Here is a 57,671-nt window from a genome sequence, read left to right as displayed (position 1 = left end):
TGGCGGACGCCGTCGAGATCTGCAGGTTCCCCGCTGAGGTCCTGGACGACGACATTCCCACGACCGGCGCCACACTCTCCTATTCCATGCGGGACGCGGTGAGGGAACGCCTGATGCCCGACGATCCGGCCGACCTTTGGATCACCGGCCTCGCTGTGGACGCGGCAGCCGATTGGTGGCGCACCCACGGCGAATGACTGTCTCCTTCGAGAAGAACCGTTCAGCGGCACAGAAGGTCAGCGGCACGAGATGCAACGCCTCGTGCCGCTGACCTAGCCCCGGCGAATCCCGGCAGGCCGTTCTAGACGGAGTTGGCCTGCTCGCTAAGAGCCGGTGGCTTTTGGGCTATTACGAAGCGGTGGTCGTTGCGGAAGCGGTAGATGCCGTTCTCGTCGCGGCAGGGCTCGATGGCGGCGAGGACGTCCCGCCTGACTGCGGCAGGGTCCCCGTGGCGCAGGGCGGGTACGGCGGGGCCGGTGCTCGCCAGGGCCCGCCAGGCGATGTCGGGGTCGGGCCACTCGATGGTCGAGACGCGCCGTCCTTGCTCCAAGACATCGAACCCGGCGTGGCCGAGCATCTCCTCGGCCACGCCGGGGAAAGCGATGTCGTTGAGGCGCTTCATCGATGTGAGGTGCTCGTTGGGAGCGTGACCGGCGAGGACCTTGAAGCATGGCCGCAGGTCGAGGGGAGGGCCGACGCCCCAGAAGCTGATGCCGAGCAGCCCGCCCGGCCGCAACACCCGCAGGGCCTCGGCCAGAGCCGGCTCGCAGCCGCCCCAGATCCCGTTGACGGAGATCGCGGCGTCGAAGCTCCCGTTCTCCCAGGGAAGCTCGAACATGGAGCCCACCCGCAGGTCGGCGCCGGGATTACGGGCCCGCGCCACCTCGATCAGCGCCGCGGCGGCGTCAATTCCCGACACGGTCGCGCCGGCGGCCCGTGCGTGCTGGACGGCCATGCCCGCTCCGCAGGCGATGTCGAGCAACTCCACTCCGGACCCGGCGCCGACCTTCGGAAACATCGCGGTGAGCACCTCGAACGAATAGTGCTCGAACAAGCACGCCCAGTCGGCGGCCCGGTGCCCCCACGCATCCCCGGCGGCACGCCAGGCGTCGGGATCGGGCCGGTGGGCGACGGTGGCTGTGTCGATCGTGTCTGTCATGGGCAGCAGAGTCCGTCGGCCCGGCGCCGATGTCCTGAAGACGACGTGGAGATCTCCTGGAGCGAATCTCCACGCCCTCGTCACACGGTCTCCAAGTTCGCGGCGTCGGCGTGCCCGATGGTCGTGACGTGGTCCCCGTACCGAGCCAACGGACGGATCACGCGATGCGAAGGAGAGAGATCGATGAACACAATCGGAACGCAGGATGTCGGCAACGGCGTCAACGTCCAGGCATTGCTGGACGCTCGTCAGGCGCTCACCGCCGCTCCTGAGGCCGCCCGTTTCCAATGGCGGGCCCAGTGCCAGTGGGTGAACGGCACCCACAGCCGCACCACGGTGCACGGATTCGCCGGCCTCGGTGAGGAGCACACGCACCGCGCCCCGTTCGTCTTCGACGGCGACCATCCGGAGGTCTTCGCCTCACAGGACAACGGGGCCACCCCGGTGGAGATCCTCCTGGTCGCCCTCGCCGGTTGCCTCACCGCCGGCGTCGCAACGGTCGCCGCCCGCCGAGGCGTACGGTTGCACTCGGTCAAGGCGTCCGTGAGCGGCGACATGGACCTGCAGGGCATCCTCGGGATCGACGCCGACGTGCGCAACGGATTCACCGGCATCCACGTGGCCTACGAGATCGACGCCGACGCGCCCCCGTCCGACATCGAGGCCATCGTCGCCCAATCCCAGAAGCGCTCAGCCGTGTTCGACATCGTCACCAACCCCACCGCGGTGACAGTCGAGGTCGCCTGATCCAGTGGAGATCCCTGTCGTCATCATCGGCGCGGGTCAGGCCGGTCTGGCGATGAGCCGGTGCCTGACCGATCGTTCGGTGGAACATGTCGTCCTTGAGCGCGGGACCGTCGCGCACGCCTGGCGCACCGAACGCTGGGATTCGCTCCGGCTCCTCACACCCAACTGGATGAGTCGCCTGCCGGGTCACCGGTATGACGGGGACGACCCGGACGGCTACATGTCCGCAGCCGAGACCGCGGGCTTTCTGGAGTCCTACGGACGATCGTTCGCGGCGCCCGTCCGCGCTCACACCACAGTGACCGCGGTGCTGCCCACTCCGGACGGGTCCCTGGTCGAGACCGACCAGGGACCCTGGCGGTGCCGGTCGGTCGTGCTGGCCACTGGCGCGGCCGGTGCCCCGCACGTCCCCGCCGTCAGCGCCGCGCTACCGGCGGCGATCCGGCAGATCACGACGCTGGAATACCGCAATCCGGATCAGCTGGGCGCGGGCGGGGTCCTGGTGGTCGGCGCGTCCGCCTCGGGCGTTCAGATCGCCGACGAGCTGCGGCGCGCCGGCCGCGCGGTCACGATCGCGGCCGGTGAGCACATCCGCCTCCCCCGCACCTACCGAGGCCGTGACATCCACTGGTGGATGGACGCCATCGGCCAGCTCGACGAGCGCTACGACCAGGTCGACGACCTCTCCCGTGCGCGGCGGCTGCCGTCGCTCCAGCTGGTGGGAACGATCGAGCGCCGTACCCTCGACCTGAACGCGCTGGCCGCCGCCGGTGTCCAGGTAACGGGTCGCCTGGTGGGCGTGTCGCGAGGGCGGGCGCAGTTCTCGGGCTCGCTGGCCAACCTGGTGGCGAGCGCCGACCTCAAGCTGCACCGGCTCCTCGACCGCATCGACGAGCACGTCGCGGCGTACGGTTTCAAAGAGGAGGTCGGCGCCCCCGACCGGCCGGAGCCGACGAGGATCGCGCCGGCACCGACCGAGATCGAGCTGTCGCGTTTCTCGACCGTTGTGTGGGCGACCGGATATCGCCCTCGCTACCCGCGGCTGGACGCCTCGGTGTTCGACCGCCGCGGACGTATCCGCCATGACGGTGGTGTGGTCGAGGCGCCCGGTATGTACGTGCTCGGTTTGCCGTTCCTGCGCCGCCGCAAATCCAGCTTCATCGACGGCGTCGGCCCCGACGCCCACGACCTGTGCGCCCACCTCGTCCGCCGCCTATCCAGAAGGCAGGCCGCATGAACCGCCCGCCGCCCCGCACCGCCCGCCGCTTTAGGTCGCCCGCGCAGCTCTGCATCGTCTGCGGTTGGGCCGTCTGCGGCTCTGCGCCATCTGCGGCTCTGCGCCATCTGCGGCTCTGCGCCATCTGCGGCTCTGCGCCATCTGCGGCTTTAGGCCGCCCGCAGCGTTGCGCCATCCGCAGTGTTGCGCCGTCCGCAGCGTTGCACCCGCAGCGTTGCGCCATCCGCGGCTTTAGGCCGTCCGCGTGGATTTGCGCCGTCCGTGGGTTTGCACCGTCCGCGGCTCTGCGCCATCTGCGGCTCTGGTTCGTCCGCGGCGTTGCGCCGTCCGCGTGGATTTGCGCCATCTGCGGCTCTGTGCCATCTGCGGCTTTGGGCCGTCCGCGTGGATTTGCGCCGTCCGTGGATTTGCACCGTCCGTGGCGTTGCGCCGTCCGCGGTTGTGCGGCGCCCGCGCGGTTCTGGTCCGTCCGTGGATTTGCACCGTCCGTGGCGTTGCGCCGTCCGCGGTTGTGCGGCGCCCGCGCGGTTCTGGTCCGTCCGTGGCGTTGCGCCTTCCGCGGCTCTGCGCCATCTGCGGCTCTGCGCCGTCCGTGGCTTAGGCCGTCCGCACGGCGTTGCGCCATCCGCGGCTTTAGGCCGTCCGTGGCATTGCGCCATCCGCGCGGCTTTGCTCCGTCTGCGGCTCCGCTCCGTCCGCGGTTTGGGCCGTCCGTCTGCGGTCTTGGGCCGTCTGCGGCTTGGCGGTACCGCCGAGGGGGAGGTCCCGAGCCGGTTCGGGAATCAGTCGGTCGCTGGAATCAGTCGGTTGCGGCCGAGCGCATCCACGCGCGGGCCTCGGCACCGATCTCCTCCAGCGTCCTGGTCGCCAGCGGGGGTTCCGCGCTGACGCCGACGACCTCGCGGATGCGGCGGTAGGCACAGGTGACCTGGAAACTTTGTGTCGAACGCGGGGAGTCCCGTACGGCCCTGACCCACCGTGCCGCCCGCTCGTCGTCGCCGACCCGGTGGGCGAGAACGGCTGCCGGCACGAGAAGGTCGGGCAGGCTGTCTTGACCTGCCTGGGACAGCCGGGTGTGCACGGCGTCGGTGAGCGCCGCCGCGCCGGCGCGGTCTCCGCAGGAGGCCAGGACCGCGGCGCCGAGTACCTGGTTGGCCCACATCGGTTCGTCCCGGGACGGCAACGACAGCAGCAGGTCGAACCACGGCGCGCAGAGCGCCGGACGGTGGACCACCTGGCAGGCCACCAAGCCGGTGATGGCCACGAAGACCTCCTGCCGTGGCCCTCCCCGGTACGGCGTGTCGCCGATGACCGCCCCGGCCTGCTCGATCGCCTCGTCGAAGCGCCGCATCCAAGCAAGGTGGAAGGCGCGGTAGGAGGCGGCCAGGTTCTGGGCGGGGACGTCCTCCGCCTGCGCGGCAAGTGCGCCGGCTTCCTCGGTCATCTCCACGGCCCGACCGGGATCGGTGAACACCACCGACCACGAGTGATGGACGAGGGCCACGGCCAGCAGGCTCGGGTCTCCACACGATCTCGCGGCGCGCACCGCGGCCGCGCCGTGGGCCGCGATCAGTTCGGGGGCGCGGGTGGCCATGCCTGCGAACACGCCCGTGAGGTGGAGCCGGGCGGTAAGCGCCGGGTCGTCGATGCGCTCGAGTAGTTCGTCGATGACGGGCAGAACGTCGGCGGCGCGGGCGCCGGAGTCGCAGTGCATCACCAGCCCGGTGCCACACAGCAGCAGCGCCGCTTCCTCACGCCGGTCGTCGTCCAGCAGATGACGGACCCCGGCTCGCACGTCGTCGTAGTGCCGGGCGCACCACTCGGCGACTTCGAAGTCGAAGAGGTGAACGTGCAGAGAACGGCCGATCCGGTCGAGGCACCACTGGGCGTGCCGGGCCGAATGCCGATGGGAGTCGGTCTCGCGCCGGGCGAACAGCCTGACCGTCTCCAGGAGGCGGAGCCGTCCGCCGTCGGATGAGGCGGCCACGACCAGCGATCGATCGATCAGCTGCGTCAACGTCCGCGCGGCCACGCCCGCGGGGAGCTCGGGGCACAACTGTTCGACGTCGATGAGGTCGAACGGCCCGGGAAAAGCCGCCAGCTGTCCGAGCAGTTCCCGCTCTCCCCCGTCGAGCATGGCCCAGGTTCCTTCAAGGACCGAGGTGAGGCTGGCATGCCGGTCGTGTCCGGGAGGGCGGCGCGTCTGGAGCAGCTCGAAGCGCTGGTCGAGGCGTTCGGCGACCTCGGCGGGGTGCAGCACGCGCAGCTGGGCAGCGGCGAGCTCGATGGCCAGGGGCAATCCGTCGAGGTCGCGGCAGATCCGCTGAGCGACCGGTAGATCACGGTCGTGCAGCGCCGCCCCGAACCGTTCGGCGGCCGAGCGGAACAACTCGACCGCGGGCGCTGACACTGCGCCAGAGTCCAGTGGCTCGACGTGAACACGACGCTCGTCCAGCACATTGAGGGGTTCCCTGCTGGTCACCAAGAAGTGCGGGCGGGCGGTGTGCTCGAGCAGATGATCGACCGTGGCCGCCACCTCGTCGCGCACGTGCTCGCAGTTGTCGAGGACGAACAGCGCCGCGCGGTTCGCCACGAGCCGGGCCAGCTGTCGCCGGGGATCCCCGGCGCCCAGAGCCAAGCCCGCGGCACGGGCGATGGTCGTCTCGACCGTGTGCTCGTCGCTGGCGGGAACGAGATCGACGAACCACACGCCGTCGGGGAAGTGGTCGAGCGCCAAGCGCCCGGTGGCACAGGCCAGCCTCGTCTTGCCCGCGCCGCCGATCCCCAACAGTGAGACCAAGCGCCAGCGCGCCACGAGCGCAGACAGCGCGGCGATCCTCTCCGCACGGCCGAACAGCGGCGTGCGCTCGGCCGGCAGGTTGTGCGGCACCGACCTCGACGCGGGTACGTCCTCCACGTGCGGACGACCACCATCGCCCACCGGGTCCTCGGCGAGCGTGACCGCGGCCGCGGCCTCGGCGGCCTCGGCAGGCGTGACGGCAGCGGTGAAGCGGTAGCCTCGGCCGTGCACGGTCCGGACGAATCGCTGGCTTCGGCCATCGTCCCCGAGTGCCCGGCGGACGTGTTTGATCCGGGTGGTCAGCGCCGACTCACTCACGAAACGGTCGCCCCATACCTGATCAAGGAGCTCTTCCTTCGGCACCACCCGATCACGGTGCCGGACCAGATAGACCAAAACATCGAAGACCTGGGGCTCCAATGGCACGGGCCGCCCGTTGCGCAGGAGTTCGAATGTGGTCTCATCGAGGAGGAATCCCTCGAAAGAAAACCTCACACCGCTCACTATCGCACACCCCCGAACACGGCTCGGGTCGCAAATATGGCAGGCAAGGGTGACGCAGCCAAGGGTTCAGCACAGGCCGCGCGGGGCGGGTTCGAGCAACCTGCCCACACGAAACGACTGACCACTGACCGCCGCCTGGTCACACGCCTTGCTCCCTACACCGATCAACACGTGCCCGATCTGGGCCTGCATTGCAGCCGCACACGTTCGAGCTGCGCCTACGCGTGATGAACGCACCAAACCCGCAGGTGTTCTGGGGCCGCGCCGGACGGCGAGCGGCGCGGGCCGCGGACGGTGAGCGGCGGACTGCGAGCGGCGCGGACGGCGAGTCGGGTTCTTCCTTGGTTGGCTCACTCTGGCCACTGCGTTCCGCGATGACACTCATCGACCGCCCAAACGATGAGGCCCGCGATGCCTGCGTTCGGCTGGCGATACTCCTCAACCAGACCTCACCTAGCCAGCGCTGACGCTTTGCCGCTGGATCGGTTGCGACGGCGCGGGGGCGACGACATTCCCCTGACGGGGCGATCCTGGCCCAAAGAAAGATCGCCGCGAGGGACGCTTATTACTGGCTAGTTCTCAGCTAATGGTGAACGTTAAACCTCATAAGAGACAGCCCTAATAGGCCCAACCACTCGATGGTTGTCGATTCAACTTATAACTTGTGGCAACCCTTGGGGCCGACACGCTGGAGGTTTAGAAGGATGCTGTGCGGTTTGGGATCAAGTGGGACACATGGCCCTTGATCCACGGCAACAATGGAGGCATGCACGTGCATATGCATGTTCCAAACACCTTGCAGATGCACACCCTTGCGGGCATGATGGCTGGACAACAAGTTGACTACTCATAGTTCTACGTCTCGGGCCGTGGAGTCGCTGATCAATGGAACCAGGACTACTGCTTGCCCGTCGTTATCGACTGGTCAAGCACCTTGGACATGGAGGCGCAGCAGAGATCTGGGAAGCCGTCGACCTGCGACTCAAGCGGCCTGTTGCGGTGAAATTCCTGCACGAACATCACCACGCCAATCCGGTGGCGATGACACGATTCCGCCGTGAAGCGGAGATCACGGCTGGGCTCCAGCATCCCGGGGTCACCGCGGTTTTCGATATCGATGAATTCGAGCGGCGCGTATTCCTGGTCATGGAGCTCCTGAAAGGCTCCGACCTGCGTCAAGTGCTTGACGAGCACCCTCATGGGCTCCCCATCGAACAAGTGCTGGCGCTGGCCGTGCAGATCAGCGATGCCCTGACCGCGGCTCACGCGGCCGGAATCGTGCACCGCGATATCAAACCCGGGAACCTGTTTCTCCTCCAAGACGGCCGAGTGAAGATCTGCGACTTCGGTATGGCTCACCTCGCGGACGCCACCAAGATCACGCAGACCGATGGTTTCGCCGGAGGCACTCCGCTTTACATGGCCCCAGAACAGTTCAAGGGCCATCCAACAGATCGCCGCACAGACCTTTATGCCTTCGGCTGCGTGCTCTACGCACTGGTCACCGGCGTACCGCCGTTCCGCGCGGACACGTGTGCGGCCGCGATCATGTATCAGCACCTTCAACAGAGCCCTCCCGCCCCGCAGACCCTGCGCGCCGATTGCCCCACCTGGTTGGACCGTCTGATCACCGAACTCATGGCCAAGGCGCCCGACGACCGCCCTGCCACCGCGTCCGTCGTCACCTCGAGGCTTCACTCCACCAGCGGCCATGACCGTTACCAGCCTCGCCACCGCAGGCAATCGCCTTCACCCTTCGCAAACCTCACCAGCGGCATCACCTGCGTGGCGTTCAGCCGGGACGGACGCACGCTGGCAAGCGGCGGCTTCGACGCACAAGTCCGCCTATGGGAGGTCCACACTGGCCGCACCCTCATGACGCTCAACGGGCACACCAGCGCGATCATCTTCCTGGCGTTCAGCCCTGACGGACGAACGCTGGTCAGTGCCGGAGCCGGTGACGACCGCACCCTCCGTCTCTGGGATACGCAGACAGGCGAGAACACCACGACGTTCGGCGGCTACACCGACGACATCACCTGTGCAGCGATCAGCCGAGATGGCCGGACCGTCGCCACCGGGGGTTACGACGCCAAGGTTCACCTGTCGGACGTCCGCTCCGGCCGCGCCACCATGACGTTCAGCGGCCACACCGGCCCGGTCACGTGCCTGGCGTTCAGCCGGGACGGACATACCGTGGTCAGCGCCGCAGCCGGTGACGACCACACCCTCAGTCTCTGGGACACCCGGACGCGACAGAACATCACAACGCTCCACGGCCACACCGGCCCGGTCACCTGCGTGGCCATCAGCCCGGACGGGAACACCGTGGCCGCGAGCGGGAGCGACGATCGCGCCATCCGGCTCTGGCAGCTCGACCAACGCCGGCCCACTGCCGCCCTGAAGGGTCACACAAGCGAAATCCTCTCCCTGGAATTCAGCCCCAATGGGCATCTGCTGGCCAGCAGCAGCCGCGACACCACCGTGCGACTCTGGCCTCTTCACTCCCAGCACCCCGGAGAGATCTTCACCGGCCACACGCACACCGCCTACGCGGCAGCGTTCAGCCCGGATGGACGAACCCTCGCCAGCGGCGGACGCGACGGCGCCCTTTGGCTGTGGCAAGTCAACCCCGGCATAATTTCAGCCAATCTTCGGAATTGCTCGGTCGATAACAGAAAGAAATCGACGCCGGGTGGGAGCGTGCCGTGGGCGTAACCCCGAGGGCGTAGCCCCGTACACGCCGTACTGCCCACCGCCCACCGCCCACCGCCCACCGCGGCTGGCCATCGCGTACAGACGCAGCTAATACCTCCGCCATGCCGCGCCGAGCCCGCACTCCGGGCGAACGCCCGTCGGGTTGCGGTCGCGGCGGTGCGGGCCAGGGCCGAGCCTCATTCCGTGGCAGCCGGGGTCAAGCTGGGCAAGGTGCTGCACATCGAGGACGTGGATCCCGAACGGCTGAAGATCTACAGCCACGGTGCCGTACTCGACCACGGCGTGGACAAGGACTTCGCCCCGGAGCGGGTCGTGGTCACAGCGGCGGTGGCCGCGGGGTTCGCCATCGAGTGAAGTATCCCGGGCTGCGGGCCTGGTAGGAGAGTGCCAACGCCGTGCATCGCGGCGCCCGGACCCTGCACGACACCGTCGTCGGCATTGCAACCGCGCCCGCTGGCTGAATGACCGTGGCCATGCAACCCGTCGGCCAGTGTGATGCGACCATGGATTGCGGAACCGGGTCGAGTACTGCCACTGAGCCGGACCGAGAAACCGGGGCCCATCTCCTGAGAGAGATGGACCCCGGCTGATTTTCCGGCCGAGGGGGAGCGATCAGCCGTTGCCGTTGTTGTACCGGAACAGGACCTCGAAGTCCTTGAATCCCTGCCTGCCGCAGGTGACGTACTCTTTGCTTCTCGTGGAGTTGTTGAGGGTGCCGAAATTATCGCTGTAGAAAGCGCCGTTGTTGCAGGTCAGCTGGACCGCGATGTATTCCTTCGGGACGGTCGTTCCCGAGCACTTGACGTTGAAGGCCTGATTCCTTACCACCGTCGACTCGGTGATGGTGCAGGTGGCATTGCCCGATGGCGATGTGACTGTTCCGGCCGCGGCCGCACCGAACGCACTCCCTTGCGCCGCGCCGGTAATGGCGACGGCAAGGCCGGCGATGGCGAGGCACTTCCTGACGATGGTCACCGAATATCTCCCGTTCTTCCCTGGTGGATTTCCAGCGACCGTATCGCCAAGATCATCTAGTGGATCTTACGATCCACTTACGTGGTGGAGGACCGGATCAGAGCGCCATGTGATCTGTGACGCGGCATCCGTGTCGCCGGGATCCGGACGGAGAACGTCGGCGACATCGCCCGGGCCATCGACCTCATGCCCCAGTGGTGCTCACGCCCTTGACCTGCGACTCCGCCGCAGTGCGAGTGGCGATCTCCACCCGGCGCTTGTCAACTGAACAGGCAGATTCGGCTTGTCCCAAATTGGCAATCTGGCCACGATCCCACCTGCGAATCACCGCCGGGATGTATCAGCGGACGTGGCCAGCGGCTCTTACAGGTACACCGCCTGTCCAGGGGGCGGACAGATCGCTGGGGAGAACGCTCTTGCAGACGAACGACGTGCAGGTCACAAGCCCAGGCCCGTACAGGACGGCATGCCGAACGATCAGTGTGGACACGTTCGGCGGCACGGGATGCACCTTCCGGCCCGGCCGGAGACGCCTACCGATTCACGCGGTGATCGGCTGTGCGGGCCCCTTCCCTCGGGCTCCGGGTCCGCCGCGTCCGTAGGATGCCGCTCCGCCCTCCATAGGCGACCCAGAGTGATGACAATGCTCCCTGGATTCTTTCATGAGCGGGCATTGTCCAACAACACCTCGTGAGCCTCGTGGCCTGCCCCTTTCCGGCCATCGACTGGGCGGCTAAATGGTTATTCCAGAACGGACCATGTGGTTTATCATTGGCTTATCAAGCCCCCTTAGCCCAATCGGCAGAGGCGGTCCCCTTAAAAGGGACTAGGTGTCGGTTCAAATCCGACGGGGGGTACCAATGGCCTAGCCCGCCGCGATGGTCGCGGCGGGCTCTCGGTTGGCGGTTTGCGTCCAACTGAAGGGTTTGGACACTTGGACGTTCCGCCGAGCCGGCTTCAGCGTTTGAGGTTGTTGCGTTCGATCAGCGAGGCGAACTCCAGCCATTTACGCGCAGTGTCGCGGGCCAGGCGGGCGACTGATTCCACGGAGTGCGGGGGGACGCTTTCGGCCAGCTTGTTCCAGTCCTCTGCCCGGAGCGTGTGGGCGTTCAGGAGCCGCAGAAGGTCACGGCCGTTCTCGTTGAAGCGCAGGGCCGGGTCGGCCCTCAAACGTTCCAAAACAGCCGCGGACGGGGGCGCCGGACTTCTGGGGCGCTGAGTCAGCTGGGTGCCGAGCTGCTTCGAACGCCGGGGCAACGGGTCCTCGCCGCGCGACAGCCGTTTCTTTACGTCCCGGACCGTCTCCGGAGAGATGCCTGCCGCCTGGGCCACCTGGCGTAGCGAGAGGGCGGGGTCCTTGGTGATGAGCTCCTGGGCGAGCCGCCGCCCCTCGGTCACGTCGGTCGAACGAATGCGGCCGTCCAGCCCGATCCGGCCGGACGTGGATGCGGGGGCGGCGGTCTTGCGTATCTCGGCGACCGTGCGCGCCGAGATGCCGGTGACCGAGGCGATCATGCGGTCGGACCACTGGGGGTGCGAGACGATCACGCGTTCGGCGGCGTGCTTGCGGTCCGCCAGGGAGAGCGGGAGACCATGCGCGATGTTCGATTTCACCGCCAGGACGAAGGCGTCCTCCTCCGGGCCGTCGAAGAATCTGACTGCGATCTTCTGATGTCCCTGGAGCTTCGCGGCAAGGAGGCGGTGCATGCCGTCCACGACGCGCATGGTGGGGCGGTGCACGATGATCGGTGGAAGCTGCGCCTGGGAGGCGACCAGGGTCTGCACGTGCGCGAGATCCTCGCCGGCGAGCCGCGGCGAACCGCCGGTCGACAGCGAACTGATCTGTACTTCTTCCACTGCATGCGGATCGAGGTGACCTGGTACGTACAAGTCAACTCCACGGCATTTGAATCGCGCCTCTCGGCAGATGAGCAAAGACAGCGGGGGTTGTCAGGAGCGGGGCAATTCATCGTCCGTTAATGACCTGCGGGGGAGCTCATGGCCCAGGAGTCGGCAATCACCGATTGCCCGGCCTCTTTCGTGTTCGATGTTATTCGATACCTGTTGGCATCACAGATCATCGGCCGGATGCGGTCACTTTAGAAGGTTTGGGAACTTTGAATTTCACGATTCATCCGAGGTAATTGTTGCTCACGCGCTGAGCATGCCCGGTGATATTTCCCGTCGAGCTCGCCGAGGGTGGCGATCACACGTTTGACCACGGCGGGCCAGGGGAGGGAGAGGTGGGATGTCACGTTCGGAACGTAGGGCGGTCGACGACACCGCCGGCACGGTGCCTGTGCGGATCCCCCGCCGCGTACGCCGTGCCGTCCTGACCTGCTCTCCTACGCCTGGACGGGTGGGCCTGATCATCGCGGGAGAGATCAGCCTGGTCACGCGCGACACCCTGGAGTCGCACCTGACACCGTTGGTCTCCCGCGGCACCGACGTTCATCTGGATCTCTCGAAGGTGGTCTTCAGCGATTCCGGTGGCGTCGCCGTCCTCGTCAGTGCCGCGCAGCGCCTCCCCGCAGGCAAGAACATCCACCTGGAAAACCCACCAGTGTCGATGCGGCGCATCATGGACGTGCTGTACTCGCGCGTGCCCAAGATCAAGGTTCAGTCATGAGCGCAACCCTTGACACCGCCGAACCCTTCGTCCATCCCGCGTTGTTCTATCGCGGGACGGACGAGTACATCGCCGGGACGGTGCCGTTCATCGAAGAGGGCCTCATGGCCGGCCAGCCCGTCGCCGTGGCGGTGCCGGGGCATCGCCTGGAGTTGCTGCACGGGGAACTGGGCTCGGCTGCCGGACAGGTCAAGATGATCGACATGACGGTGGCGGGCCGCAATCCCGGCCGCATCATCCCCGGTGTCCTGCGAGCCTTCGCCGACTCGCACCGGGACGCCCGCCACGTACGGATCATCGGGGAACCGATCTGGGCCGGCCGGACGGCCACGGAGTACCCGGCGTGCGTCCAGCACGAGGCGCTGATCAACCTGGCCTTCACCGGCCGGCCGGTCACGATCCTGTGCCCGTACGACGCGATCGAGCTCGACCCGCGTGTGCTCGACGACGCCGCGCTGACGCACCCGACCGTCATCGACAACGCCAAGACCACCGTCAGCACTGCGTACGACCCGGGCGCGGTGATCCAGGCATACAACCGTCCGCTCCCCGGGCCCGGACCGGGCGCCCGGTATCACGTGATCCTAGACTTCGACGTCGACAATCTCGTCCAGGCGCGCGAGGCCGCCGCCGACATCGCCGTCCGCGCCGGCCTGACTCCCGCGGCCGTCGGTGATCTGGAGATCGCCGTCAACGAGCTGGCCGCCAACTCGGTCCGGCACGGCGGTGGCCGCGGCACGCTGGAGATCTGGGCCGACAGCGCCCTGGTCTGCCAGGTCAGCGACGCAGGACATCTCACCGACCCGCTGGCCGGCCGCAAGCCCGTGGGTCTCAGCGGCAATGGCGGACGCGGCCTGCTCATGGTCAACCACATCGCCGACCTGCTGCGCGTTCACACGGGCCCGAACGGCACCACCATCCAGGCGCGCTTTTCACTCTGACCACGGAACACCTAGCGGGGCTGGGTCACCCGACCGGGCCGCGGGTCACCCGACCGGCAGTGGGACATCCAATCGGCCGCTGATCATCCCTACTGGCAGTGGGTCGCCCGACTGACCGCAGAACACCCGACCGGCCACAGGACACTCGACCGGCCACGGGTCCCCTGACTGGCCGCGGGCACCCGACCAGCCAGCTGGCTACCCGAATGGCGGGACGCCCCGACCAGCCGCAGCACACCTGACCGGCCACAGGACACCTGACCGGCCACGGCCCTCTGACTGGCCGCGGGCACCCGACCAGCCAGCTGGCTACCCGAATGGCGGGACGCCCCGACCAGCCGCAGCACACCTGATCGGCTATGGGTCATCCGACCGGCCACGGTCACCCGACTGGCAGTGGGGTGCCCGACCGGCCGCGGGTCAACCAGACTGGCTGCTGATCACCCGACTAGCTGCTGATCACCCGACTGGCTATGGGCAGCCGACCGACCGCGGCGTCATCCGAGCCCTTTGAAGAACTCCCGGACGTCTCCGGCGAAGGCGTCGGGGACCTCCATCGCGGCGAAATGACCTCCGTCACCGAACTCGCTCCAGTGCGTGATGTCGTAGACCTGCTCGGCGAACGAACGGATCGACCGGGTGATGTCGTGCGCGAATACGGCGACTCCCATCGGAACGGGGCAAGTCAGCCGTCCGCCGAAGCCGCTCTCCCTGGTCAGACGAGCGGATGAGCCAGCGGTGCCCGTCAGCCAGTACAGCGCCACGTTCGTGAGGATGCGATCGAGCGCGATGTCGGAGCCGGGATCGGTCCACTCGTCGAACCTTTCGACAATCCAGGCCAGTTGCGCCACCGGTGAGTCGGTCAGGGCGTAGGAGATCGTCTGTGGCCTGGTCGCCTGGAGCACCTGGTAGCCGGGACGCTGGGCGACGAGCTGTTTGATCTTGTCGAGGCGTGCCTTGTCGTCGTCGGACAGTCCCTCCTCTGCGCCCGGAACCCGCGGCGGAGGGGTGGGCAGGTAGTTGACGTGCACGCCCACCACATGATCCGGAGCGATGGCGCCGAGCGCCTGGGCGATGCCCGAGCCCCAGTCGCCGCCCTGCGCGCCGTACCGGTCGTACCCGAGCCTGTCCATCAGCTCGGCGAAGGCACGGGCGACCCGGTTGACGTCCCAGCCACGGACGCGCGTGGGCCCGGAGAAGCCGAAACCCGGGATGGACGGGATCACCAGGTGGAAGTCCTGTGACAGCGGCTCAATCACGTCCAGGAACTCAAGGTAGGAGCCCGGCCAGCCGTGAACGAGGATCAGAGCTAGAGCGTCCGGCCGGGTCGAACGGACGTGCACGAAGTGGATCGTCTGCTCGTCGATCTCGGTGGTGAACTGCGTAAGCTCGTTCAGCTCGGCCTCGTGGGCACGCCAGTCGTAGCCGGTACGCCAGTACTCGGCGAGCTCTTTCACGCGCGCCAGGGGGATGCCGTAGTCGCGGCCCGCGTCGGACAGCTCGTCAGGCCAGCGAGTCCGGGCGAGCCGGTCAGCCAGGTCGTCGAGGTCGGCCTGCGGGACGTCGATACGGAACGGCTTGATCATGGTCTTGCTCCTTCGGGCGAGGGCGAATCGTGCCAGGCGATGGCGGGCGGTGCCGGGCGAACCTCAAGGGGCGTCCCCTTGAACGTTGCGCAGGACCTCCCGCAGGACGTCGCGCGGGACGTCGCGCGGGACGTCGCGCGGGACGTCGCGCAGGACGTCGCGCAGGACGTCGCGCAGGACGTCGCGCAGGACGTCATGCGGGACGTCGCGCAGGAGGTCACGCGGGGCGTCGCGTCAGGAGGTCACGCGGGACGTCGTCCGGTTGCGTGCTCTCACGAGGGGTGAGAACGGTTCAGGCGGCGAGTGCGGCGTTGACGCGGGCGGTGATGGTCGTCAGAACGCGGCCAGCGGTGGCCAGGTCTTCCGTTGAGACCTCGCCGTAGACGTCGGAGAGGGTTTCGGCAATGGCTGCGCTGACCTTGTCGTGCAGTTCCCGTCCCGCCGGGGTGAGGACGAGTTCGTCGTGGGACGTCAGCAGCCCGGCGTCGGTGAGAGTGGCGATCGTCGCGAGCGTGGCGGCGGTACCGACCTTCAGGGCGCTGGAGACTCTGGCGGCGATCTCATCGCGGGCGGCGGGAGCGCTGACCGCGGTGACCTTGACGGTGATCCACTCCGCATAGCCGATCGCGACTCCCGTACGGGTCAGGATGTGCTCCAGCAGGGCCCGATGCGCATTCTCCGCCTGGCCGAGAACCTGCGGGTTGAGCGTGACGGACATGTCCCCTCCTCCACGCCTCCATTGGCTCATCCAACGTTGGCATGACCCACATTATCAGTATGTTGGGGGCACCAACAAGCTTGTCCTTCGCCCACTACCTCAGACGCGCGAAAGCGCAGGCCGGAGACCTGCGCTTTCAATCCGGATACTTCAGCTCTGCCGGAGAACTGCTACGCCACCTCGCCGCCCACGCCGGAACGGCCCGGCGGCACCCCGACCAACATCACGTTCACACCCGCCCGCGCACCCTCACCGAAGACCTCGGCGACCGCGTTCGTGATGGAAGCGATCAGGCGTGCCGGGGCCTCGGGGATCCGTGATCCATCCAGCGCCCCCTCGCGCATGTTCAGCGTGACGAGGTGCGGATCCCCGGCGGGCGCCGCGCCGCCCACACCCCACCGCTGCCGGGGTATGCCGAACAGCTCCACGACCACGAGCTCGCGCGCCCATTCGCCGACGACCTCGACCACGGCATCGGTCAGTGCCCGGATGAGGCGCCCCTCCACCTTGCCGTCCAAAGTCTCCTCAACGAGTCGCACGGTGAAGTGCGGCATCATGACCCCTCTCACATTGGCTTTGCAAGTCAAATAGCTTTGATTGCAAAGCTATATGGTCGGCCCGAGGCGGTCAAACCCTCGCGCGGGGCGCCGATCAGGCGTCGGGCGTCAGGCACACGAGCGGCGCACGTCGGCATGATTCACGCGCACAGGTCTTCCAAGCTGGCAGCCATCCGCGCTGGCCGCCGGCCTAAGTCTCTCCAGCGCTTGGCGACACGGCATCGGGCCGAACGAGACGCGTGCGACACCGAGTCCGACCATGCGTCTCGCCCCGGCCGCCCAGATCACTCCTCGGTAGACGTCCTCCATCTCGAGGAACAAGCGGCCGGACTGATTCGCGACATACACCGGCATCTACATCATTCGGCACATGCGCCGGGAACATCGCCGTTCGTAGCGTTCTGGCTTGTCATCGGGCCCCACGGGGGGTGCCCGACGAGCCGAAAGGTTCAGCATGAGCAACATCGAAACCGGCGCCACGGGGGCAGCGCGCGCCGAGTTCGCCGGCGTCACGCTCCACCTCCTGCGGCGCTACGCCGCCAGCGTGCCGACCGCACAGCGCAACGACGTCGACAACGCGGTCTGGAAGGCGCTCGACCGGGTGCCCGACGCCAAGCGCGTGGCCGAACGGCTGGTCCAGGCGACCGACAAGCTGGCCGACGAGAAGAAGCGGGCCCGCTTCGGCGGCACCTACGCCTTCAAGCCGGCGTCGACGACCGTTCCGCGCCGTGAACTGGAGGCCATCGCCGGCAGGCTCGGCACCACGTCCGCCACCACGGCGCCCGCTGCGCCGAGTGCCGCGCCGCCGCACACCTACGAGCTGCAGTTCTCGCACATGATCTGCGACGACGAGAGCAACCCCGAGCCTCTGGGCAGGGACGAGCCGTACACCGTCTTCTCGATGATCACGCAGCGCCAGGCGGACGAGGGGGAGCCCGCCCGCTCTCTGCGTACCCCTGTCTACAAGGCCAACGACGGCGACCGTAACCCGGCGACCGGCTCGCAGAAGCTCCGCCTGTTCGGCCCATCCGGCGCCGCGGCGATCAGCTCCGACGTGCTGCTGACCGCCACCCACTTCGAGCACGACCTCGGTGACCTGGCCGAGATCGTGGCCGACATCGGCGAGATCCTCACCACGGTCGCCGCGCTGGCCGAGTCGATCGGCCTGCCGGTCGTCGCCGTCGTGGCGGGCGCGTTGTCCAGCATCGCCGCGTTCGTCGCCTCGATCGGCGCGGACGACCCGGTCGGCGAGCCGCAGGCACTCGTGCTCACCCAGGCCCTAGCCGACAGCAAGACGCAGAACTCGGCGCTCGTGACCCTGCCCGCGATGAAGTTCGACGGCGGCAACGAGAACGGGATCTACCGCGTCTTCCTCACCCTCCGCCGCGCCTCCTAAACGAGAAGCCGCAGCGTCCTTGGAGCCGCCGCACTCCTAAGAGCCGCAGCGTCCAAGGGACCACCGCGCCCTTGAAGCGCCGCACTCCATAGGGCCCGCCGTGCCTTTGAAGCGGCCGCGCCCCTCAGGGGCGCCGTGGTCTCTAGGGGCCGCTGCGGTCTGGACGGCGCCGCGGGTGCTGGGGGAAATCTTCTAGGGGCCGCAGGCGGTCAGGTCTCTTGCTGGTCGGAGTAGTGCGGCCGGTGTCACACTCTCGGTTGAGGGTCCATGACACAGCGGACGCAGCCCGGGCGACACAACCTTCCGGCGGAGACCAACAGGTTCGTCGGACGGGAGCGGGACATGGCTGAGCTGGCCGCGCTCCTGTCCGGCGAACGGTGCGTCACGCTGAGCGGGGTCGGGGGCATCGGCAAGACACGGCTGGCTCGGAGTCTCGCGGCCGAGGTCGCCGGCAGGTTCGCCGACGGGGCGTGGCTGGTCCCACTGGCCGACGTGACCGATCCAGCGATGATCCCGCAGACGGTCGCCGCCGCGGTCGGGGTGACCGAGGAACCCGGCCTCCCTCTGGAGGCGACCCTCCTGGCAGCGCTTCACTCGCGCGAGCTGCTGCTCGTCCTCGACAACTGCGAGCACCTGATCGACGCGTGCGCCTCGTTCACCGAGAGCCTGCTGCACGGGTGCGCGGGCCTGCGCGTGCTGGCCACCAGCAGGGAGCCGCTCCGCATCCCCGGCGAGGTGGTGTGGCGGGTGCCGCCGCTGGACCTCCCCGCCGAGTCGGCCACCGATCCCGACCAGATCGGACGGCACGCCGCCGTCCAGCTGTTCACCGATCGGGCGGCGGCTGCGCGGCCCGGCTTCGGCCTCCATCCCGGGAACGCACCCCAGCTCGTACGGCTGGCCCGCGGCCTGGACGGGCTGCCGCTGGCACTGGAACTGGCCGCCGCACGCGTCGCGTTCCTCACCGTCGAACAGATCGCCGACCGGCTGGACGAACGATTCCGCCTCCTCGTCCACGGAAGCCGTACGGTCGCCGCCCGGCAGCGCACGCTCCGCGCCACGGTCGACTGGAGCCACGATCTGCTCGGCCCGGACGAACGGGTGCTGCTGAGGCGGCTTTCCGTCTTCGCGGGCGGATGGACGCTGGAGGCCGCCGAAGCGGTCTGCGCCGACGGCACGATCGACGTGCTGCACGTGCTCGGTGATCTGGTGGCCAAGTCCCTGGTCGTCCCGGAAGAGAAGAGCGGCGTTCCGCGCTACCGGCTCCTGGAGACGATCCGGCACTACGCGGCCGAACGCTTGGCGGAGGCCCAGGAGGGGCCCCTGATCGTGACGCGGCATCGAGACCACATGGTGGAGGTGGCCGAACGCCACGAATGGACCGGCTGGCGCGCCACGGACGTGACCTGGGAGCAGCGGCTCGACGCGTTCCGTGCCGTGAACGCCGACCTGGACAATTTCCGCGCCGCGCTCCGGGCATCCGCGGCGGCGGGCGATGTCGAGGCCGGACTGCGGTTGTGCGCGGCGCTGCGGTGGATCTGGCTGATCCAGGGCCGGTTCGCCGAGGGCCGGTCATGGTTCGAGCGATTCTTCGCACTACCCGCGAACCCCCGTCCGGAGGTAAGGGCCGCCGCGTGCAGGGCGTACAGCGAGATCGTGTATGAGCAAGGCGAGATGGACCTGGCCACCGCTCACGCGAGCGAGGGGCTGGACCTCTTCAGGTCCCTGCGTGACCGGCCGGGTGTCAACGGGACGCTGGCCGTGCTCGCCCGCATCGACGTGCGTCGCGGGAACCAGGACCAGGCGGAACGGCGGCTCAAGGAGATCCGGCAGCGCGCCCACGGCGACGATCCGTTCAACGAGGCGCTCGCGCTGTCCGCGCTGGGCTCGCTCGCGGTGCGCCGTGGGCAACTCCGCGAAGCGGGACGGCTGCACGAGGCAAGCCTGGAGATCTTCCGGAGTCTTGAGCATTACGGCATCGCGGCCACGACGCTGGTGGGCCTCGGCGTCGTCGCGCACGGCCAGGGCGACTTCGAACGGGCGATGCGTTACTACCGCGAGGCGCACACGATCGCGACCTACCTGGGCGACTTCAGGACACAGCGGGCCCGCTGCCTCGCCGGGATCGGCGCGGCCGCCCTCGACCTCGGCGACCTGAACCTGGCCCGCCGGCACCTGGCCGAGAGCCTGGTGCTCACCGACCTCACCGGCCAGCGGATCGGCGTCGCGCGCGTGCTGGAGCTCTTCGCCACGCTGGCGGAGCGTTCCGGGGACACCTTCCGCGCCGTGCGGATCGCCGGGGCGTCGGGCGGGGTGTGGGCATCCACCGGCGTGCCACCGTCGCCATCATCCGGAGCGCGCCGCGAGACCTGGCTGAACGGCGTCCGAGCGCGCATCGGCGCTCCAGCGGTGACGCGCCTGTGGTCCGAGGGCCACGCGATGACGACCGAAACCGCGATCGCCTACGCCATCGGCGACCAGCCAGTGAACGTGGACACGGCAGCGGCAGCGAAGCCAGGCGTGGCCCTGGATACAGGGACAGGCGCGAACGTAGAGGTGGACGCGGGAGCCAACGCGAGCGTAGACGCGGGCGCGGGTGTGAATGCAGCCGCAGACGTGAATGTGGACGCGGGCGGCGTGGATGCGGGGGCGAGGGGTGCGGCTACAGGCGGCGCGAGCACAGATGCGGGTGCAGGAGCGGATGTGGGCGCAAGGGCGGGGGCGAGTGCCGGCGCGGATGCCAGCGCGGGCGCGGGCATAGGCGCAGAAGCGGGTGCAGGCATAAGCGGAGGCGCAGGAGCGGAGGCAAGCGGGAACACGGATGCGGTCGCAGGCGCGGCCGTGTGTGCAGAAGCGGGCGCGGATGCCAGCGCAAGCGCAGAAGCTGGCGCAGGCGCAGGCACGGGCGCAGACATAGGCGCGGGCGCAGACATAGGCGCGGGCGCAGACATAGGCGCGGGCGCAGAAGCAGGCGCAGGCACGGGCGTAGGCATAGGCGCAGGGGCTGGGGCGGGCGCGGATGCCGATGCAGGCGTAGGCGTTGAAGCGGGGGCGGGAGGCGTGGGCGTAGGGGGCGGCGTGGAGATGGGTGGGTTGCGGGGTGGGGCTGTTCCGCGTTCGGTCAAGGACGTGTTGCCGCCCAGCACGCTTACGCCGCGCGAGCGGGAGGTGGTGGGGCTGATCGGACGGGGGCTGACCAACCGGCAGATCGCCGCGGAGCTGGTGATCAGTCCGGGGACGGCGAGCCGGCATGTGGCGAACATCCTGGCGAAGCTTGGGTTCGGCTCCCGCGCCCAGGTCGCGGCCTGGGCTGCGGGAGCCGGATTCGAGAGCCGGGAGCCGGGCGGTCAGTGACGGACGAGCACCTTGTGGATCTTGACCGGGTGCTTGGGCTGCCCGTCCTGTGGGTTGGTCGGGCCGGGGATGATCCCGCCCGCGACGATCCTGTCGAGCACGTGCAGGCCCTTGGTGACCCGGCCGAACACGGTGTACGCGGGCGGGATGTTGGCGTGCGAGTGCACCATGAAGAACTGGCTGCTGTTGGTGTCGGGACCCCAGTTGCCCATCGCCACGGTGCCGCGCGGGTAGGTCTCCTTGCCGGTGAGCTCGTCGTCGAACTTGTAGCCCGGCCCGCCCTCCTCCGCACGGTAGATGTCACCGCACTGCAGCACGCCCAGCCGCGCGGAGTTGGTCAGCCGCCAGCACTGCGTCCGGTTGTAGAACCGCTGCCGGGCGAGGCTGACGAAGTTGTGCACCGTGCAGGGCGTCGCCCGGCGGTCCATCCTGATCTTGATGTCGCCGAAGTTCGTCTTGAGCGTCACCTCGACGGTGCCGCGCTTCTTCGCCCAGGGCCGGGGCGGCCGGACGGGCTTGGCGGCGGGGTTCTCCGGCGTCGGGATGAATTCGCATCGCACCTTGCCGGGATGCCAGGGCTTGGCCGGTGCGGCCTGGCTGCCGGGCTTGGCGGTCGGGGAGGCCGCGTTGGCGACGCCCGAGGGCAGCGTGGCGGCGAGGGCGATGGCTAGGGCGGGGACCATCCAGCGCGTTCTCATGTCGTCTCAACCTAGTGATCGTTTACCTCTGGCGATACTGGCAAATACCGACGAAACAAAGGAGAACGCATGCTGCCGTGGTCCACCGAGTTCGCCGGACGCCTCGACGAACACCTGTTCAGCAGTGACCTGTTGCGCGACAACCCGCTGGGCGACCCGCACGAGCGGCCGCTCTGGGTGTACGTGCCGCCGGGGTACGACGACGACCCGGAACGCCGCTATCCCACGGTGTACGTGATCCAGGGTTTCACCGGCCACGTGGAGATGTGGCGCAACCGCATGCCCTTCCGGCAGCCCTTCCCGGAGCTCGCGGACGCCGTGTTCGCACGCGGCGAGGCGCCTCCCGCGATCATGGTGTACGTCGACGCGTGGACCTCGTACGGCGGCAGCCAGTACCTGGATTCGCCCGGCACCGGCCGCTACCACTCGTACATCTGCGACGAGATCGTGCCGTGGGTGGACGCGCGCTACCGGACGCTCGCCGACCGCGACCACCGGGCGATCAGCGGCAAGTCCAGCGGTGGTTACGGCGCGATGATCACGCCGATGTTGCGGCCCGACCTGTTCGGCGCGCTGGCCACGCACGCCGGCGACGCCCTGTTCGAGTACTGCTACATGAGCGACTTCGGCGACGTCGTGCGCCACCTGCGCGCGTACGAGGGCGACATCATGAACTGGTGGAACGACTTCAAGTCGCGGGTGTCGTTCACCAAGGAGGAGGACGGGAAGCTGCTCGAAGTCCTCGGCTACACCGCCTCCTACACGGCCCGCGAGGACGGGTCCCTGGAGTTGCCGTTCGACACGGTCACGGGTGTGCTCCGGCCGGAGGTCTGGCAGCGGTGGCTCGACCTGGACCCGGTCCGGATGGTGCCGCGCCACGCCGACGCGATGCTCTCCCAGCGGGCGATCTGGATCGACGGCGGCACCCGCGACGAGTGGTACCTCGACGTGGCCGCGCAGGCGTTCCGGCAGGCGCTGCTCGACGCCGGGGTCAAGGAGGACGTGATCCACTTCGAGCTGTTCGACGCGGCGCACGGCGGTATCGACTACCGCTATCCCTTGGCCCTCGCCTGGCTCTGCCGTCGAATCGCACCCGGCGAGACGTCATGAGCCACTGACAGATCGTCCTGACGTCACGCCGGGAACGATCTCGCCGTTCACCAGCACCCTCAGCGACCGCGTCATCACGGCCCTCCGGCCCTGATGGCGCGGTCGTTCTCGCTGTTCAGGCCACAGATTCAGGCTATTCAGAGAATTTTTCACAAAAGTTGAAAATCCAGTAGGACATGGATGCGTTGACGCGAAGCGGCGCACGGGGTGCACTTCTCGACAGCTCATCCGGATGAACCGCTCGTTATCCCCTGTCCCTCCCCCTGTGTGGTGCGGGTTCCGATCCTCGCGCCGAGCACCCGCTCCCGCCACGGGTGCTCGCGGATGCGGCCGTCCCCCGCTTGGCCGCATCCGCGCTGCACACCCCTGCGGGAATCTCCTCCAGCCCTTGCCGGGCGGTCGCCGAAGTCTCGCGGAGCGTTCCCACAAGGACCTCCGAGGGCCGCCCCTGCCCGGCCCGTAGAAGGAGCAGTCTGTGAGACGTTTGACCGCGCTCTGGCCGGCGGCCGTCACCGCCGCCGGTCTCGCCGTGGCCATGTCCGCGCCCGTCCACGCTTCGCCCGGCACGGCCCCCACCGTCACCCTCTCGGCCAAGCCCGACCCCAAGCAGGTCGCCGCGGCCTCCGCCGACCGGATCGTCGTCGCCAAGCCGACCGCCTTCCGCAAGGCCTCCAAGGACAGGATCGTCCGCAAGTCCGTCGTCTCGGGCCTCAACGGCCTGCAGTACGTCGCGTACGAGCGCACCTACAACGGGCTGCCGGTGTACGGCGGCGACTTCGTGGTGACGACCAACTCCACCGGTGCGGTGCTGAGCACCTCGGTCGCCCAGCGCCAGAAGCTCAACGTCGGTACCAAGGCCACGGTGTCGGCCACGCAGGCCGCCAAGACCTCGCGCGCCCAGATCACGAAGGTGACCTCGGCGAGCACGCCGCGTCTGACCGTGATCGCCGAAGGCTCCGGCCGGCTGGCGTACGAGACGGTCGTCGAGGGCCTGCAGAAGAAGGCGCCGACCAAGCTGCACGTCTTCGTGGACGCGAAGACCGGCAAGGTCGTCCAGACCTGGGACGAGGTCGCGGACGTCGCCGACGACGTGAGCCACTACCACGGCACCATCGACGTCAGCACCGCGGCGACCGAGATGTCGGACCCGACCCGTTCCGGCATCCGCTGCGGCGGCCAGAACGGCGCCACGTTCACCGGTCCCGACAGCGCGTGGGGCAACGGAAGCGGCACCAACCTGGAGACCGCCTGCGTCGACGCCCTCTACGCCGTGCAGAAGGAATGGGACATGCTGGGCGCCTGGCTGGGGCGCAACGGCATCAACGGCACCGGCGGCGGCTTCCCGGCGCGCGTCGGGCTCAACCAGGCGAACGCGTTCTGGAACGGCAGTTACACCAGCTTCGGCCGCAACCAGGCCGGCACGAAGCAGGTCACCCCGACCGACGTCGTCGCTCACGAGTACGGCCACGCCATCTTCCAGACCACCCCTGGCGGCTCCAGCGGCGGTAGCGGGAACGAGAAGGGCGGCCTGAACGAGTCGGCCGGCGACATCTTCGGCGCGCTGACCGAGTTCTACATGAACGAGCCCGCCAGCCTCGACCCGCCGGACTACCTGGTCGGCGAGGAGGTCGACCTGGTCGGCAGCGGCGAGATCCGCAACATGTACAACCCGTCCGCCGAAGGCGACCCCAACTGCTACTCCTCTTCGATCCCGAGCACCGAGGTGCACGCGGCCGCCGGTCCGCAGAACCACTGGTTCTACCTGCTGGCCGAGGGCTCGAATCCGGGCGGCGGCAAGCCGAGCAGCCCGACCTGCAACAACTCGACCGTCACCGGCATCGGCGTGCAGAAGGCCGGCGCCATCTTCATGGGCGGCCTGAACCGCAAGGTCACGGCATGGAGCCACGCGCGGGCGCGGATCGAGACGATCAACGCGGCGCTGCAGCTCTACCCGGGCTCCGCGACCGAGTGCAACGCGGTCAAGGCGGCGTGGGCGGCGGTCAGCGTCCCCGCGCAGTCCGGTGAGGCGGCGTGCGGAACGCAGCAGAACGACTTCTCGATCTCGCTGAACCCGGGCTCCGGAAGCGCGCAGGCCGGTGGCTCGACGACCGCGACGGTCACCACGGCCACGACCGCGGGCAGCGCTCAGGCCGTGGCACTGTCGGCCACCAGCAGCCCGGGCGGCCCGACCGTCTCGTTCTCCCCTGCCTCGGTGACCTCGGGGCAGTCGTCCACGATGACGGTCAACGTGCCCGCCGGCACCGCGAACGGCACGTACACGATCACGGTCCTCGGTGACGGCGCCAGCGTCGACCGTACGGCCACGTACACGCTCACCGTCGGCACGGGCGGACCGGCCACGGTCTACTCAGACGACTTCGAGAGCAGCACCGGCTGGACGGCCAACCCGTCCAGCTCGGACACCGCCACCGCCGGTCAGTGGTCGCGCGGCACCGCGCAGGCCACGACCTACTCGGGCACCAACCTGCAACTCGCGCCCGCCGGTGGCAGCAACTCCCTGGCCACCGGTCTCCAGGCCGGAACGGCCGCGGGCGCCAACGACCTCGACGGCGGCGTCTCGAGCATCCAGTCAGGGGCGATCACGCTGCCGGCCGGGACGCTGAGCCTGTCGTTCTCCTGGTACCTGGGGCATCTCAACAACGCCTCCAGTGCCGACTACGTACGCGTCCGGGTCGTTGGCTCCAGCGGCTCGACCACCGTGCTCAACACCACGGGTGCAGCGTCCAACCGTTCCGCCACGTGGGCGACCGCAACGGCCGACATCTCCGCCTACGCGGGCCAGACCGTCCGCATCCTCGTCGACGCCGCCGACGCCAGTGGTGCCAGCCTCGTCGAGGCGGGCATAGACAACGTAAGGATCACCAAGTCCTGATCGCCCCATGGCCGCCGGCTCGTGGCGGGTCGCACGCCCATGGCCCCCCTTCCAGGCGCACCACCTCCCCAGGTGGCTCCGCCACGAGCCGGCATCCCCCTCGGACAACTCGGAGGAACGCATGAGATCGCGCGTACTAGCGACCGCGGGGGCGGTCACCCTGACCCTCGCCACCCTCTTCAGCGGCGCCGCCGCAGCGACCACGTCCGCCCCGTCCGCCCAGACGGCGGCCGCGCAAGCCGCACAGACCGCGCAAGCCGCACAAGTTGCACAAGCCGCGCGAGCCAGGTTGATCGCGCAGGCCGGATCCGCCAAGGCGGCGGCTGCGCCGGACATCCCGCTCGCCAACCTCAAGGCCCATCTGAACCAGTTCCAGACCATCGCGACGAACAACGGCGGCAACCGGGCCCACGGGCGTCCGGGCTACCGGGCCTCGCTCGACTACGTGAAGGGCAGGTTGGACGCGGCCGGCTACACGACCACCATCCAGTCGTTCACCTCCAACGGCGCCACCGGCTACAACCTCATCGCCGACTGGCCCGGGGGGGACCCCAACCAGGTGCTCATGTCCGGTTCCCACCTGGACAGCGTGAGCGCCGGACCCGGCATCAACGACAACGGCTCCGGCTCGGCCGCCGTTCTCGAAGTCGCCCTCGCGGTGGCCCGGGAGAACTTCCAGCCCGCCAAGCACCTGCGGTTCGGCTGGTGGGGCGCCGAGGAACTGGGCCTCATCGGGTCCAACTACTACACCAACAACCTGGGCGCCACGGAGCGCGCGAAGATCAAGGGCTATCTGAACTACGACATGGTCGGGTCGCCCAACCCGGGCTACTTCTCCTATGACGGCGACGGCTCCAGCGGCAGCGGCGGCCCGGCCGGCTCCGCCGAGATCGAGAACACGTTCCGCGCGTACTTCACCTCGATCAACGTGCCGGTGCGGGACACCGCGTTCGACGGTCGTTCGGACTACGGCGGCTTCATCCGCTACGGGATCGCGGCCGGCGGCATGTTCACCGGAGCCGAAGGGATCAAGAGCTCGGCCCAGGCCCAGCTGTGGGGCGGCACCGCCGGACAGGCGTTCGACCGCTGCTACCACCGGTCCTGCGACACCACCGCGAACATCAACGACACCACCCTCGACCGTCACGGCGACGCGCTCGCGTACGCGGTGTGGAACCTCGCCGGAACGGGCCAGCCGCCCGGCGAGACCGTCTACACCGACGATCTGGAGACCGACAAGGGCTGGACCGCCAACCCCTCCAGCTCCGACACCGCCACAGCCGGACGGTTCGAGCGCGGCGCCGCGCAGGCCACCAGCAGCTCGGGCACCAGCCTCCAGCTGGCCGCCGCGGGCGGCAGCAACAGCCTCGTCACCGGCGCCTCAGCTGGTGCATCCGTCGGCGAGAACGACCTGGACGGAGGCATCTCCAGCATCCAGTCAGGTGCGATCACACTGCCGACCGGAACGCTGAGCCTGTCGTTCTCCTGGTACCTGGGGCATCTCAACAACGCCTCCAGTGCCGACTACGTACGCGTCCGGGTCGTCGGCTCCAGCGGCTCGACCACCGTGCTCAACACCACGGGCGCGGCGTCCAACCGTTCCGCCTCCTGGCAGACGGCCACCGCCAACATCTCCGCCTACGCGGGCCAGACCGTCCGCATCCTCGTCGACGCCGCCGACGCCAGCGGCGGCAGCCTCGTCGAGGCAGGCATAGATAACATCAAGATCACCAGATCCTGACGGCCCTCGCGCCGAGAACGGCCTGTCTCCCGCGCCGGGGACGGGCCGTTCTCGCGAGGCGTCCAGGACAAGGACAGGCATGACCTGCGTCAGTGGGACCAGACGCCGCTGACGTCGCGGCGGCCGCGCTCACCGCCGTAGGAGATGTCCGCCCAGATCGTGACCTTGTACTTCTTGCCCTTGCTGGACTTGCCGCGGACCTTCACCGGCCCGGCGTAGTGCTTGAACTTCCCGGAGTCGGTGTCGACGTTGTACTTGTTCGAGTTGTCCCCGGCCCAGGTCTGGTTGTAGAGCCTGACGGACATGCTGGTCTTCTTGTCGCGGTAGGCCTTGCGCTTGACCACGACCGCGCAGCTCGTCTTCGTCTTGGGGTTGTAGTACAGCCGGACGTCGCCGAGGGTCCGCCACATGGAATGCACGGGCCAAGACTTGATGAACTTGCCGGCGCAGCCATAGGCGCCCGCGTTCGCGGTGCCGGGAACGGCGACGACCAGGCCGGAGGCGACCACGGCGCTGGCGAGGACTGCGCCGATACGGGTACGGAGGCTCATGCGTTCGGTCTCCTTGTCAGTAGGGCTTTGACGTCAGCTGGTGCGCGTCTTTTTCAGGTCCGAGAGGTTGACCGGAGTGCCGGAGCCACGCGCGTGCGTCCAGACCCGGAACCAGATGTCGCTGCGCTCGTGCACCTGCTTCGCGAAGCTCTTGCAGACCGTCTTCTTGTAGCCCTTCTTGTTGACGAGCTTGCCGCGGCCGCCCTTCGTGCCGGTGGTCCACTCCAGCGAGGCGTATGTGCTGCCCTTGAGGGTGTCGGTCAGGCAGAAGACGTCGCCCTTCTTGTCGAAGGAACCGTACGCGCCGGGGATGGACACGTTTGGCTTGGCGGCCGCTTCGGCGGGGCTGGCGATGACAAGTGTGCTCGCCGCGGCGGCGGTCGCCGCGATCGTGGTGGTAATCGTTCGGATGCGCAATTGATCTCCTTGAGGAGAGAACTCCCCTCCCGCAGAGGGGTACCTTGGGCGATCTTGCTGTGAGGGGAATGGCCAGGATGACACGGCTCCGTGCGGTCCTGAGCCCTCAAGGCCTTTGTCCAGGCGATCGTGGACATCTGGATAATTGGATCTGCGCGAGCAGGCAGATGGATCACCCAGGGGGGACAATGGGTGCATGTGCCGCAGCATCAAGACGCTTCGCCCGCCGTTCACCGAGGACGTCACCGAGGAGGACATGCGGGCCGCCGCGCTCCAGTACGTCCGCAAGATCTCTGGCTTCCGCGCCCCCGCCGCCCACAACGCCGAGGCGTTCGACCGCGCCGTTCAGGAGATCGCGGAAAGCACCGCCCGCCTCCTGGGCACCCTCCAGGTCCGAGGCAGCCGCTCCGCCTGACCCGAACCGAGCGGACGGCGCCAACACGCCTGGGCAACGAAGAACCGCCACGCCCAGGCGCCAGTCAGGCGCCGCAAGCCACCATCACGCGCCGCAAGCCACCGCCAGGCGCCACAGGCCGCCGACAGCGGGGGCAACACCGGGAGGCCGGCAGCGCTGGCCATGGCGCAATTACTGCCAGATGCAGTCCAGACACCGAGGGTGATCAGTTCAGGGACGCCACGAACCGGGCGCCGCCACGCCTGAGCCGATGTCGTCCGACATGGATCAGTCACCGCCACCAGACCTGCGCCAGGGACACCACCAGCCATGGATCAGCGCTGAGGGGCATGATCTGGCACTCCAGAAGCGATCCTAGCCACGCCAACGCCATCACCTGGACGTCGCCGACGCCCTGCGCGCCGCCATCGGCGGCGCGGCGACCGTCCTGTCACCCCTGGCAACGGCACCCTGATCGCCCTGGTCCATCTACGCCGACGCTGCCAGGCGTGATCAGGTCTCCCACCTGACAGTGCTCAGCCAAGCGATCAAGCCCCGCAGGCCACGCAGCCGGGGCCGGACGCCGACGGACAACCAGGGCGCCGCCATGCCTGAGCCGATGCCATCTGACATGGATCAGTCACCGCCACCAGACGTACGCCAGCGACACCACCAGCCATGGATCGGCACTGCCGGGCATGATCAGGCCCTCACCTGACGGTGCTCAGCCCAAGCGATCGAGCGGCACAGCCGCACAGGCAGCGCCGGGCGCCGCCGGACTATCGAGCGACCGCGGACGTGTTCCGGCGCCGTCACACAAACCGGGCGATCCGGACGGGATCAGGAGCGGCGGGCGTGATTGGGCGGTGCGAGCTGCGGATCAGCTGGTGGCGAGTTCGGCGGCGATCAGCTCGGCGATCTGGACGGCGTTGAGGGCCGCGCCCTTGCGGAGGTTGTCGCCCGAGCAGAAGAGCGCCAGGCCGTTCTCGACCGTCTCGTCGCGCCGGATGCGGCCGACGAACGTCGGGTCCTGCCCGGCGGCCTGGAGCGGCGTGGGGATGTCCGACAGTGTCACACCGGGCGCGGTCGAGAGCAGCTCGGTCGCCTGCTCGGGGCTGATCGGCCGGCTGAAGCGCGCGTTGATCTGGAGCGAGTGGCCGCTGAAGACCGGCACGCGAACGCAGGTCCCCGACACCTTGAGAGCGGGGATATCGAGGATCTTGCGGCTCTCGTTGCGGAGCTTCTGCTCCTCGTCGGTCTCGTTCAGCCCGTCGTCCACGATCGAGCCCGCCATCGGCAGGACGTTGAACACGATCGGGCGTACGTACACCTGCGGGTCCGGGAAGTCCACAGCAGAGCCGTCGTGGGTGAGCCGGTCGGCGCCGTCCACGACCTTGCGGGCCTGCTCGTGCAGTTCGGCGACGCCGCTCAGGCCGCTGCCGGAGACCGCCTGGTACGTGGCGACGACGAGCGCCTCAAGCCCGGCCTCCTCGTGCAGAGGGCGCAACACCGGCATGGCCGCCATGGTGGTGCAGTTGGGGTTGGCGATGATCCCCTTGGGCCGTACGGCCGCCGCGTGGGGGTTGACCTCCGAGACGACCAACGGCACCTCGGGGTCCATCCGCCACCCGGACGAGTTGTCGATCACCACGGCACCGGCGGCGGCCACCTTGGGCGCCAGTGCCTTGGAGCTGGTCTTGCCGGCGGAGAAGAGCACGATGTCGAGACCGGCGAAGTCGGCGGTCTCCGCGTCCTCGACCGTCACCTCGCCGCCCTGCCACGGGATGGTCTTTCCGGCCGAACGGGCGGAGGCGAAAAGCCGCAGCTCGTCCACCGGGAAGTTGCGTTCGGCCAGGATCCTGAGCATGACGCCACCCACCTGGCCGGTGGCCCCGACGATCCCGATTCTCATGCCGCTCCCTCATCGATTCGCGTGACCTGCGACAACGAGTCTGCCCAGGCCCGCGCCGGGCGTCCAATCAATACTCCTACGGAGGATACTTAAGGAACGCTTCAGGGTGAGCCGCCGAGTGCCCCGCTTATAAAAGATCTTTGTGCGTCCGACCTGGCAACTCATCGGCACAGAGCCGCGTCTCTTCTTTGTCGATCTTCGTTCCAACCTCTCATGGAGCCTCAGTGAAGCGTCTCTTGATCGCTGCCCTCGCCCCGGCCACGGCCGCGAGCCTCGTCCTTGTCGCCCCGACGTCCGCCCACGCGGACGCCGCGGTCATCGGCAAGATCACCGTCAAGCCGGGGCTCGCCGTCCAGACCGCGAAGAGCGAGCAGAAGATCTCGCTCGAGGTGCGCGCCACCAACGCCGCTTCGATGTACGCCTCGGCCGAGCCGACGCGGGGCAACGGCGGAGCCCTCTGGTTCGACCTCAAGGAGACCGCGAAGGGCTCCGGGATCTGGCGCGCTTCCGACGCCCTCTCCCACTACTTCGCGGCGGGCACGTGGAAGGTCCAGGTCGTCGCCACTGACGCCGAGTACGACCAGACCACGAAGGGTGCGTCCTTCCAGGTCCGGCGTGCCACGTACTTCGCCGGTTTCAACGCCGCCCCCTCTCCCGTACGCCGCGGCAAGGCGATCAGCGTGACCGGGCAACTGCGGGGCCTCAACTCCTATGGCATGTACGTTCCGTTCAAGGGCCAGAAGGTCACGATCTACTTCAAGAAGAAGGGCACCCAGAAGTGGGTGCGCTACGCGGTGGTGACCACCGCCAAGAACGGCAAGTTCGCCAAGCGCTTCAGTGCCAAGACCAGCGGCTGGTGGATCGCCGGGTACGCGGGCAACGCCACCTGGTACAAGTCCTTCTCCAAGAACGACGGCGTGGTCGTCCGCTAACGACCCTTGCCCCTGCCCTGCCGCACCCTGCGGGTGGGCAGGGGCGACCTCAGGGTCGAATCAGGGCGAATCCCGATGTGGCAAAGCCCCGTCGTGGGGAAACATCGAAGCATGGACATGGAGAAGAGCACCTACTCGAAGCAGCTACGCCGCACCGGTGAGGGCCGGATGATCGCCGGAGTCTGCTCCGGCGCCGCCAGGTACCTGGGCGTGGACGCCAACATCATCCGCCTTGGCCTGGCCGCCTTCAGCATCTTCGGCGGCGCGGGCATCCTGATCTACGCGGTCGCCTGGGTCCTGATCCCCGAGGAGGGCGCCCCCTCCTCGATCGCCGAGGACCTGGTCCAGAAGGGCAAGGAAAACCCCAAGGTCCAGGAGGTCTTCCAGGACGTCACCCAGAAGACCAAGAACGCGATGAACAAAACCCGCACCCCGAAGTAACCGAACCACGGGCCCACGCCACCTGATCGAGCAGCGAGGGCCCGTAAAAGACAGCAGGCATCCTAGGCATCCCAGCCGGTCAGTGCCGCAGCCGCAACGAAGCGGCCGCGCCCCACCGCTCGATGGCGCCGTCGAGCCAAGCGGTTTCCCAGGGCGTGACGTCTTTGGGCCTGCTCGGGTGCTTGCACCGGCTGTTCACAACGATCAGGCCGTCGCCGAACGTGTCGACCTTGGGCCACCGGTAGTCGAGGTTCCTGAGCTCGATCTCCTGATGATCGCGTTCTTCAACGATGACGACGATCGCATCGAACGGCAGGCGCGCCTTCGCCGTCCGGTGTCGCCTGGCCAGGCCGAATCCGTATTCCGGCGATGCGAGCAGGGCGATCATCCTGCCATCCGCGTCGATGGTCGTTGTCACGACGTCGAGGTGGTCGTAACGCTCGGGGAGCGTCGTCCATCGACGGACCTGTGTCTCGCCCGAGATCGGCTCCGGCGCTGGTCTCATCGGCTCCATAGCAGGCGGTGCCACCAGGGCATGTCCGGGGCGGCGAAGGGATCGTTCAGGGCTCTGGACCGGACGAGATCGTCCACCGGGCCGAGCTTCGCTTGCAGGTGACGGCGGGCTGCCGGTGACATGGCGCGCAGGGCTTGTTCGAGGGTGTCCCGCGCGTCGAACGGGCCGCAACAAGGACAGCAGGGGATCTGCGAGAACGCGGGCCAAGGCGATTGGTGGGCAAGGGACACCCATGTCCTGTACGCGGAGGAGACCGCCCCGGGCCAAAGGCGAGTGCGTTCCAAACGAACGATCTCGTGGACCACCTTGAGCGGTACGCCGTCGATGACGGGGGTCTTCTCACGGCGCCGGCGGTGAGGCGTTGCCCTGAGGGCGGAGGGGCGCCTACGCGGCATTGCCCTTTCGGTTGATCAGCATGAGCCGATCTTGCGGTTGCCGGGGCAATGTTGTCAACAGAGCGCCCTCATGCTCTGGCAGGCGACCGCACTCAACGACGCCGATGTGAACGAGGCGGAATCCCTCGTCGTCGGCGTGGCGGAAGACGAGTGCGCCGTCGATTTCGCCGCAGGCCGGTGCGCGGTGATGTTCGTACGCCACTGGTGCATCGCGCGGGCTCGCTCGCGCACTGTGGGGGCACGCGTGCCAGAGGCCGCCTTCTTGTCCTCGGGCTTGGCGGCCATGATCCTGATCTAGTTCCCAGCGGGGTCGATGACCGTGAAGCCGGAGTGGGCCTCGGCGTTCGGGCGCCACGACCGGGTGCTGGTCGATCAGGCTCAGCTGGAGTCCCGGGTACGCGTCGGCCAAGGCGGCAGCCACCTTCGGCACGATCGTGCTCAGCACGAACGCGTGTGGCGGCGCCGTGGATGCGAGCCGACCTGTGCCGCGAGCTCGTTGGCCGCCGCGTCGACTGTCCGAGGATCTTCGGCGGTCCGCCCGGCCAGCAGTCACCCTTCCGGCGTCAGCCGGATTCCACGGCCGACGACGCCGGTGGCTGGCTCCAGGCGGACAGGTGGTGGCTCGCCCACGGTTGGGAGCAGTGCAGCTCTCGTTCCGCTTGAGCCACAGACCCGTGACGAGCCACCGCAAACAGGACCCGAGATGGAGGTGAAAGGATAAATCAAAAATCTGAATGTGATGTACGCCAAATCGGCATTAGACGTCATACTGTCTATGGCCCATGCTGATAGCTAACGGCAAGTTCACCGCGAAGGCGACGGCAGAGCGCCACGAGGGACAGAGCAATGACCACACGTATGGGCAAGGTGACCTGCGACATCACGATCTCGGCCGACGGGTACTCGGCCGGGCACAACCAGACCGAGGAGCGCCCGTTCGGCGACGACGGCGGCGACGGCTGGGGCGACAACCTGCATGCTTGGTTCGTCGAAACCCCCGAGGAGAACCGGGCCGAGATCGACCAGATGACGGCCGCCAAGGCATTCATCATGGGCCGCAACATGTTCGGCCCAGTGCGTGGCGAGTGGGATCGGCAGTGGAACGGCTGGTGGGGCGACAATCCGCCGTATCACGCCCCGGTCTTCGTGCTCACCCACTACCCGCGTGACCCGCAGCCGATGGAGGGCGGCACCACGTACCACTTCGTCACCGACGGAATTGAGTCTGCGCTGGCACAGGCTCGCGATGCGGCCGGGGACGGCGATGTCGCGATCCAAGGCGGTGCGACCACCATCAACCAGTACCTCGCCGCCGGCCTGATCGACGAACTGCGGCTGCACATCGTGCCGCTCACGCTCGGCGCCGGAACGCGGCTGTTCGACGGCGTTCCGCCATTGAAACTGGAGCAGGTGAAGTCGCGCCCAGCGAGCTTGGTCACGCATGTGACCTACCGCGTGCTGTCCTGAGCAGGTGGGTGATTTACACGCCTCCCCAACGGACAAACGTCGGTCGACCGTGCCGCCTGCGGGACCAGCCGGAACGGTGGGCGCGGCCATGGGCGGTTGTTGGAGTGAGTAAGCGGCGGTCAGGGGGCGGGGGCCGGGGGGCGGACGCCGGTGGGGTGGCCGTTCGTTCCGTTCCGGGAATGGCCGTTGAGGTGTGACCGGCCCGGCTCCTCGGTCGGCTCGCGGGGGGCGACGACGAGGTCGGGCGAGGCGCCGTCGGCGATGGCGAGAGCCTCGGGCTCGGAGTCGGGCCCGGGGGCGCGCATGTTGGGCCGGTCGTGCATGCTGGCGATCACGCCGCCGCGCACCTTGTTCCAGATCAGGGTCAGCATGGCGGCGGCCGACAGGCCGATGACGCCGGCCAGGGCGACCACGGCCTCGACGCCGAGCAGTTGCACGGCCGCGCCGGCGATCAGGATGCCCAGGCCCTGCCCGGCGAGGATCCCGGACTGCGCGAGGCCGAACGCCTGGCCACGACCGGAGGGCGGCACCGCGGCCACGAACGCCGCGTTCGCCGCGAGCTGGTAGGCACTGCCGACGCCCGACATCGCCCAAAGGATCATCACCGCCCACAGTGGCGGGTGCGTCGCGGCGCCGATGAGCGGCGCGCAGGCGAGCATCGACATCCAGCCCATGACGCGAATCCGGTTGGTGGGCCGGACGAAGCGGCTGAACAGAAACGCGCCGATCACCATGCCGGTCGGCATGGCCGACATCAGCAGCCCCACGGTCACCGCACCGCCGCCGAAGGTGGCCGCATAGGGCGCGGCCAACCCCTCAGGAATCACGTAGAAGCCGCACAGCCAGGCGAACGAGACCAGCGAGCGCAACGTCGGGTCGCCGAAGACCAGCCGGGCTCCATCCCGCGTCCCGCGCCAGAGGCCCAGCGCGTCCTGCTCCCGTTCCTTGGTCGCGGGACGCCGCCGCAGCCCCGCCACCAGCACCAACGCGGACGCGCCGAAGGTCAACGAGTTGATCGCCAGCGCCTCGTAGGTTCCGACGACGGCCACGATCGCGCCACCGGCCAGGAATCCGAACATCTGCGTCGCCTGGTGCGTGATGTTGTTGATCGCCGTACCCGCCACGTACTTGTCGCCGTCCAGTACGTCCGGCAACAGCGCCGCACGCGCCGCCGTGAACGGCGCACCAAGCAGCACGGTCAGGAAGACCGCCGCGCACAACCCCCAGAACGGCATCGCCTGGAGGGCCATGAGACCCATCAGCCCCATGCGCAGGACGTCACAGACCACCATGACGCTACGTCGCGGAAAGAGATCCGCCAGCCCGGACAGCACAGGCCCACCCACGATCGGCGGTATGTAGGTCAGCGCGTACGTCAGCGCCGTGAGCATCGCCGAGTCGGTCGCCCGGTAGACCAGGACCGCCAAGGCGACCTGGGCCAGCTGGTCCCCCACGTACGAGAGAGCCTGGGCAAGCCACAGGGCACGGAACTCACCTACCGCGAAGACCTCGCGGTAGGTGGCCTGTGACTCCGGGGGACGCCGATGCCGGCCCATCTGCCTCGCGCTCCGTTCGTCCACCCGCCTCCGGGTGGTCCCCCTATTAACTCACGCTGCGTGGCAGTTATGTAACCTACCGTGCCCAATTGATGAAACCCTTTGCCCCCGCAGGCACACCTAACCCTTGAGTCAGTAACCGTGCTTGTGAAGCCAGTCGTCGTCGATCCCGAAATGGTGGGCGATCTCATGGACGACTGTGATCCTCACCTCATCCACCACATCCGCCTCCGTCTCGCAGATTGCGAGGATCTCGTGGCGGTAGATCGAAATGTGATCGGGCAGCACACCTCCGTACCAGTCGCCGCGCTCGGTCAGGGGTACGCCCTGGTAAAGACCGAGCAGACCGGGCTCGGGGGACTCGTCCTCAACGACGATGACGATGTTCCGCATCTGCCGGGCCAGCTCGGGCGGGACGGTGTCGAGGGCCTCACCGACCAGGTCCTCAAAGCGCTCACGCGACATTTCGATCACGAAATCATTCTGCTCGACGGAAGGAGGCACCGTGACCCGCATCCGGGCCACGTTCCGCCGCCTGCTGGCGGTCCCCGCCAAGATCGGCTCCAAGCTCAACGGCCCCAAGGCCCGCCGCACAACCCAGATCCTCCTGGTCACCGCCGTAGGCCTCCTTGGAGGTCTTCTAGGCCTGACCCTGGGTGGCCACGTAGTCACCCCTGTCGGCCCGACCGACGTCTCCCTGGCCCTACGACCGTCCTGGACCGGCGGCACCACGATCCGGTTTCCGCCCCTAGGGGCTCTTCAACTCGACACTCACTGGGGCCCAATCGCCCTGGAGGCCAGCGTCACAGACCTCCGCCCGGAGGAAGCCCGCAAGCTGATCGAGTCCAACAACGAAATAGACCAACTCACTGACCAAGTAGGCACAGAACTCCGCCACGGCGTAGTAGTGATGCTGCTCCGCGCCCTAGCCCTCACCCTGGCCTTCGCCTTCCTGGCATCCCTGATCGTCTTCCGCTCCCTCCGCAAGGCCCTCGCGTCCCTGGCCGTCACCCTCACAACCCTCGTCGCCCTAACGCTCCTCACCTGGGCCACGTTCAACCCCCAAGCCCTGGCTGAGCCCCGCTACACCGGCCTCCTGGCCAACGCGCCCCAGGTAGTAGGCGACGCCCGCAGCATCGTCGAACGCTTCTCCGCCTATCGCGCCCAACTGGCCCGCCTGGTAGGGAACGTCTCGCGCCTCTATGCGGCCACCTCAACCCTCCCCACGTACGAACCAGATCCCTCCACCATCCGCGTCCTCCACGTCTCCGACATCCACCTCAACCCCGCCGCCTGGTCCGTCATCCGCTCGGTGAGCACCCAGTTCCAGGTCAACCTGATCATCGACAGCGGCGACCTGACCGACCACGGCAGCAAGCCCGAAGACCGCTTCGCCGCCGACATAGCAAGCCTCAAAGTCCCCTACGTCTTCGTACGCGGCAACCACGACTCCAAATCAACCCAGAACGCCGTAGCCGCCCAGCGAAACGCAGTAGTCCTGGATGACAAGCTCCAAGAGGTAGAGGGCCTCCGCATCTACGGCGTGGGCGACCCCCGCTTCACCCCGGACAAGACGACCCGAGACGACAACGTAGGCGCCGACCAGCTCCGGGCCCTCGGCACCACCCAAGCCCAGAAGCTCCGAGCCACCGGCACAACCCCTGACATAGCCGTCATCCACGACCCCACCCAGGCCGAGGGCTTCTCAGGCCTAACTCCCCTAGCCCTCTCTGGCCACGCTCACCAACGCACCACCAAAGTCCTCCCCAGTAACACGCGCCTCTTCATCCAAGGCTCCACAGGCGGCGCCGGCCTCCGCGGCCTAGAACACGAAGAGCCCACCCCCATCGAACTCTCCGTCCTCTACTTCAGCCGCGCCACGCACCGCCTCCAAGGCTGGGACGACCTGCGCCTAGGCGGCCTAGGCCTGACGTCCGCCCAGATAGAACGCCACCTGGAACCCAAGCCAGACCGCCCCCTGACCCCGTCCACCACACCGCCAACCACTCCCCCAAACAGCCCGACCTTCCCGACCCAATGGCCCAGCTCAACACCCCCACGCTCTCCGAACCCCTGACAACCCGATAACCATTTATGCGTCCAGCCTGGTTGTCCCCTATGCTGGGCATGGTCAAGTGGCAGCCTGCCTGCCACACCAGGGCCCCCTTCGTCTAGCGGCCTAGGACGCCGCCCTTTCAAGGCGGTAGCGCCGGTTCGAATCCGGTAGGGGGTACGTCTTCCTCTGAAACGAAAGTTGAGCCCATCTGGGCCTCCTTTCCGGCCGGTCCCGCCTCGCGGGGACCGGCTTTTTGTTTTGCCCACGGCCAGGATGGCCGCGAGCTGCTGGGTTGTCTCGGCCCTGACCGTGGCCTGGATGATCGCCGCGTAGCGGACCCGGCAGTGGCGGATCTGGATCCGGAGGATCCCAAGAAGCTTCCGCAGCAGCGGCTCCGGCAGCTTCGTGACCACGACCGAGAGCTTTGGATTTGGCTCCAGCAGCCGGGGATCGTTCGCCCCAGCTGCCAGATCGACTGCGGTGATCTCGCTCCGAACAGCATTAATATCCCCGCTTAGCCCGGCAAAGAGCTCCTGCGCCTTCCGGCGGAACTCCGGATCGGAGCCGTCGTCCTCCTCCAGTTGAGTGATGCGGCGCACGACGGCCACCGGCAACGGATCAAAGGCGCACGGACGAGGGGGGTCGCGGCATGGTGCAGATCTCGATCGCCGGCCCGGCTGACCGAACGGTGCAACGCGCGCCGCGTGGCATGCCGCGGCATGCCGTCCGCGCCGCGGGCCCGTCAACGCACCGAGTCGCCGTTGCCCGACGACCGCGGGCTCGGCATAGGCATCTGCCGAAACCTTGGCTCGCGGCAAGCGCCGGCCGATGCCGCCGCAGTGCCCAGCCGTCCGACCCCGGCCGGAACTGCGACCCTTCGGACGTGGCATTGGAGCCCCACTTGGTGAGCACGAGGAAGAATTCACGTCCTTCCTCATTCCGGCATTCAGGCTTCCAAACGATCACGCGACTCAGCCGCCAGCCCTCCTGGCAGAACAGCGTCGTAACCGGGTGCGGCATGCCGCACGCATCGCTTCTGCCGTCCTGGATCGCGACCACCGCCGCGCCGCACCACATGGGACCGGCACCAGGTGGCACATGGAGCCAGACCGTGCCGTCGGCGGCGAGGACGCGCCAAAGCTCGGCAAGTACGGGCCACACAACGGCAAGGTCCCGTGAGGCGGCAGCCCAGCGTGCCGGTGGGCGATTGGCAGGCTTGTGACCACGCAATCCATGGAACCCGTCGGCATCTCCTGGAGAACTTCGAGGGCTCCACCGACAGTGAGAAGCGCGAGTGGACCGTTACAGAGAGAAATCTTCATCACCCTCGCCCTTCGTACGGAACGGTAGATTCCAACCAGGTTCACCGGTTCGGCGACACCTGCGCCTGGACCAATGCGCACCCCAGCCAGTCGCGAACCTGGACGGGGAGCTCGAGGCCAGTGCCCCAGGCCCGGGAAGGGGTCCATGGACAGCGATCTGAAGCAGACGATCGGCGAGTTGTACGGGGTCTTCAGCCGCTATCGCGTTCCCAACGTCAAGGACCACTGCACGCACTGCGTCACCGACGAGGAAGCCGCCGCGATCAGGACCACCCGGTTGACCGACCTCACCGGCCAAGACCTGAACCGGTATGCCTGGAAGGCCATGTCCACCTGGGGCGGGATGGAGGAGTTCAAGCATTTCTTGCCCCGCCTGCTCGAACTGGCGGCAGTCGGTGAACTGATTTTCCCGTCCTCACTCATGACCAAGGTGGGCGCGGTCTGGCGCGACTGGCCAGACGAGGAACAGTCCGCGATCCAAGCCTTCGTCGAAGCATGGTGGGCATCCACCGTCCGCGACCATCCAAGCCCGGTCCCCATCCAGGAGATGCTCGAAATCATCGAGTTCATGGGCTTCGGGCTGCGCCCCTCTCTGGAGGTCTGGGCGCGAACGGGAACCTCCGGCGCGGCCCGCCACATCGCCGAACTCATCAACAGAATCCCCAACGTCGATCAGCAGCAAGAGCTCCAGCGCTGGCTCGGAGAACCCGCCGTCGGAACACTCCTGACCGACATTGCAGCAACTGCGGAGCCAGACCTGGCCTCCGAGGTGGCCCAAGCCCTGGAGGGACACCACTTCTGGCGGACCTACCAGCACTGACCGCCTCACCCTGGCGATCCGCGCTGCCGCATCATCCTCGATGGTCACGACCACGGTGCCCCGGTCCGCGTCGCCTGCGGCAGGCAGGGCAGCCTAACCGGGCGTTCAGCCTCGGCCGCTCGTTCCGCCCCGTCCGGTGGGCGTCGGCGCCGTACGGCCGAGGACTCGCTCCCAGCGCCGGATCTCCGACTCGTCCGGACCCAATCCGGTGCGCCGCCGACGGCAAGGTCAGGTCTGGCCGACTGCCGCGTCGGTTCGGGCGGCCCTTCTCGGCATCGCTGCCCCGTGGCGTCGGCAGCAGCACCCCAGACAACGGCTCTCCGAACTTCTTGCCGTTGCCAGTCCCCGCGCGCCGACCGGACGTCCCGGTGTCGCTCGCACGAGGAGTCGGCAGCAATCGCACTACGACGCTCAGCGGCGGAGTCCGCCTCTCCCCACGGCGCCGATGGCGATCCAGCCAGGGCTCCTGGCACTCGGTCTCGCCGGTTGCGGCTGACCCGGTGTGTGGTGGAGGAGGGCTGGTCGCTGCAGCGGACGGCCGAGCGACCGCGCCCGTGCGGCGATCGCTGGCCGCCACGCGGGTGGATCGATCGGCGCATGGACTTCGGAACTGATGACGGACATGGGGACGACCCAAAAGGCGTTCGCCAAAAGCCCTGTGGCGCAGGGTTTTTCGCATTTTGGGCGACTCCGCGAAGCTACGATGCGGAGGAAGATCTCCCTGAGCGTTGAGGTGCACATGGTCGAGTCGTCCCCGCAGATCCCCACTGGCGTCCCCACCGCGGCACGCGTCTATGACGTGATGCTCGGCGGCAAGGACAACTACGCGGTGGACCGGGCCGTTGCCGAGGCCAGCCTCGCGATCATGCCGGAGCTGCGGGACATCGCCCTGCACAACCGCGCGATTCTGCACCGCGTCGTCCGCTACCTCGCCGCGGAGGAGGGGATCACCCAGTTCCTCGACCTGGGATCGGGTTTGCCGACCGTTCGCAACACGCACGAGGTCGCCCAGGAGATCAACCCGCAGGCGCACGTGGTGTACGTCGACATCGACCCGATCGTGCTGGCACACGGCCGGGCGATCCTGGCCGACAACGCCAACACCACTGTGGTGACCGCCGACATCCGCAACCCCGGCGACCTCCTCGGCCGTCCGGAGGTCCGCGCGCTCATCGACTTCGACCAGCCCGTCTGCGTGATGCTCGTCGGCATCCTGCACCACCTCGCCGACGACGAGAAGCCCGGCCAGATCGTCCAGGTACTGCGGGACGCGATGCCCAGTGGCTCCTTCTTCTTCATCACCAACTTCACCCGCCTGGGCGACGCCCCCGAGTCCGTCGCACTGGAGAAGCAGCTCCTGGAGCAGCTCGGCACCGGCCGCGTCCGCACTCCTGCCGAGCTGGCCACCTTCTTCGACGGCCTCGAGATCCTGCCTCCCGGCCTCGTCCCCCTCCCGCTGTGGCGCCCCGAGGAGCCCGTCCTGGACGCCAGCACCATCGACGTCCGCTTCATGACAGGCGGCGTCGGCCGCAAGCCCTGATCCACTCCTTGGTGCCGCCTGCGGACAAGCCCGGGGCAAGCGAGCGGGAGAACGCCAAGGCTCGGCTGCTCTGCGGAGGCGCAGAGCTATGCGGAGGCGCAGAGGCCCTGCGGAGGCGCTCCCCGCAGTCCGCACGACGTCGGCCACGAGGTCGAGCACGACATCGAGCATGAGGTCGGCGGCGCTGAGCCGTAACGGGCTTGTCTCCCGGTGCTACCACTCCAACTGCATCAGCACCGGGAGACCTGTGTGGCTGAGGCCGCCGTTTACGCGCGGATCAATCCAGCATGTCCCTGGGCAGTATTTGGATTTTCTGCTTGCGACTCGAACGCCTGCAGGTCTTTAGGCGCCTCCGGCAGGACTGGGACCCAGTGCGAGGGCATCTCCTCGGTGGCCGCACTGGTCGCTGGTCGCCGACAGCGAGCGGGACCTCGAGAATCCACGCCATTGCCGCATATGGTCAGCGCCATGACCGAGCAGTTCGATCTCGCAGGCGAGCTGACGGCCGCGTGCCGCGACCGCGCGCAGACGTCGCGTTTCCTTCGCAGGTTTGCCGCCGAGTGGTCGACTCCGATCGCCGATGGCGATGGCTGTCGCCAGGACGAACTGTCCACAGCCGAACAACGGCTCGATGTCCAGTTGCCCGAGGCATTGAAGGAAGTCATGACGCTGTTCGGCCGACGCGAAGACCTGACCAGCAACCAGGACTACCTGCTCAAGCCCGACCAACTGCACTACGACGAGACCGGCCGAGCCCTCGTTTGGCGCCACGAAAACCAGGGCGTCGCGCACTGGGGCATCCCAGTCGAACACCTCCGTCTGCCCGATCCACCGGTGATCTTCCAGCTCGACGGCACCTACTATGCGCCCGAGCCATGGCGCCCGTTCCTCGGCCGATTCTCCCTCGCCTCCATCGAGATGGTGCTGTACGAGGCGCTCTTCGCCTCGGACAACGACGACCACGACAACCGGGAAGCCAGCGAGGCCGATCTCGGCATCCTCGAACGCCGCTACTCCCGCCTGCCCATTCCGGACTACCCGATGTGGGCCAATCCCGAAGGACCGCCCATCCGGTGGTTCTACGACCGTGATGTGCTGATCTGCGACCACGGCACCGCATGGCTCTGGGTCCGAACACGAAATCCCGAAGCTCTAGTGGCCGTACGCGCCGTACTACCCGGCGACTGGCATATGGCGTATTGACGGACGTGCCGCTCTCGTAGCCGCGACAGCGACCACCTGTTCGGAAACCAGTTGCCGCTCCTCTGCACCGCCTGCGAGGGTCTCGGAGATTCGAACCACCGTGCGGACGTCCGATGTCACACTCCGCGAAAGGCCCTCGATGACACCTCCGGCGAACGAGTTCGGGCGCCAGTCCTTGCTGAACGCCTATCTGGATGTCCAACGAGACCAACTCGCGCGCAGATTTACTCCTGAGCTTCCCGAGACCGAACACGAGGTTGCCCGCCGCGAGTTCCTCACCGGGCTGGAGCACCTGTTCGGCATCACGCTGAATCCGCCGCAAGGCTCGGGCAGGCAGGTGACGATCGGACAGGAAAGAGACCATCTCGAACGACGAGTGCTGACGCAGTTCTTCCGAAGTACGGCCGACTCGTACCTCTCGATCCGTACTCCCTGGTCCGGTTATCTGGAGGCCGGCCTTCTATTCGAGGTGATGAAGGAGGCAGGTATCTGGGACACCGTTCGTGAGACGAGCGACAGTATCCGCACGTCCAGCGATGAACTGCAAGAGCAACATCGGGCGCTGCTCGACCTTCTCCTCAGCCGCCTTCTTGGTGATCGTGCGGCAAACACCTTCACAGAAGCCGATCTCACCGCAATCGGAGTAACCGTCCCCGTCCCAGAGCTTGAGGACGACTGGGAGTAACTGCGCGCTCTTTCCCGCCGACGGATCCTGCTGTGGCTTTCAATGTCGGCTTTCGTGCCCTGTGGTTCCTGTTCACGGGGCCTGGTCACGCTCCTGACATGGGTGAACTGGGTGAGCCAGGCAGGTGCGGAGTGCCCGGATCGTGGGCCGTGGTTTTCGGTGGCGGTGCCGCACTCGCACTTCTGGTGGCCTGAGGCAAGGAGGAATGACCGATGGATCCATCGGATCAGGAAGCGGTTCGATAAGCGGTCGTCGCTGATCTTCCGGCGGGATTCACGCCACGTTCCTTCGGGAGGGGCGACGAAGACGTCTGGACGGTAGAGGGCACGGTCCGAAGGTCGAGGCGATCGAGGGCGCAGTCCGAGAGATCGGGCTCATCACTTCCGGCAACGGCCCAGCGCGCCTACGAAGGTCCCGTTAAGGGCGGTGACGGTCTCGGGACGGAGGGCGGTGTAGGTCTGGGGCGGGCGGAACGTCACTTCTACCCTCTACGGTGATCGCTCATGATCTCCCCCGCTCCCGACGAGGACGTCCTCGAAATCCCCACCGCCTGGCGGAGCCGCCTGCATCCGCGCCGCGGCGGCACCCCCAGCTCCAAGATCAAGATCGACCGTGCGGCGGCGCCGGCGCTGCGGGCGTTGATCGAGGAGCACGCCGCTTACCTGGAGGAGTCGCTCGCCCATCCGCGCTGTGACAGTGCGATGGCGGCTGCGGCCCGCGCCCACCTCGCCGGAGCGCCCGACCCGCTGGGCGCGGCCGTTGTTACCGGCCTGCTGCTCGCCGGGGGCCCGAAGAACCTGAAGGACCGGTCCTTCCCGATGGCGGACGCGATTCTCGACGAGCACGGCGCCGCGTTCGCCGCCCGCTGGCTGGCCGAGAGCACCGAGATCGACGTGCCGTTCCACGTCGGGCGCGATGATGACGGTGAGGTGAAGGTCGAGCGCTGGGCGATTCCGCACAGGCCGAAGAAGTCGCACTGGGACTGGCGCGAGGAGAGCTGGGCGCGGCGGATCCGCGCGGCGCTCGCAGCCGCGGATGACGCCACCTACGCGGAGGCCGTCGCGGGGCTGGAGGGCTGCCGCCGGTCGCGGGTGCAGCGGCTGATCACGACCTACCTCGTACCGACGCGGCTGGACTGGGTCAGGGAGAGCCGCGCCGAGGCGCCCTCGGACCCGTACGAACGCACGCTGCTGTGGTGCTCCCTCGCCCCCGGCGAGAAGACCGCGTGGACCGACCGCTGGGCGGCGGGCCAGCCGTGGGAGAGCCTCGACCTGGGAACGTTCGCGACCCTGGCCGACGCGTTCGGCGCCGCCATCGCGCCGCTCGCCGCGTCGCAGATGGTCAACAGGAACACCCGCCTGAACAACCAGCAGATGGCCGCGAAGGTGCTGAGCCACCTGCCATCCGACGAGGCCTTCGAGTTCCTGCTCGACCGTGCCGACCTCAAGCATGCGCGGCTCGCGCTGTTGGACGCCGCCCGCCGCTTCCCGAAGAGGGCGCGCCGCCTCCTGGAAGATGCCTCGAACAACCCCTCGCCCGAGATCGCCGCCCAAGCCGCGGAAGTCCTCGCGCTCCTCGGTGAGGACACATCCAGCGAGACATTGAATGAGGTGCCCGGCGCGGAACTTCCCCCGGTGCTGACCGACCCGCCCTGGCTGCGGAAGAAGAAGACAGCCAAGCCAGTCGTCATCGAGGGGCTGACCGCACCCACCGTACGGCAGGTGGTCTGGCTGCCTGGAGAGGAGGAGGAATGGGCGGACCCCATCCCGACCTCCTATGGCACCTATCCGGACGACACAGACTGGGAGAAGGAGGCGGCGAGGGTCCGCTCCCAGCGGTTTCCCATCGTCCAGGTGTCACATCTCCTCCTCCAGGCACCCGTCGACCTGGTCCGGCCGCACATCGATACCTGGGTGAGACTGGGCTACTGGTACGACGATGACGGCCTCTGGCCACGTCGCGTCGTCGCGCGGCACGGCGTGGACGCCTACCCGTTGGCGATCAGCGCCGCGCAGCAGAACCCGGCCTCATGGGGAGGGGTGCTCCTTCCCTTCCTCGACAACCACGTCGCCGAGCTGGTGACCGGCTGGCTGACCCGGACCAAGACCGTCCGCCCGCTCGCCATCGCGTGGCTCGGCCGGCACGGCGCCGAGGCCGCCCGGCTGCTCATCCCGGCCGCGCTTGGCAAGGCCGGGCGGGACCGCAAGGACGCCGAGGCCGCCCTGCGCGTGGTGGCGGGGAACATCGGTGCCGACGCCGTCGTGGCCACCACACGCGAGTACGGCGACGCAGCCGCCACCGCGATCGAGGCGATGCTCAACGTCGACCCCTTGGACGTGATGCCGGGCCGCCCGCCAACGCTCCCGGACTGGGCCGCCCCAAACTCCCTTCCGCCCGTACGGGAGAAGGACGGTCAGCGGACGCTGCCGCGCGAGGCCGTCGGGCACCTCATCACGATGCTGGCGATGTCCAAGCCCGATGAGCCCTACGCGGGCGTCTCCCTCGTCCGAGCCGCGTGCGATCCAGCGTCACTCGCCGAGTTCGGTTGGGAGCTCTTCCAGCGCTGGCAGTTGCACGGCACCCCGTCCAAGGACCGGTGGGCTTTCTCCCAGCTCGGCCTGCTCGGCGACGACGAGACGGTGCGCCGCCTCACACCCGTCATCCGGGCGTGGCCCGGCGAGGGTGGGCACACCAAGGCCGTCGACGGGCTGGACGTGCTCGCCTCCATCGGCACCGAGGCGGCCCTCGCTCAGCTGTACGGCATCTCGGTGAAGATGCCTTTTAAGGCGCTCAAGACCCGCGCGGCCGAGAAGATGCGGGAGGTCGCCGCGGGGCTGGGCCTCACCCCCGAGCGGCTCGCTGACCGGCTCGTCCCGGACTTCGGCTTGGACGCCGACGGCGGCCTCACCCTCGACTACGGCCCGCGCCGCTTCACCGTCACGTTCGACGAGCAGCTCATGCCGTACCTCACCGACGAGGACGGCGTCAGCCGCAAGGACCTGCCCAAGCCCGCCGCTTCAGACGACGCCGAGAAGGCCCACGCCGCCCGCGAGCGGTTCCGCACGCTGAAGAAGGACGTACGCGCCTCTGCCGCCGAGCAGATCCGCCGGCTGGAGGTCGCGATGATCATGCGGCGCCGCTGGACGGTCACCGAGTTCCGCATGTTCTTCGTCGACCAGCCGCTGATCTGGCACATCGCCCGGCGGCTGTTGTGGCAACACGACGGCGGCGCGTTCAGGATCGCCGAGGACCGCACGTTCAGCGACGTACGGGACGAAATCGTGACGCTCCCCACGGACGCCGAAATCGGGATCCCGCACCCCCTCGACCTGCCCGCAGCCGAGCTGGCCGCCTGGTCGAACCTGTTCGCCGACTACGAGATCATCCAGCCGTTCGCCCAGATCGGCCGAGTCGTACACGCCCTCACCAAGGACGAGCATGGCGAGCGGCTGCTGCGGTTCGAGGGCACGACCGTCCCGTTCGGCGCGGTCCTCGGCCTGGAACGGCGCGGCTGGCGGCGCGCCGACGTCGGCGACAACGGAATCATCGACTCGATTTCCCGGGAGCTGCCCGACGGCACCTACGCAACCCTCCACCTGTACCCAGGGCTCGTCACCGGCATGCTGGAGGAGTCGGGCGACCAGGAGATCCGGGCCGTCACCGCCGAAGCCCGCCGCCCCGGCGGCGCGCCCCGGAGGTTCGGCGACCTGGACCCCATCCTGGTCTCCGAGGTCATCGCCGACCTCACCGACCTCACCGCGCCCGAGTAGGCCGGAAACGACCAGGACGTCTCGGCGGTGATGGCGGTCGGCCAAGGCTTGTTACGCCGCCACTAACGCGGCCAACTCAACGAGCAGATGCGCCCAGCATCAGCAGCGGCGCCTCCGGCCGCGTGGCGGCGCCTCCAGTTGCATGGCCCAGCGGCGCCTCCGATTGCGTGGCGCAGCCGCGTCATCTTCTTGTCACTAGTGGGGCCTTTGTGACCTGCACTTCGTGGGCGACCAGCCCCTACGTGGCCAAGGCACCTTGCCCCTTGAGCGCCCGCCAGGTGGATACCTGACCAGATGCCCTGTGCCAGCTCAGGCACAGGGCATCACCGTGATTTTGCCTGGTTGGAGAAGTGTCCAGAGTCACCATGTTCATGCCTTTCATACGCCTTAGACCGGAGGAGGATGAGCGGCACCTGTTCGCCCCCTTTGACGGGAGATCCCGGCATGAGCGAGTTCAATCGGCGTGAGTTGCTACTGAAGGGAATGGGGGCCGCAGCAGCGGCCGCCGCCGCATCGTACGGGCTGCGAGGAGCGGCTGGGACGCTATCGGACAGCGCGCATGCGGCCACGACACCGACGTGGAATCACGACCCTGGCTCGCTGACCGGCCCATCTCGCTGGGCTGGGATCGACCCCGGATTCAGTGCATGCGGGACGGGCGTGCATCAATCGCCGATCAACATCGAGACCGCGCGAGTCAGCGTCTCTCGCGGTCCCGCACTGCAGCTCAAATACGACGAGTCCGAGCTGGCCATCGGGAACACCGGCCACGTGATCGAGGTGAGGATTCCCTCCGGCGTCGAGGACGTACTGCAGATCGGCGGGGACTCCTACCGGCTGACCCAGTACCACTTTCACGCGCCCTCAGAGCACACCATCAACGGACGACACGCGGACGTGGAGGGGCATTTCGTCCACACCAACGCTGCGGGTGCGACGGCCGTCGTCGGAGTGCTCTATCGCATCGGCCCCAGGCCGAACCGGCTACTGGAGACGATCCTCCGCATGGCCCCGGAGACTTCAGGCACGGAGGGACGCCCCATCGGCGAGGCCAACCCAGTGGACCTGTTCAGAGGTCTGGACGGGGCGTACGCCAAGCGCGGGAAGGTCCAGGTCGACACTTTCTATTCCTACGACGGTTCCCTCACTACCCCCAGCTGCACCGAAAACGTCCATTGGTACATGCCCCATGGCAGCGGGCACGTCTCTCGCGCTGCCGTGACACGTTTCCACTCCGTCGTCGCGAAGTTCGCCAACTACGGCGGCTACGCGAACGACAACCGCCCAGTGCAGCCGCTCAACGGACGGGTCGTCCAACTCCGCGTCGGCCCGAAACGCCGTAGCTGAGCGTAGGCCGAGACGCAACACAACATGCGCACATGCCAGGGCAGATCGACCCAAGTTCGCGCCCCCGCGGGCTGACGAGTTCGGTGAACGGACCGCCTCATCGTCACAGTCACGCCACGCGCCAGCTGACCGAGGCCACGTGAAAACAAGGGCCGTCCCCGTACCCGGCAAACATGCGCAACCATCACCTCACCACCATGGCGACGCGCCACGCCCCGCTCGCCCCTGTCGGAGAGCGGCGTCCGGTAATTCACCGGTTTTCGCGTACCCGATCAATCCGGGTGGACCTGGTCACGCATCCTTTTCGTAGCTGAGCCGAGGTGTCGAGGGTCAACGCCGAAGTGCGTTCCGCCGCCGATGCTGTAGATCCCTTCGACCCGCTTCGGACAGAAGCGTTGATGCTCGCCTGAGACCAGGCGTGGAGGAGTTCGCCGAGGTCGGCGCCCACGACCGGCCAGCACCACCTGGTCGGTCGTGGCTAGCGCCTGCGGGCGAGAGTCAGCCCGTCGCCGATCGGCAGGACCACCTGCTCGACCCCGTTCGTCCGCGGCGACGTGATCATTGAACGTGCCGGTCGTCGTCCTGCCAGCCCAAGTCCGCGACCGTACCGCTGGCTCGGGGCCGGCCGCGGACTCGGCGATGGGCCGTGAACTCGGAATCTCTGGCCGTCAGCAGCCCTCCGGGCCGCATGCATCCGCGCCCTCCGCGCCCTCGACCGTGATCAGGGAACGGCGCGGACGCTCCGACCAGGCCTGGTTGAGCGCCTGGGAGAAGACCTCGGTCGGCTGAGCGCCGGAGATCCCGTACTTGCGGTCGAGCACGAAGAACGGCACGCCGCGCGCCCCAAGTTCGGTCGCCTCCCGCTCGTCGGCCCGCACCTCGGCGGCGTAGGACGTCGGGTCGTCGAGCACCTTGCGGACCTCCGCCGGATCGAGCCCGACCTCCGCAGCGGCATCCACAACGAACTCCTGGTCGGCGAAGACCGACCGTTCCTCGGCGAAGTTGGCCTTGTAGAGCCGGTTGAACAGCTCGCGCTGCTTGCCCTGCTCCTTGGCGTAGTGGGTGAGCCGGTGCAGATCAAAGCTGTTGCCGCTGTCCCGACCGCGCGTGCGGTAGCCCAGGCCCAGCTCGCCGGCCATCGCCCCGATCCGGTCCTCGTTGGCCTCGATCTGCTCGACCGTCGCGCCGTACTTCTCGGCGACGGCCTCGACCACCGGCCGGGTGACATCCTTGGGCGCCTCGGGGTTCAGCTCGAACGACCGGTAGACGACCTCCACGTCTTCCCGATGCGGGAACGCCTCAAGCGCCTGCTCCAGCCGCCCTTCGCCCACGTAGCAAAAGGGGCAGTTGATGTCGGTCCACACCTCGACGGTCAGCTTGTCGCTCATTCAGACACCTTTCAAATTTCAACCTTCTCCCGCACAACATCCCAGACTCCAGAACGATTCCACCCCAATCCTTTGCGTTCCTCCTCGAACACGCAGCGTTATACTGGAATATGAACGATCATCATGGCCCGCGCGGTATCCGTGGCCCAAGCCCACCTACGGGCTTCCCCGGTTCCGAGAGCGACCCGCTCGACCAGGGCCTCATCAGCAGCGGCTTCGTCGCAGGAACAAATGAACGAAACCGTCGCCACACCCCCGTGGAACCAGTCACGGGACCCCTCACCCCCCGGCGGCACGCCGCTACGCTCTTGAACGGGGCAATTGACGAATCAGAGGCGAATGACAACGTGACCAGGCGCGAGATCTTCGACCCCGGAGCGGTTCCGGAGGCGTTTTGGCGTCGCCAGGAGGTTCAGCACGCCCTCGCTCACCGCGACGTCGGGCTCGTATTCCGCCTGTTCCTGAACGAATTCGACGACTGCACCCAAACCCAGCTGGCGACGCTCACGGGACACGATCGTTCCGATATCTCCGCCTGGGTGAGCGGCACTCGCCCAGGCCAAGTTTCAGACGTCGAAGTGCTCACCCGCATTGCAGACAGCTTGCAGATCCCGGACCAGGCGCGACTACTGCTTGGCTTGGACTCCGCCGGCCCCGTGGACATCGACGTTGATCTCGCAGGCCCTTGGCACGACCCAACGGAATAGACGACGTCAGCCTCCACCGTCACATCCAGCCTGGAGCACGTCGCGCTCTGCACCAGCCGGCAGCCGCGCCGTCGTAAGCGCGACAAACGCCTCGTTCGGTACCCACCTGTCTCATCATGAGCAAGGGATACAGGTCAGCCACGGCATAGATCGCCGATGGATACCGCCCGCTTGGCCAGCCGTCGTTTAGTGCCTGCGGGCGAGGGTCAGCCCGTCGCCGATCGGCAGGATCACCTGCTCGACCCGATCGTCGGCAGCGACATGATCGTTGAACATGCGGATCGCGCGCACCGCGTCGTCCTGCCGGCCCGGGTCCGCGACCGCGCCCGACCACAACGTGTTGTCGACCAGCAAAACCCCACCGGAACGGATCCTCGGCACGAGTTCCTCCCAGTAGGCCACGTACGACGACTTGTCAGCGTCAATGAACGCCAGGTCAAACACCACATCCGGCGAAAGCTCCCGCAACGTGTCCAGCGCCGGCGCCAACCGCAACTCGATCCGGTCGCCCACTCCGGCCTTGTCCCAGTAGCGCCGCGCAACCGACGTCCACTCCTCACTGACATCGCAGCACAGCAACCGACCATCCGCGCCGAGCCCACGGGCCAGGCAAAGCGACGAGTACCCCGTGAAGGTCCCCACCTCCACCGCACTCCGCGCACCGATCATCCGCGGAAGCAGCGTCATGAACGATCCCTGCTCCGGCGCGATCTGCATGGTCGCCGAACCAGGGAACCGTTCAAGCGTCTCCGCCGCCAACTCCTCCAACACCCCGTCCGGACCAGTGCTATGCGCGACCACGTACTCATGGACTTCAGGGCTCAACTGCCCGCTGCTCAGTGCCATGCACTCAGCCTTCCCAAGATCGACCCCAAGCCAACACCCCGCAATCAGGGATCAAGACCCGGAGCAGCGCAGCAAGTCGTCGCCCATCAAAAGGCTCGCCTGTGGATCGTGCGGCCGTCACCGTTGCGCGGGCCATGCCCCCGCGCCGTTTAACGCGGTCGAGGTGCTCACCGTTGCAGGTACTGAGGCCGACGTGGTTCCGCCTTCCTGGCCGTCGACAGTCGCGAACCTGTTGCAGCCACTACCAGGGATCGCCACGGACGCGAGCAGGACCCGGTGGTGTGGGTGGGTTGGTCATAGAGTGCCGGCATGGACGAGTTGGCTCCTGGGGCTTATGAGTCGTTGGTGACCGCTGCGCTTGAGGAACGGTTGCGGGATATCGAGCCTGATCTCGTTTACCGCGATGGCCTTGCGGCGGTGGATGCCGAGGAGATGCTCGTCCGGCATGTGGCGGTGCTTGTTAAGCGGTCCCTGAAGATCGCAGGCAGCGGTAAGGGTGGGTTGAAAGACCAGGTCAAGGTGGTCAACCAGATTGGGGAGGCCATCGCTGCCGTGGTCCCCGAGTCTGTCGTGGCCGAGGACTTGCTTACGGATGGCGTGCTGCTCGGGATTGCGGCCGGGCGGTTGCCTGATGGGAGTGTCACGTTCCCGGTGCGGCCTGACATCCCCTTGTCTTCGAGCGCGTTGCTGGTGAACGGGCGGGAGCAGCCACAGATCGGTCGTGAGGTGGCAAAGGAGCTGGCCACCGCGGATCGGGTGGACTTGCTGATTGCTTTTGTGAAGTGGCATGGGTTGCGGCTCATCGAGGATGAACTGCGGGCCTTTGTTGAGCGTGGTGGGCAACTTCGGGTGATCACCACCACCTATATGGGTGCGACCGAGGCTCGGGCTGTCGAACGGCTCGTGGAGCTCGGCGCTGAAGTGGCCATCTCGTTTGATACGCGAAGGACGCGGCTTCATGCCAAGGCTTGGCTGTTCCGGCGCGGGTCGGGGTTGGACACCGCATACATCGGGTCGTCCAATCTGTCGCGGGCGGCGCTGTTGGACGGTGTCGAATGGAACGTTCGGCTGGCTCGGGCGGAGCAAGGGCACCTGATTGACACGTTCGCCGCGACGTTTGAGGAGTACTGGAATGAGCCCTCGTTCGAGAGGTACGAGCCGGAACGGGACCGCGAGCGGCTGAACGCGGCGCTGCGTGCGGAGACGGGGTCTGTAGGGCTGCCGCTGCAGATCGCCAACATCGATGTGCAGCCGTACCCGTACCAGCAGGAGATCCTGGAGGAGCTCGACGCTGTACGCGAGGTGCACGGGCACTATCGCAATCTTGTGGTGATGGCGACGGGCACGGGCAAGACAATTGTGGCCGCGCTCGACTATGAGCGACTACGTCGGCAGGGCAAGGTTGACTCACTTCTGTTTGTGGCGCACCGGAAGGAAATCCTTCAGCAGAGCCTGTCTACGTTCAGGACTGTGCTGAAAGACGGGGCTTTTGGCGAGTTGCTCGTTGACGGCAACCGACCAAGTGGCTGGAAGCACGTCTTTGCCTCGATCCAGTCCTTGCAGCGGCTGCCTGAGCTCCGCCCCGACTCGTTCAGCGTGGTCATCGTGGACGAGTTCCACCACGCGGCGGCCGACAGCTATGGCGCGTTGCTCGATCGGGTCACGCCGACGGTGCTGCTCGGACTGACCGCGACGCCTGAGCGGTCCGACGGCGAGGACATCCTGCACTGGTTTGACGGGCGCAAGCCGGATGTCGAGCTGCGGTTGTGGGAGGCACTCGAACGCGGATTGCTGGTGCCGTTCCATTATTTTGGCATCCACGATGACACCGATCTGAGCCGCGTTAAGTGGCGACGTGGGGGTGGGTACGACGTCGCGGAGCTGACCGAGCTCTACACCAACGCGCGCACTCGCGTGGACATGGTTGTGCAGGCGCTGGTCGAGAAGCTTGGAAGTGTTACGGCCATGAAGGCCGTGGGCTTCTGCGTGAGCATTCAGCATGCACAGTTTATGGCGAATCAGTTTGACTACCGCGGTATCCCGGCGCGAGCTGTCACCTCGGCGATGTCCAGCGAGGAACGCGATACAGCATTGAGGGAGCTGCGCGAGGGAACGGTCAAGGCTGTTTTTACGGTGGACTTGTTCAACGAGGGTGTGGACGTCCCCGACATCGACACGGTGATATTTCTGCGGCCAACTGACAGCGCGACGGTCTTCTTGCAGCAGCTTGGGCGGGGCTTGCGGCTCACACCGGACAAGCCCGTCCTGACCGTCCTGGACTTTGTTGGCCACCAGCACAAGGACTTCCGGTTTGACCGGCGGTTCACTGCGCTGACAGGTATCCCACGGGGACGTCTTCCGCGTGAGGTCGAGGCTGGATTCCCGACGCTGCCGGCTGGATGCGCGATTAACCTGGACCGTGAGGTCAGCCAGATCGTGCTGGCGAACATCAAGCACGCGCTTCAGTTCAGTGTGCGGGATGCGGCAGCTGAGCTTCGCGAGCTCGACGATCCGCCGCTCGGCCAGTTCCTCGCTGAGACGGGCCGGGAGCTGGAAGATCTCTATGGGGGTAGCAGAGGCGGGTGGGCTCGACTGCGTCGGGCCGCAGGTTATGACACTCGTCCGGTCGCGGATGATGATCTAGCGCTCGGCAAGGCCATTGGGCGCATGCTGCACATGGACGATCCCGAGCGGCTGGAATTTCTGCGTGAGGTGCTCGCCGCACCATGGCCACCTGCATGGGGATCGCTCGGCCAACGACAGCAGCGATTGCTGGCCATGTTGCATGCGTCGCTGGATGGCAAGCGGCCAATCAGCGAGGTGACGGAAAACCTTCGGCGACTCTGGGGGAACGAGGCGCGTCGCGAGGAGTTGAGTGCCGTCATCGATGTGCTCTGGGACGGCATCCATCGAGTGACGCCGGTGGTCGAAGAGATCGCTCACCTGCCAGTACGACTGCATGCGCGCTACAGCCGGGATGAGTTGCTGGCGGCGTTCGGCATGGACCGTCCTGGCTACTGGGTATCCGGCGTCCGCTGGTTTGAGCAGGAACGTGCCGACGTCTTCATGGTGAATATCAACAAGAGCGAGAAGGACTTCTCCCCCACCACCATGTACGAAGATCGCGCCATTACTCCGACCCTGTTCCAGTGGGAATCGCAGAGCACTACGCCCGTGGCATCCGAAACTGGACAGCGTTACATCCACCACGCTGAACGCGGTTCGACAGTGCATCTGTTCCTCCGCGAGACCCGGGTCGGCTCTCCTCCGTACCTCTACGCCGGGCCGATGACGTACGTGAGCCACGAGCGTGAGCGGCCCATGCGGATTTTGTGGGAGTTGCCCCATCCGCTGCCCGCAGACGTCTTTCACTACGCCAAGGTCAACACCGGCTGAGCACCACTCGATCGCCGGACGGTCGCGTACAGGACAGTCCGTATGGTCGCCTCTCGTACTCCGATCAAGTGTTTCGACGTGTGCCGCCATCGCGGCGATCACTGTGCAAATATCCTAATTCCTAGTGAATTAGGGGGCCTCATGCTGATTCTGCTTCGGGTGGGCGACACGGCGAGCGACCAAGAGCTGCACTCTCTCCACGACTGGCTCCGCGCCCAAGGACAGCTACGCAGCCAAGCCAGAGTCGACCTGCACTCCACACCACCACGCCCAGGCGATATGGGCCCAGTACTGGATGCGGTTCAAGTTGTGCTTGAGGCAGCGGCCGGTGCGGCCCTCGGCAACGTGGTCGAGTCGGTGCTCAGTTGGCGCAAGTCCCGGCCCAGCAGCCCGGACGTGACCATCGAGTACAAGGGCAAGACGATCTCGATCGCCGGTTTGTCAGCGGAGGAGATCGCTGCTCTCCTCAAGGCGTTGGATGACGAGCAGCCGTGAAGCCACCTGCTCCACAGGCCTCCCGTGCCGTTCTGATCGGTACCGATAAATACGGAACTCGAGGATCTACCAGCCGTTGATCGCAACCTCACCGGTCTGCGGGAGCAACTGATCCGTCCGGAGGTCTGGGGGTTGCCGCCCCAGCACTGCACGACGGTCCAAAGCCCGAACTCCCCGGGCGAGATGATCGGTCCCGTCCACGTCAGCGGCGACGAGGCTACCGAGACCCTCTTCGTCTACTACGCAGGTCACGGAACGCGAGACAGCGACGGAGCGCTCGCCCTCGCGCTGCCGAGCACGCCCGCTGACCCCGCGCGCGGCTACTTTCACACGGTCCCTTTTGACCTGCTTCGCAAAGCGATCCTCCGCAGCAGAGCCCGGCACCGAATCGTCATCATCGACTGCTGCTACAGCGGCAGCGCCATCGGCACCATGAGTGCGGGCGATGTGCAGACCCAGACGTACATCGAAGGCACATATGTGCTGACCTCCGCCTCACCGCATCAATTGGCCCGGGCCCCTGAGGGACACGAATTCACAGCGTTCACTAGTGAACTGCTGAAGGTGATGCGGGATGGCATCCCCGAGGGGGAGCGTCTACTCACGCTCGAGGCCATCAAGTCCCACATCACGGCGAACTTGACGGGGCAGGGATTCCCGGAGCCGTGGGCGCAGAATCGCAACGCGGGTGGGACGCTCCCGTTCATCAGAAACGTAGCCTCCGTGCAGGCCAGCGGCCCACCTGGATACGGAGAGATACCTAGCGTCGATGAAGGGACGCTCTTCGCCAGCCGTGCGGACCTGAGGGAAGCCGGTCTTCACCGCCCGCGGCAGGCCGGCATCTGTGGTTCGAAGAGCAACGGAGGAGCCGAGTCGATCGTGCTGTCGGGCGGCTACGAAGACGACGAGGATCACGGCGACGTCATCATTTACACCGGGCACGGCGGGCAGAACGACCATGGCGATCAGATCGCCGACCAGCGCCCAACGGACTCGGGCAATGCCGCACTCATCACGAGCATCACCTCCCGCTATCCGGTACGAGTAATTCGCGGTGCAGGAAGCAAGTCTCCATACGCTCCGCCGGAGGGGTTCAGCTACGACGGGCTCTACACGGTCGAGAACTACTGGACCAAGGTGCGTGCCGACGGCTTCCGGGTACTTCAGTTTCGGCTAGAGAAGTTGCAGGACACCAGGCCTCCAATCGTTCCCACCGGAACGCCCATGGACAGAGCTGGAGTCGACATCTCCCGTTGGGAACCGGTCTCCCTCGAGGCTTACCGGGACCGCAACGTCGCTGCGAAAGTAGCCAAAGCCCATGGCTATGTCTGTCAGATCGGCGAATGCGGAACGGTCATCGAGACTCCGGCCGGCTTCCAGATCACGCCGACCACGCATCTCAAGCCGATCACCATTCCGCATAAGGGGCCGGACATCGAGGCGAACGTGCTGTGCGTCTGCCCGAATCATCGAATACAGCTGGACCTCGGCGTGATCACCATTGAGGACGACCTTCAGGTGATCGACGAGATCCATGGCGTTCCGATCGGCGAGCTGCATGTGAGCCCAGGCCACAAGGTGGGCTTGGAGTTCATTCGCTATCACCGCGAACTCTTCCGCCGACGTCGGGGGGACTGTCTGAAAATCTGTGGGTGGCGTGGTGATCGCTGTTAGTTCAGGGTGATGCGGTCGCCGTAGTGCAGCGAAAGTGCGTTCAACGCGGCCTTCCATCCGCGGGTCGTGCCGGTCACGTTGGT

The 57,671-nt window shown here is 67.3% G+C and carries 46 protein-coding genes and 2 tRNA genes (1 of these 48 running past the window's edge); 31 read left to right on the top strand and 17 right to left on the bottom strand.

The features are described from left to right. On the top strand, positions 1 to 197 hold the final stretch of the coding sequence (locus F8566_RS17865; protein WP_151561392.1) for a hypothetical protein. It extends 2,689 nt beyond the left edge of the window; 197 of the gene's 2,886 nt are visible here — the last part of the coding sequence; its start codon lies off the left edge, out of view; its stop codon occupies positions 195 to 197. Positions 198 to 301: 104 nt separating this feature from the next. Here F8566_RS17865 and F8566_RS17860 read toward each other — a convergent pair whose 3' ends face one another. Beyond that, positions 302 to 1,159: a class I SAM-dependent methyltransferase gene (locus tag F8566_RS17860; protein WP_151561391.1), complete on the bottom strand. Its 858-nt coding sequence runs from the start codon at positions 1,157 to 1,159 to the stop codon at positions 302 to 304. Positions 1,160 to 1,342: 183 nt separating this feature from the next. On the opposite strand from F8566_RS17860, the gene F8566_RS17855 reads away from it, so the two are divergent. Both F8566_RS17855 and F8566_RS17850 read left to right on the top strand, forming a co-directional pair. Further along, a complete protein-coding gene (locus tag F8566_RS17855; RefSeq protein WP_151561390.1) occupies positions 1,343 to 1,906 on the top strand; it encodes an OsmC family protein in 564 nt (187 codons plus the stop codon). A 4-nt stretch (positions 1,907 to 1,910) separates the two neighbouring features. After that, complete coding sequence (locus tag F8566_RS17850; RefSeq protein ID WP_225993287.1) at positions 1,911 to 3,143, top strand: NAD(P)-binding domain-containing protein; 1,233 nt, start codon at positions 1,911 to 1,913, stop codon at positions 3,141 to 3,143. 799 nt (positions 3,144 to 3,942) lie between these two features. Here the strand turns inward: F8566_RS17850 and F8566_RS17845 are convergent. Next, positions 3,943 to 6,438 (bottom strand): ATP-binding protein, encoded by a 2,496-nt coding sequence (locus F8566_RS17845; RefSeq protein WP_151561389.1) that lies wholly within the window; start codon positions 6,436 to 6,438, stop codon positions 3,943 to 3,945. 894 nt (positions 6,439 to 7,332) lie between these two features. Between F8566_RS17845 and F8566_RS17840 the strand changes: the two genes are divergently transcribed. Both F8566_RS17840 and F8566_RS52975 read left to right on the top strand, forming a co-directional pair. Next, entirely contained in the window at positions 7,333 to 9,165 is a 1,833-nt protein-coding gene (locus F8566_RS17840; RefSeq protein WP_151561388.1) for a WD40 repeat domain-containing serine/threonine protein kinase, read from the top strand. Positions 9,166 to 9,195: 30 nt separating this feature from the next. After that, positions 9,196 to 9,519, top strand: coding sequence for an SIMPL domain-containing protein (locus tag F8566_RS52975; protein WP_404800318.1), 324 nt, complete (start codon positions 9,196 to 9,198; stop codon positions 9,517 to 9,519). A 258-nt stretch (positions 9,520 to 9,777) separates the two neighbouring features. Here the strand turns inward: F8566_RS52975 and F8566_RS17835 are convergent, their stop codons facing one another. Continuing rightward, positions 9,778 to 10,140 (bottom strand): hypothetical protein, encoded by a 363-nt coding sequence (locus F8566_RS17835; protein WP_151561387.1) that lies wholly within the window; start codon positions 10,138 to 10,140, stop codon positions 9,778 to 9,780. 783 nt (positions 10,141 to 10,923) lie between these two features. On the opposite strand from F8566_RS17835, the gene F8566_RS17830 reads away from it, so the two are divergent. Beyond that, a tRNA-Leu gene (locus F8566_RS17830) sits at positions 10,924 to 11,000 on the top strand. Between the two features lie 97 nt (positions 11,001 to 11,097). Here F8566_RS17830 and F8566_RS17825 read toward each other — a convergent pair. Next, positions 11,098 to 12,030: a ParB/RepB/Spo0J family partition protein gene (locus F8566_RS17825; RefSeq protein WP_192809726.1), complete on the bottom strand. Its 933-nt coding sequence runs from the start codon at positions 12,028 to 12,030 to the stop codon at positions 11,098 to 11,100. 469 nt (positions 12,031 to 12,499) lie between these two features. Between F8566_RS17825 and F8566_RS17820 the strand changes: the two genes are divergently transcribed. Together F8566_RS17820 and F8566_RS17815 are read left to right on the top strand one after the other, a co-directional pair. Then, a complete protein-coding gene (locus tag F8566_RS17820; RefSeq protein WP_192809725.1) occupies positions 12,500 to 12,769 on the top strand; it encodes an STAS domain-containing protein in 270 nt (89 codons plus the stop codon). After that, positions 12,766 to 13,710, top strand: coding sequence for a sensor histidine kinase (locus F8566_RS17815; protein ID WP_151561385.1), 945 nt, complete (start codon positions 12,766 to 12,768; stop codon positions 13,708 to 13,710). The genes F8566_RS17820 and F8566_RS17815 overlap by 4 nt, the downstream gene beginning before the upstream one ends. A 497-nt stretch (positions 13,711 to 14,207) precedes the next feature. Here F8566_RS17815 and F8566_RS17810 read toward each other — a convergent pair whose 3' ends face one another. Then, positions 14,208 to 15,296: an epoxide hydrolase family protein gene (locus tag F8566_RS17810; protein WP_151561384.1), complete on the bottom strand. Its 1,089-nt coding sequence runs from the start codon at positions 15,294 to 15,296 to the stop codon at positions 14,208 to 14,210. Positions 15,297 to 15,374: 78 nt separating this feature from the next. On the opposite strand from F8566_RS17810, the gene F8566_RS49890 reads away from it, so the two are divergent. Next, positions 15,375 to 15,581, top strand: coding sequence for a hypothetical protein (locus tag F8566_RS49890; protein ID WP_192809724.1), 207 nt, complete (start codon positions 15,375 to 15,377; stop codon positions 15,579 to 15,581). Between the two features lie 7 nt (positions 15,582 to 15,588). Here the strand turns inward: F8566_RS49890 and F8566_RS17800 are convergent, their stop codons facing one another. Together F8566_RS17800 and F8566_RS17795 are read right to left on the bottom strand one after the other, a co-directional pair. Then, positions 15,589 to 16,014, bottom strand: a complete 426-nt coding sequence (locus F8566_RS17800) for a hypothetical protein (protein ID WP_151561382.1) — start codon at positions 16,012 to 16,014, stop codon at positions 15,589 to 15,591. Between the two features lie 170 nt (positions 16,015 to 16,184). After that, complete coding sequence (locus F8566_RS17795; protein ID WP_225993286.1) at positions 16,185 to 16,571, bottom strand: tautomerase family protein; 387 nt, start codon at positions 16,569 to 16,571, stop codon at positions 16,185 to 16,187. A gap of 454 nt (positions 16,572 to 17,025) precedes the next feature. Between F8566_RS17795 and F8566_RS17790 the strand changes: the two genes are divergently transcribed. Both F8566_RS17790 and F8566_RS17785 read left to right on the top strand, forming a co-directional pair. After that, positions 17,026 to 17,967, top strand: a complete 942-nt coding sequence (locus F8566_RS17790) for a hypothetical protein (protein WP_151561381.1) — start codon at positions 17,026 to 17,028, stop codon at positions 17,965 to 17,967. 342 nt (positions 17,968 to 18,309) lie between these two features. Continuing rightward, complete coding sequence (locus tag F8566_RS17785; RefSeq protein ID WP_151561380.1) at positions 18,310 to 21,318, top strand: helix-turn-helix transcriptional regulator; 3,009 nt, start codon at positions 18,310 to 18,312, stop codon at positions 21,316 to 21,318. On the opposite strand, the gene F8566_RS17780 is transcribed toward F8566_RS17785, so the two are convergent. Beyond that, entirely contained in the window at positions 21,312 to 22,016 is a 705-nt protein-coding gene (locus tag F8566_RS17780; RefSeq protein ID WP_151561379.1) for a peptidylprolyl isomerase, read from the bottom strand. The two genes, F8566_RS17785 and F8566_RS17780, sit on opposite strands and share 7 nt — an antisense overlap. Before the next feature lie 69 nt (positions 22,017 to 22,085). Between F8566_RS17780 and F8566_RS17775 the strand changes: the two genes are divergently transcribed. The 3 genes from F8566_RS17775 to F8566_RS17765 all read left to right on the top strand — a co-directional run bounded on the left by F8566_RS17775 (position 22,086) and on the right by F8566_RS17765 (position 27,760). After that, a complete protein-coding gene (locus tag F8566_RS17775; protein WP_151561378.1) occupies positions 22,086 to 23,126 on the top strand; it encodes an alpha/beta hydrolase in 1,041 nt (346 codons plus the stop codon). Between the two features lie 475 nt (positions 23,127 to 23,601). Further along, a complete protein-coding gene (locus F8566_RS17770) occupies positions 23,602 to 26,019 on the top strand; it encodes a M4 family metallopeptidase (RefSeq protein WP_225993285.1) in 2,418 nt (805 codons plus the stop codon). Between the two features lie 121 nt (positions 26,020 to 26,140). Beyond that, on the top strand, positions 26,141 to 27,760 hold the full coding sequence (locus F8566_RS17765; RefSeq protein ID WP_151561377.1) for a M28 family peptidase: 1,620 nt from the start codon (positions 26,141 to 26,143) through the stop codon (positions 27,758 to 27,760). An 89-nt stretch (positions 27,761 to 27,849) separates the two neighbouring features. Here F8566_RS17765 and F8566_RS17760 read toward each other — a convergent pair whose 3' ends face one another. Both F8566_RS17760 and F8566_RS17755 read right to left on the bottom strand, forming a co-directional pair. Next, positions 27,850 to 28,311, bottom strand: a complete 462-nt coding sequence (locus F8566_RS17760; RefSeq protein ID WP_151561376.1) for a hypothetical protein — start codon at positions 28,309 to 28,311, stop codon at positions 27,850 to 27,852. Positions 28,312 to 28,344: 33 nt separating this feature from the next. Next, the gene (locus F8566_RS17755) at positions 28,345 to 28,728 is read right to left on the bottom strand and encodes a hypothetical protein (RefSeq protein WP_151561375.1); all 384 of its coding nucleotides are present in this window, start codon (positions 28,726 to 28,728) and stop codon (positions 28,345 to 28,347) included. A gap of 196 nt (positions 28,729 to 28,924) precedes the next feature. Here F8566_RS17755 and F8566_RS17750 point away from each other — a divergent pair, with 196 nt between their 5' ends. After that, a complete protein-coding gene (locus F8566_RS17750) occupies positions 28,925 to 29,143 on the top strand; it encodes a DUF2277 domain-containing protein (protein ID WP_151561374.1) in 219 nt (72 codons plus the stop codon). An 859-nt stretch (positions 29,144 to 30,002) separates the two neighbouring features. On the opposite strand, the gene F8566_RS17745 is transcribed toward F8566_RS17750, so the two are convergent. Then, positions 30,003 to 31,034 (bottom strand): aspartate-semialdehyde dehydrogenase, encoded by a 1,032-nt coding sequence (locus F8566_RS17745; protein ID WP_151561373.1) that lies wholly within the window; start codon positions 31,032 to 31,034, stop codon positions 30,003 to 30,005. A 224-nt stretch (positions 31,035 to 31,258) separates the two neighbouring features. On the opposite strand from F8566_RS17745, the gene F8566_RS17740 reads away from it, so the two are divergent. Together F8566_RS17740 and F8566_RS17735 are read left to right on the top strand one after the other, a co-directional pair. Then, complete coding sequence (locus F8566_RS17740; protein ID WP_151561372.1) at positions 31,259 to 31,966, top strand: hypothetical protein; 708 nt, start codon at positions 31,259 to 31,261, stop codon at positions 31,964 to 31,966. A 111-nt stretch (positions 31,967 to 32,077) separates the two neighbouring features. Continuing rightward, the gene (locus tag F8566_RS17735) at positions 32,078 to 32,407 is read left to right on the top strand and encodes a PspC domain-containing protein (protein WP_151561371.1); all 330 of its coding nucleotides are present in this window, start codon (positions 32,078 to 32,080) and stop codon (positions 32,405 to 32,407) included. Positions 32,408 to 32,486: 79 nt separating this feature from the next. On the opposite strand, the gene F8566_RS17730 is transcribed toward F8566_RS17735, so the two are convergent. Then, positions 32,487 to 32,795, bottom strand: coding sequence for a hypothetical protein (locus F8566_RS17730; RefSeq protein ID WP_151561370.1), 309 nt, complete (start codon positions 32,793 to 32,795; stop codon positions 32,487 to 32,489). 591 nt (positions 32,796 to 33,386) lie between these two features. Here F8566_RS17730 and F8566_RS51270 point away from each other — a divergent pair. Beyond that, positions 33,387 to 33,614, top strand: coding sequence for a hypothetical protein (locus F8566_RS51270; protein ID WP_225993284.1), 228 nt, complete (start codon positions 33,387 to 33,389; stop codon positions 33,612 to 33,614). A gap of 265 nt (positions 33,615 to 33,879) precedes the next feature. Here F8566_RS51270 and F8566_RS52970 read toward each other — a convergent pair whose 3' ends face one another. Next, positions 33,880 to 34,011: a helix-turn-helix domain-containing protein gene (locus F8566_RS52970; protein WP_404800317.1), complete on the bottom strand. Its 132-nt coding sequence runs from the start codon at positions 34,009 to 34,011 to the stop codon at positions 33,880 to 33,882. A 151-nt stretch (positions 34,012 to 34,162) separates the two neighbouring features. On the opposite strand from F8566_RS52970, the gene F8566_RS17720 reads away from it, so the two are divergent. Beyond that, on the top strand, positions 34,163 to 34,783 hold the full coding sequence (locus F8566_RS17720; RefSeq protein ID WP_151561369.1) for a dihydrofolate reductase family protein: 621 nt from the start codon (positions 34,163 to 34,165) through the stop codon (positions 34,781 to 34,783). Between the two features lie 119 nt (positions 34,784 to 34,902). Here F8566_RS17720 and F8566_RS17715 read toward each other — a convergent pair whose 3' ends face one another. Next, entirely contained in the window at positions 34,903 to 36,339 is a 1,437-nt protein-coding gene (locus F8566_RS17715) for an MFS transporter (protein ID WP_151561368.1), read from the bottom strand. A gap of 132 nt (positions 36,340 to 36,471) precedes the next feature. After that, positions 36,472 to 36,813: a metallopeptidase family protein gene (locus F8566_RS17710; protein ID WP_151561367.1), complete on the bottom strand. Its 342-nt coding sequence runs from the start codon at positions 36,811 to 36,813 to the stop codon at positions 36,472 to 36,474. A 31-nt stretch (positions 36,814 to 36,844) separates the two neighbouring features. Between F8566_RS17710 and F8566_RS17705 the strand changes: the two genes are divergently transcribed. From F8566_RS17705 to F8566_RS17665, 8 genes are all read left to right on the top strand, one after another. Then, the gene (locus F8566_RS17705) at positions 36,845 to 38,416 is read left to right on the top strand and encodes a metallophosphoesterase family protein (RefSeq protein WP_225993282.1); all 1,572 of its coding nucleotides are present in this window, start codon (positions 36,845 to 36,847) and stop codon (positions 38,414 to 38,416) included. 83 nt (positions 38,417 to 38,499) lie between these two features. Beyond that, positions 38,500 to 38,572: transfer RNA gene (locus F8566_RS17700), tRNA-Glu, on the top strand. 1,290 nt (positions 38,573 to 39,862) lie between these two features. Further along, a complete protein-coding gene (locus F8566_RS17695; RefSeq protein WP_151561366.1) occupies positions 39,863 to 40,537 on the top strand; it encodes a hypothetical protein in 675 nt (224 codons plus the stop codon). A gap of 739 nt (positions 40,538 to 41,276) precedes the next feature. After that, a complete protein-coding gene (locus tag F8566_RS17685; RefSeq protein WP_151561765.1) occupies positions 41,277 to 42,077 on the top strand; it encodes an SAM-dependent methyltransferase in 801 nt (266 codons plus the stop codon). 468 nt (positions 42,078 to 42,545) lie between these two features. Next, positions 42,546 to 43,280: a hypothetical protein gene (locus F8566_RS17680; RefSeq protein WP_151561365.1), complete on the top strand. Its 735-nt coding sequence runs from the start codon at positions 42,546 to 42,548 to the stop codon at positions 43,278 to 43,280. A gap of 139 nt (positions 43,281 to 43,419) precedes the next feature. After that, positions 43,420 to 43,965, top strand: coding sequence for a hypothetical protein (locus tag F8566_RS17675; protein ID WP_151561364.1), 546 nt, complete (start codon positions 43,420 to 43,422; stop codon positions 43,963 to 43,965). Positions 43,966 to 44,468: 503 nt separating this feature from the next. Beyond that, positions 44,469 to 47,735, top strand: a complete 3,267-nt coding sequence (locus tag F8566_RS17670; RefSeq protein WP_151561363.1) for a DUF4132 domain-containing protein — start codon at positions 44,469 to 44,471, stop codon at positions 47,733 to 47,735. Positions 47,736 to 48,029: 294 nt separating this feature from the next. Beyond that, the gene (locus F8566_RS17665; protein WP_151561362.1) at positions 48,030 to 49,082 is read left to right on the top strand and encodes a carbonic anhydrase family protein; all 1,053 of its coding nucleotides are present in this window, start codon (positions 48,030 to 48,032) and stop codon (positions 49,080 to 49,082) included. 668 nt (positions 49,083 to 49,750) lie between these two features. Here F8566_RS17665 and F8566_RS17660 read toward each other — a convergent pair. Next, complete coding sequence (locus F8566_RS17660) at positions 49,751 to 50,470, bottom strand: DsbA family oxidoreductase (protein WP_225993281.1); 720 nt, start codon at positions 50,468 to 50,470, stop codon at positions 49,751 to 49,753. A gap of 347 nt (positions 50,471 to 50,817) precedes the next feature. Between F8566_RS17660 and F8566_RS17655 the strand changes: the two genes are divergently transcribed. Then, on the top strand, positions 50,818 to 51,177 hold the full coding sequence (locus F8566_RS17655) for a helix-turn-helix domain-containing protein (protein WP_151561361.1): 360 nt from the start codon (positions 50,818 to 50,820) through the stop codon (positions 51,175 to 51,177). Between the two features lie 186 nt (positions 51,178 to 51,363). On the opposite strand, the gene F8566_RS17650 is transcribed toward F8566_RS17655, so the two are convergent. After that, positions 51,364 to 52,023 carry an O-methyltransferase gene (locus F8566_RS17650; protein WP_151561360.1) on the bottom strand — a complete coding sequence of 220 codons (660 nt, stop codon included), beginning with the start codon at positions 52,021 to 52,023 and terminating at the stop codon, positions 51,364 to 51,366. Between the two features lie 309 nt (positions 52,024 to 52,332). On the opposite strand from F8566_RS17650, the gene F8566_RS17645 reads away from it, so the two are divergent. Genes F8566_RS17645 through F8566_RS17635 form a run of 3 tightly spaced genes read left to right on the top strand, consistent with a single transcriptional unit; the run spans position 52,333 to position 57,588 of the window. Continuing rightward, entirely contained in the window at positions 52,333 to 55,419 is a 3,087-nt protein-coding gene (locus F8566_RS17645) for a DUF3427 domain-containing protein (protein ID WP_151561359.1), read from the top strand. A gap of 42 nt (positions 55,420 to 55,461) precedes the next feature. Beyond that, the gene (locus F8566_RS51260) at positions 55,462 to 55,914 is read left to right on the top strand and encodes an effector-associated constant component EACC1 (protein ID WP_318836420.1); all 453 of its coding nucleotides are present in this window, start codon (positions 55,462 to 55,464) and stop codon (positions 55,912 to 55,914) included. Positions 55,915 to 55,959: 45 nt separating this feature from the next. Further along, the gene (locus F8566_RS17635; RefSeq protein ID WP_449692028.1) at positions 55,960 to 57,588 is read left to right on the top strand and encodes a caspase, EACC1-associated type; all 1,629 of its coding nucleotides are present in this window, start codon (positions 55,960 to 55,962) and stop codon (positions 57,586 to 57,588) included. The last annotated feature ends 83 nt before the right edge of the window (positions 57,589 to 57,671 follow it).

Origin of the sequence: Actinomadura rudentiformis, assembly GCF_008923185.1 — a bacterium.
Lineage (GTDB): Bacteria > Actinomycetota > Actinomycetes > Streptosporangiales > Streptosporangiaceae > Spirillospora > Spirillospora rudentiformis.
Note: the sequence above shows the minus strand (reverse complement) of the source record. Positions and strands in the feature narration are given on the sequence as shown.

Bases quoted from the DNA above. Each gene is read 5' to 3' on its own strand.
- F8566_RS17860 (WP_151561391.1), bottom strand. From the start codon at position 1,159: ATGACAGACACGATCGACACAGCCACCGTCGCCCACCGGCCCGATCCC.
- F8566_RS17855 (WP_151561390.1), top strand. From the start codon at position 1,343: ATGAACACAATCGGAACGCAGGATGTCGGCAACGGCGTCAACGTCCAG.
- F8566_RS17840 (WP_151561388.1), top strand. From the start codon at position 7,333: ATGGAACCAGGACTACTGCTTGCCCGTCGTTATCGACTGGTCAAGCAC.
- F8566_RS17815 (WP_151561385.1), top strand. From the start codon at position 12,766: ATGAGCGCAACCCTTGACACCGCCGAACCCTTCGTCCATCCCGCGTTG.
- F8566_RS17810 (WP_151561384.1), bottom strand. From the start codon at position 15,296: ATGATCAAGCCGTTCCGTATCGACGTCCCGCAGGCCGACCTCGACGAC.
- F8566_RS17800 (WP_151561382.1), bottom strand. From the start codon at position 16,014: ATGTCCGTCACGCTCAACCCGCAGGTTCTCGGCCAGGCGGAGAATGCG.
- F8566_RS17795 (WP_225993286.1), bottom strand. From the start codon at position 16,571: ATGATGCCGCACTTCACCGTGCGACTCGTTGAGGAGACTTTGGACGGC.
- F8566_RS17790 (WP_151561381.1), top strand. From the start codon at position 17,026: ATGAGCAACATCGAAACCGGCGCCACGGGGGCAGCGCGCGCCGAGTTC.
- F8566_RS17785 (WP_151561380.1), top strand. From the start codon at position 18,310: ATGGCTGAGCTGGCCGCGCTCCTGTCCGGCGAACGGTGCGTCACGCTG.
- F8566_RS17780 (WP_151561379.1), bottom strand. From the start codon at position 22,016: ATGAGAACGCGCTGGATGGTCCCCGCCCTAGCCATCGCCCTCGCCGCC.
- F8566_RS17775 (WP_151561378.1), top strand. From the start codon at position 22,086: ATGCTGCCGTGGTCCACCGAGTTCGCCGGACGCCTCGACGAACACCTG.
- F8566_RS17765 (WP_151561377.1), top strand. From the start codon at position 26,141: ATGAGATCGCGCGTACTAGCGACCGCGGGGGCGGTCACCCTGACCCTC.
- F8566_RS17760 (WP_151561376.1), bottom strand. From the start codon at position 28,311: ATGAGCCTCCGTACCCGTATCGGCGCAGTCCTCGCCAGCGCCGTGGTC.
- F8566_RS17750 (WP_151561374.1), top strand. From the start codon at position 28,925: ATGTGCCGCAGCATCAAGACGCTTCGCCCGCCGTTCACCGAGGACGTC.
- F8566_RS17745 (WP_151561373.1), bottom strand. From the start codon at position 31,034: ATGAGAATCGGGATCGTCGGGGCCACCGGCCAGGTGGGTGGCGTCATG.
- F8566_RS17735 (WP_151561371.1), top strand. From the start codon at position 32,078: ATGGACATGGAGAAGAGCACCTACTCGAAGCAGCTACGCCGCACCGGT.
- F8566_RS17730 (WP_151561370.1), bottom strand. From the start codon at position 32,795: ATGATCGCCCTGCTCGCATCGCCGGAATACGGATTCGGCCTGGCCAGG.
- F8566_RS51270 (WP_225993284.1), top strand. From the start codon at position 33,387: ATGCTCTGGCAGGCGACCGCACTCAACGACGCCGATGTGAACGAGGCG.
- F8566_RS17720 (WP_151561369.1), top strand. From the start codon at position 34,163: ATGACCACACGTATGGGCAAGGTGACCTGCGACATCACGATCTCGGCC.
- F8566_RS17715 (WP_151561368.1), bottom strand. From the start codon at position 36,339: ATGGGCCGGCATCGGCGTCCCCCGGAGTCACAGGCCACCTACCGCGAG.
- F8566_RS17695 (WP_151561366.1), top strand. From the start codon at position 39,863: ATGGACAGCGATCTGAAGCAGACGATCGGCGAGTTGTACGGGGTCTTC.
- F8566_RS17685 (WP_151561765.1), top strand. From the start codon at position 41,277: ATGGTCGAGTCGTCCCCGCAGATCCCCACTGGCGTCCCCACCGCGGCA.
- F8566_RS17680 (WP_151561365.1), top strand. From the start codon at position 42,546: ATGACCGAGCAGTTCGATCTCGCAGGCGAGCTGACGGCCGCGTGCCGC.
- F8566_RS17675 (WP_151561364.1), top strand. From the start codon at position 43,420: ATGACACCTCCGGCGAACGAGTTCGGGCGCCAGTCCTTGCTGAACGCC.
- F8566_RS17670 (WP_151561363.1), top strand. From the start codon at position 44,469: ATGATCTCCCCCGCTCCCGACGAGGACGTCCTCGAAATCCCCACCGCC.
- F8566_RS17665 (WP_151561362.1), top strand. From the start codon at position 48,030: ATGCCCTGTGCCAGCTCAGGCACAGGGCATCACCGTGATTTTGCCTGG.
- F8566_RS17660 (WP_225993281.1), bottom strand. From the start codon at position 50,470: ATGAGCGACAAGCTGACCGTCGAGGTGTGGACCGACATCAACTGCCCC.
- F8566_RS17650 (WP_151561360.1), bottom strand. From the start codon at position 52,023: ATGGCACTGAGCAGCGGGCAGTTGAGCCCTGAAGTCCATGAGTACGTG.
- F8566_RS17645 (WP_151561359.1), top strand. From the start codon at position 52,333: ATGGACGAGTTGGCTCCTGGGGCTTATGAGTCGTTGGTGACCGCTGCG.
- F8566_RS51260 (WP_318836420.1), top strand. From the start codon at position 55,462: ATGGTCGCCTCTCGTACTCCGATCAAGTGTTTCGACGTGTGCCGCCAT.